Raw genomic sequence first — 44202 nt, 5'->3', positions numbered from 1 at the left:
CGATCGAGGCCACCTTAAGCGGGTTGAGGCTGCCGCGCTGCCAGTCAAGCGGATGCAGCGTGAAGCCTCTGGCCTCGATCTCGACGCCATGCGCTTTCACGCGGGTCGCGACGTGAATGTCGTAGCCGGCCCGCTGCGCGGCCAGCGCCATCGGCAACCGGTGCGAAACGAAATACCAGTCCTCGGTGACGAGATAGACCAGCACCGGCCGGCCCGTGCCATTGGCCCGGGTCAAAGCCGCCACCAGATCCAGCGGCTCCTCCACCGTCACCCAGCCCTCGGCCCGCCCGCCCTGATGCATGCGGATACGGTCCCGCATCTCGGCATCGAAGGCCTGGGCCGTGGCGATATAGATCCAGGGACCGGGAAGCGCCGTGATCAGTTGCTCCGCCATCCGGCTTTTGCCGGAACGGGCGCCGCCCAGCACCAGGGTCACCCCCGTCATGCCCGCATCTCCGCCGTCAGGCGGCGCCAGGGCAGGGCGAAGGGGGCCCCCTCATGCCCGCCGCGCAGCAGTTCGATGCCGTAGACACGGCCCAGCGCACCGCTGTCCAGCAACTCGCCCGGGCCCGTGTCCGCCGCCACCTTGCCCGCCTCGTCCAGCAGGCACAGGCGCGTGCAGTGGCGCAGCGCCAGGGTCAGGTCATGCAGCACCACCACCACCGCCATGCCATCGGCCGCCAGCCCCGCCAGCAGTTCCATCACCTGCAACTGGTGATAGGGGTCCAGCCCCGCCGCCGGCTCGTCGGCCAGCAGCACCGACGGGTCCCCGGCCAGCGCCCGGGCCAGCATCACGCGCGCCCGCTCGCCACCCGACAGGCTTGTCACACTCCGTTCCGCGAAGTGTGTGACGTCGCACTGTTGCATGGCGCGGGCAATGGCGGCCCGGTCCGCCGCCGCTTCACCGCCCCACGGGCTGGCATGCGGCAGACGGCCCAGCGTCACCACCCGCTCCACCGTCAGGGGCCAGTGGCAGGTCGCCCCCTGCTCCAGGAAACCGATGCGCCGCGCCCGCTCGGGCCGGGGCCATTTCTCCAGCGGTTTTCCATCCAGGGCTACCGCGCCGTCCGCCTTCAACAATCCGGCCATCACCGACAGCAGGGTCGATTTGCCGGCCCCGTTCGGCCCGATCAGGCCGACACATTCCCCCGCCCCGACCGACAGGTCCACCCCGTCCAGTACGGGCCGGCCGCCGCGCGAAAAACGGATATTGCGGGCTGACAGCAGGCTCATCGCATCCGCTCCCTGGTTTTCAGCAGCAGGTGAAAGAAGAAGGGCGCGCCGATCAGACCGGTGACGACACCCAGTTTTAATTCATCATTGGTGGGCAGCAACCGCACCAGGATGTCGGCCGCCAGCAACAGGCACGCCCCGGCCAGCGCCGAGGGCCAGAGCAGTTTCGACGGCTGGTTTCCGGTGGCCCGGCGCAGCAGATGCGGCACCACCAGCCCGACAAAGCCGATGCTGCCCGTCACGGCCACGGCCGCACCCACGGACAGCACGGTGCCGATGATGATGCGCCAGCGCAAGGCGTTCAGGTCTACGCCCATGCTGCCGGCGGTCCGTTCGCCCAGGCCCAGCGCATCCAGCGCCCGGCCCGAACCGCCCAGCACCAGGATACCGGCGATGATGAAGGGGGCGGATACCAGCAGATGGTCATTGGTGCGGTCGGTCAGGCTGCCCAGCAGCCAGAAGGCGATCTCTAGCGCCGCATGCGGATTGGGCGCCAGGTTCAACGCCAGCGAGGTCAGCGACCCCGCCAGGGTCTGCACCGCCAAACCGGCCAGGATCAGCATCAGCACCGATGCATCCCGTCCCGCCAGCCCCTGGATCAGCAGCATGGCCAGCCCTGCGCCCAGCATGCCCGCCACGGGCAGGGCCAGGGGCGCCGTCGCCGACAGCCCGAAATAGATGGCCAGCACCGCCCCCAGCGAGGCCGATGACGACGCCCCGATCAGCGACGGTTCGGCCAGCGGGTTGCGCAGATACCCCTGCAACGCCGCCCCCGCCATGCCCAATCCCGCCCCGACCAGCGCGCCCAGCAGGGCACGTGGCAGGCGGATTTCCAGGGCGATCAGGGCGGCGGGGCTGGCCTGCCCGCTGAACAGTCCCGACAACAGATCACCCGCCGGCACCGCCGCCGGGCCGATCAGGAAGCTGGCGACCAGCAGGATGGGGAACAGGGTCAGGAGGGCAATACGGACAGCCATGATCCCTCACCCTCCCGCTGGCAGACGCCGACGGGCCCCTCCCTCTCCCGTGGGAGAGGGGCGGACATCATCGCTTTTCACCGAAATATCTCCCAGGTTTCGCCCCTCTCCCGCCTGCGGGAGGGGCAGGGAACCACGCTTCACCCCCAACGCCTTTCCCGCAACCTCTGCCAGCCGCTCCACCCCTTCGATGGAGGCAGGCGACGCACAGAGCCACCAGGCGATGGGGAAGCCCGCCACCGCCATCTCTGTCCGCGCCGCCGTCAGGGCCGGGTGATCCATCACCCCCTGCCCCACCCCCGGCCGGTCGGGACGCACAGAGTCCAGCACCAGCAGGTCGGGCGGGTTCAGCAGCAGCGTTTCCACCGCCACCCGCCCATTGGGCCGGCCCGACAGTTTACCGCCGATATTCTCCAGCCCGGCCGCCTTCATCATGTCATTGACGATGCCGCGCGATCCCGGCACCTCGCCGCCCGGCCGGTACAGGGCCGCCGTGGGCCGCGCACCCTCCCCCGGTTGCGTCAGCATGGCCCGCAACCGGGCGGCCAGGGCACGGCCCTGCTCCCCCCGGCCCAGGGCGTCGGCAACCTGTTCGATCTGTGGCGGAATGTCGGCCAGGGTCTGCGGCGTTTTCAGCCGCAGCACCGGCACGCCCAGCCGTTCCAGCATGCCCACCGTCTGCGCCCGGGCATAACCGCCGGCAATGACCAGATCGGGTTTCAGCATCAAAACGCTTTCCGCCGTCCCGTCATGGATGGGCACACCGGCGGCACGATCGGCATAGGGCGATAAATGTTCATCCCCGGCCAGCCGGGTCAGGCCGGCCGTCTGCGCCTGCGCGTCCAGGGCCAACAGGAACTGGTCCGCGCACAGCGACAGGGAAACCACGCGTGTTGCCGGCGCCGCCCCCACGGGAAGCACCATCAAGGCCGCCACCAGAAGGGCGACGCCGGTCCGCATCAGAAGCTCACCGTCACGCCGCCAAAGGCCGACCGGCCCGGCGCACGATAGGTGCGGACTTCCTGGTAATCCTCATCGAACAGGTTCTCCACCCGTCCGAACAGGCTGACATTGTCCAGAACCGCCCAGCGCGCCGTGAAATCCACGGTGGTGTAGCTGTCCAGGATGGGGGACGTGGCCGACGCCGTGTCGCGCTGCTTGCCGACATAGCGCAGGGCCGCCCCGACATCGACGCCCTCGATGACGGTCCAGTCGATCGACGCGTTGATCGTGTCCTGCGGCCGGCGCGGCAGGTCACGGCCCGTGATCCTGTCCTTGGCCTCCAGGTAGGTGTAGTTGGCCTGGATCAGCAGATTCTCCACCGGCGTCGCTTCGAACGTCAGTTCCACGCCCTTGGTGCGGGCGCGGGCCACGTTGATATAGCCGTTGGAGAAGCCGATCATGTTTGTATAGGTGTTGCGGAAAAGGCTGGCCCCGAAGCCGACGCGGCCATCCAGCAGCTTCTGGTCGAAGCCGATATCCGCACCCTTGCCATCCTCGGCCGCCAGGTTCTTGTTGCCATAGAACGGGTCGTAGAGCTGGTACAGCGTCGGCGCCTTGTTGGCGGTGCCATAGCTGGCGCGCAGCACGGTGCCCGTGGCCGGCACCTGATAGGCGCCCGTGGCGCGCCAGGTGCCCTCGGTCCCGAACTGCTCATGATCGTCCACGCGGCCGCCCAGCGTCAGGGTCAGGTCGCTGGTCACGGCCGCCTGATACTGCACAAAGGCCGACTTGGTGGTGACACTGTCATCCAGGCCCGTGCTGGTGGCGGTGCCCACCGTATTGGTGGTCTTGCCGTCTTCCTCGTCGACCGACAGGCCGATGGTGGCGATGTCGGCCTCACGCAGGCGCAGATTGCCCTGGTAATCCAGCGCCTTGCGACGGCTGTCGAAGGTGGAGAACCGGTAATAGCCCGTGGGCTCGTCGAAATCGCGGTCGGTGGAGGCATAGCTGGCCGCCAGCACATTCTCAAACGCGCCATCCAGCAGGCTCAGCGTGCCGGCACCGCGCACCTGCCACGTCTCCTTTTCCTGCGAGGACGGGCCGTCACCACCGAACGGATCGAATTCGGTATCCAGCCAGGACCAGCCGGCATTCAGGTCGAAACGCAGGATGTCGGACGCCTTCACGCCCACCCGGCCGGTAACCGACCGCGCATCGGTGCCGTCCTTCTCATCGCCCACGAAGGTGCGGGAGAAGCCGTCAGTATGCAGGTTGCCGGCCGACAGGGCGTAATCCACCTGCTCCGTGCCGCCCGTCAGGCTGGCCAGTTGGCGGAACGTGCCATAGGCGCCGGCTTCCAGCGTACCGCGGATCCGGGTCTCGCCTTCACCACGACGGGTGATGACATTGATCACGCCGCCCATGGCGTCATTGCCATAGAGCGCGCTCTGCGGACCCTTCAGCACCTCGATCTTCTCGATGTCGCCGGTCAGCAGGCTGTTGAAATCGAATTCGTTGTTCGCACCCGACGCGTCGTTCACCTCGACCCCGTCGATCAGCACCTTGACCATGCCGCTTTCCGACCCGCGCAGGCGGAGGGTCGAGGTGCTGCCCAGCCCGCCATTACGGGAGATGGACACGCCCGGCACGCGCTTCAGCAGGTCCAGAACCTGCACCTGCTGCCGGCGCTCGATCTCGGCGCTGTCGATGACGCTGACGCTGCTGCCCACGCGTTCCTGGGCGGTGGGCACCTTGTTGGCGGACACGATGATCTCGGCCACCTGGGTCGGCTCGGCCAGGGCGGCTGACGCGGACAGGCTGGCGGCGGCACCCAGCAGGGCGGCACGGAAATAGGATACTCGGCTCACTTCATAACTCCGTTTCGTTCTTGTCGACGAATTCGGAGGGCATGCGCATGACTTCCACACCGCGCCCCAGGGATGGGGCACCTGTGTGGGCCTCATGTCGATAATCTGGTCCCATCAAAGCCCCAGGGGGGCCTGGCTTCGAACCGGTTCACCCGCGCACTCCTTCCGAAGCGCCAGCGCGAAACGGTGAACCGTCCCATCGGGGCACCCCGCCCAATGGCCGCGCGACGCATTGCCGATGGCAGGTCTCCTGGCTCACGGGTCATCGCACATGCCCGGCCTTCCCAGTTTCCCAGTGGCCATGTCGGGCAGTACTCGCCGCTTACAGTTGCGGGGGCAGCCATGGCATTGACACCTTGCGGCGCCGCACCATGTTCCCTTTTCACCCCTTGCGGGGAACCATCGATGACCCGGTCTTACCGCGCCTGCGAAAGGTGCGCAAGCATCCCTGTACCCCCACATGCCACCCACGCCCGCATGGCATGGACCGGAAGACCGGCAAGAAATCCGCTTCCAAATGGAAAAACAACCGGCAGCGTCAAAAAGATTGAACAAAGCAGGTCTATCCTGCCGGATGGGGAAATAACTCGGACGCGCTGATGCAGGCCGGTTTTCCCATGCTGGGGGAAAAAGGGCTCATGATCCGGTTGCTTCGTTCTTCCCTGAAAACCCGTCTGGCCGTTTCCGGTGTCGGGCTTTGTCTGGGCCTGGGCCTGGCCCTTACCATCGGTGCCGCCCTGCAGGCGCACCGCACCACGGGCGAGCAGGTCCACCAGGCCCTGACGGAAGCCGCGACAGGCTTTACCCTGATCGCATCCGACCTGGTGGAGAATGCCATCGACAATGCCCGCATCATCAATGCCCAGACCGAGGGGGGGCTGAAAACCCCGGGTTTCACGCGTCAACTGCTGTCCCGCCAGACCATGGCGGCCGTGGGCGCCAATCCTGACATCGTCGGGGTTACGGTGGCGTTTGAGCCGAACGGCTTTGACGGTGATGACAATGCGGGCAAGGACGTGGAGGGTGCCGACGCCAATGGCCGCTTCGTCCCCTATTTCTTCCGCAAGTCAGACGGCACCGTGGGGATCGAGCCGCTGGTCATGACATTGGAGGCGGGGATCAAGGAATGGTACCTGGACCCGCTGGCCGCCAACCGCACCATGCTGACCGCCCCTTATATCTATCCGGTGGAAGGCAAGGATGTGCTGATGGTAACGGTCAGCACACCCATCCGTCGCGATGGCAAGCCGGTCGGTATCACCACCACCGACATGGCCCTGACGGCGCTGCAGCGGCAATTCGCGGCCTTCCGTCCATTGGAAGCAGGCGATGTCCGCCTGCTGGCCCAGAATGGCCATTGGGTGGTCCATCCGGACGCCGACCATTTGAACAAGCCGATGGAAACAGGACCATTGGCCGATCTGGTGACCCAGGCCCAAGCGGGCGACAGGACCGTGCAGGCCACCATCACCCTGGAAGGGCAGGAACGGCTGGTGATCGCCACGCCCCTGCATTTCAAGGAGGTGAAGGAGCGCTGGCTCCTGGTCACAACCGTACCGACCAGCGTCATCGACGCCGCGCTGACCCGGTCCGTCACCACATTGTCGATCATCGCGGTGGTTCTGATTGCATTGGCCGCCAGCCTGTTCGTGCTGATGGGCAATAATCTGGCCAGGCCCATCCTGGCCCTGACAGAGTCTATGGTCCGCGTGCGCCGGGGTGACCTGACATCGTCCATTCCCGGCACCGACCGGGTTGACGAGATCGGGCACATGGCGGAAGCCGTAGGCGCCTTCCGTGACGGGCTGGCCGAGGCCGAGCGTATGCGCGCCGAGGCGGAGCGCAAGGATGCCGAGGCGGAAGCCAAACTCAAGGCCGACCGTCTGGCCCTCGCCGACCGGTTCGAGCGGGAAGTGGGGGCGTTGCTGCGCGGCGTGACGCTAAGCGCGGAGCAGATGGTGGAAATGGCGCAGTTGATGTCGGCCGACTGCGCCGACACCCAGCAGAGCACGGCCCTGGGCGCGTCGGCCGTGTCGGAAGCGGCCAGCAATGTACAGACCGTGGCCTCGGCCGCAGAGGAGCTGCGTGCCTCGATCACGGAGATCGGGTCCCAGGTACAGATGTCAGCCGCCGTTGCCAGCCGCGCCGCCGACGAAGCCGGCGGCGCCACCGGCACGGTGGACGCCCTGACCCAAAGCGCCGAGCGTATCGGCGCCGTCGTGCAGTTGATCAGCGACATTGCCAGCCAGACCAACCTGCTGGCGCTCAACGCCACGATCGAGGCCGCCCGCGCCGGGGAGGCTGGCAAGGGCTTTGCGGTGGTCGCCGCGGAAGTGAAGAACCTGGCCACCCAGACCGGCAAGGCAACGGAAGAGATCGCTGAACTGGTGGCTTCCATCCGTGATTCCTCTACGGAAGCAGCCAAGGCCATGGTCGGTATCGTCACCACCATCCGCACCATCAACGAGACGGCGACAGCCATCGCCGGGGCAGTCGAACAGCAGACCGCCGCCACGCAGGAGATCGCCCGCAACGTGACAGAGGCGGCGCACGGGACGGATGAAGCCTCACGCGCTATCCAAGGCATCGCCGACAAGGTGCTGGCCGTGACGGAGGCCGCGGTGATGGCCCTCGACAATGCCGGCAAGGTCCGTGACAGCGCCGGGGAGGCCGATCGGGAGGTGGGCGGTTTCCTGGCCCAGATCCGGGCGGGCTGAACCGGCTTTCACCCTCCCACCGCTTCGCGGCCGGAAGCCTTGTCTACCCTCACCCTCCCACCGCTTCGCGGCGGGAAGCCCTGTCCACCCTCACCCTCCCACCGCTTCGCGGCGGGAAGCCCTGTCCACCCTCACCCTCCCACCGCTTCGCGGCGGGCCCCTCCCTCTCCCGCAAGCGGGCGAGGGGCGAAACCATATGACACACCAAATCTTCGCCCCTCGCCCACGCAAGTGGGAGAGGGAGGGGCCCATCGCTGCCAAGCGATGGGAGGGTGAGGGCCGGCACACGCCGCACCGGCGCCGACCAGCGCACCGGCAGGACCCCGTTGCAACCCCACCCCGGGAGCGGGTAAGCCTACACTCCCCTTCCCGTTCCGGGCCGCCCCATGCGCTTCCTGCACGCCGCCGACATCCATCTGGACAGCCCGCTGCTGGGTCTGGCGGCCAAGGCCGGCGGGCGGGCAGACCATCTGGTGGGCGCCACGCGCCGCGCCCTGGTGCGGCTGGTCGATCTGGCGATTGAGGAACAGGTCGCATTCCTGATCATCGCCGGCGACCTGTATGATGGCGACTGGCGGGATTTCATGACGGGCCTGTTCTTCGCAGGCGAAATGGCGCGGCTGGAACGGGCCGGTATCCCCGTCTATCTGCTGCGCGGCAATCATGATGCCGAAAGCACGATGACGCGGCGCCTGACCCTGCCGCCCAACGTCCATGTCTTCGACCACAAGAAGCCGCAGACCTTCCGCCGCGACGATCTGGGGGTGGCGCTGCATGGGCGCAGCTTCCATACGCGCGACGTGACCGACAATCTGGCGGCATCTTATCCCGCGCCCGTTGCCGGCCTGCTGAATATCGGCGTGCTGCATACCGCGCTGGAGGGCAAGCCCCCGCACGCCCGCTACGCCCCCTGCTCACCCGCCGACCTGAAGGCCAAGGGCTATGATTACTGGGCCCTGGGCCACGTGCATGAACGGGCCGTGATCGACCGCGACCCCTGGATCATCTTCCCCGGCAACCTGCAGGGCCGCCACGCGAATGAGACGGGGCCTAAGGGCGCGACGATGGTGACGGTAGCGGAAGGCCGGATACAGGATGCCGTCCCTGTCGTGCTGGATGATGTGCGCTGGGCGCGGCTATCGCTGGACCTGACAGGGGCCAGTGATGAACGCGCGCCGGCCGACCGTGCCGTCGCCGCGCTGGCCGATGCGCGTGATCAGGCGGGCGAGCGCACCCTGGCCCTGCGCATCATCTTCACCGGCCGCACAGCCCTGCACCGCCGGCTGAAGGCCGACCCCGACTGGCTGTCGGCGGAGATGGAGGCGGCGGCGGCCCGCGCCGGCGGCGATATCTGGATCGAGAAGCTGGAGGTGCGCACACAGGACCGGGAAGAAGAGGCCGCCACGGGCGACGCGCTGGCCGACCTGACCGCCGTTCTGGCTGAGCTGAAGGCCGATCCCGTGGCCCTGGCCCCGCTGCTGGCCGATATCGACCAGATCAAGGCCCGTCTGCCCGCCGGGGCGCTTGCCGACCTGGACCTGGACGCACCCGACGCGCTGGCCGCCCTGCTGGCCGATGCCGAGGCGCTATTGCTGAACCGTCTGGCGGGGGAAGCCTGATGCGTATCGACCGTCTGGACCTGGAACGCTACGGCCATTTCGACGGGACCAGCCTGGACCTGTCCGATCCCGCCGCCCGCCTGCATATCGTGCATGGCCGCAACGAGGCGGGGAAATCCACGGCCCTGTCGGCCATCTGCGACCTGCTGTTCGGGGTGCCGCACAATTCCCCCATGGGCTTCCGCCATTCCAATACAGCGCTGCGCATCGGCGCGCTGCTGTCCCTGGCCGATGGTACCAGGCAGGAGGTGAAGCGGCGCAAGGGCAGCAAGGCCACCCTGCTGGACGCCGATGGCAGCACGCCGCTGCCCGACGGCCTGCTGCTGCCCCATCTCTGCGGCCTGGACCGCGCCGCTTTTCAGCGGCTGTTCGGCCTGGACCATGAACGTCTGCGCGCCGGCGGGCAGGCCATGCTGGAAGCGGGCGGCGATCTGGCCCGCACCCTGTTTCAGGCGGGCAGCGGTCTGTCGGGCCTGGACCGGATCGTGGCCCGCCTGACCGACGATGCCGACGCCATCGGCAGCCCCCACCGCAAGCAGGCCAGCAAGCCCCTGTGGCAGGCGGCCGACGCCCATGCCGACGCAACCTCGCGCATGCGCAACGAGGCGACGAAGGCCGAAGCCTGGGAAGCCGCCGAGACCGCCCTTGCGACCGCCCGCGAGCAGCTTTTGGCCATCCGTGCCGGACTGGCCGATGCGGAGCGGGAGCGAAGCCGCCTGGAACGGCTGCGCCGCGTGCGCCCGCTACTTGCCCGGCTGGAGGATCTGGCCCCTCTGCTGGCCGATGCCGGCGACGGCCCGGACCTGCCCGCCGATCTGGCCGACCGCTGGCGCCGGGCCGAAAGCGCCCTGCTGACCACCACGCGCCAGACGGAGCGGACGCGGGCGGAACTGGCGGCGGCGATGGAGGCACTGGCCGCCGCCGGCCCGCCACCACCCCTGCTGTCCCTGGCCGCCCCCATCGAGGCGCTGTATCAGCGGCAAGGCGAGATTGCGAAATCCCGGGCCGACCTGCCGCGCCGCCGGCAGGAACGCACCCTGGCCCAGCAGCGCCTGGAACTGGCGGCCCGCGATATCGGTATCGATGCCGATCCGGACCGGCTGGACACCATGCTGCCGCGCCGCCCCCTGATCGCCGGCATCCGGGACAAGGCCAAGGAACATGCGCGCCTGACCCAGACGCTGGCCGATGCCCGTCGCCGCCATGACGCCGCCACCCGTGACGCCAGGCAGGCGGAACGGCAGGTGCCGGCCCACGCCCCCGACGCCGCGCTGCTGGCCGAGGCCGAGGCCGCGCTGGCCGCCGCCGGCCGGCTGGGTGAGGTCGAACCGCGCCTGGACCGGGCGGAACGGGCGTTCAAGGACGGGGCCGACCGGCTGGCGCAGCTTGCCGCCCGCCTGGGCCGGCATCGGCAGGACCCGGAGCGGCTGGCGGCCCTGCCCCTGCCCACACAAGATGCCGTGGAGCGGCAGCGGCTGCGCGAACAATCCCTGGAAAACCGCCGGCAAAGGCTGGCCGATGACCGCCGCGCGGCTGAAGACCAGGGCCGTCACCTTCGCCAGTCGCTGCGTGAACTGGCGGAAGGCGGGGAGGTGCCGACACCCGCCGCCATCGCCCAGGCCCGCCGGTCGCGCGACACGCTCTGGTCGGACCTGCGCCCGCATCTGGACAAGGGCACCCCCGCCCCCGCCGATACCGTGCCCGCCTTCGAAGCGGCCTTGCGCAACGCCGATCAGTTGGCCGACCTGCGGGAGCGGGAGGCGGCGCGCGTCGCCAGCTATATCCGCGCGCAAAGCGATCTGACCGCCAACGCGGAAAGGCTGGAAGCGATCTCCGGCCAGGAAAATTCCCTGTCGGTGGAGCAGGAAGCCCTGGCCACCGAATGGGCCGACCTCTGGCAGGCCACCGGCATCGACCCCGGCGGTGCGGCGGAAATGGCGGCGTTCCTGACCCAGACCGGCGCGATCCTGTCGGCGCTGGCGCAGCAGTCACAACAGGCCGAGAGTGTGGCCGGCCTGCGGGACGAGGCGCGGCTGTGCGAGGGCCATCTGCGCCATGCCCTGTCGCTGTGCGGGGTGGAGGCGCCGGCCGGCGCGCGGCTGCCGGAACTGCGCGTGGCCGCCGATGCCGCCGTCGCCCGCGCACGTCAGGCCGCCATCGCCGCCGACAAGGCGGCACAGGCCCTGGCCCGTGCGCGCGCCGACCTGGAACTGGCGGCAGCGGAGATGGAAGAGGCGGAAAGGGCGCTGTCTGCCTGGGGCGCCGGCTGGACCGCCGATATGCAGGCGATCGGCCTGCCTGCCCACGCCCTGCCCGCAGAGGCAGAGGCGGCCCTCCGCGCCTGGGAGGATGTGGGCAACGAACTGCGTCAGATCCGCGAACTGGACCACCGCATCGCGGGGCTGGAAAAGGATATCGGCGCCTATCGCGCGGACGCCGATGCGCTGCTGGCGGCCGCATCCGACCTGATGCCCGGTCTTGATGTCGGGGCCGAGGATGCGGCCAACGCACTCTATGGCGCGCTGAGGGAGGCGCGCACCACCGCCGGGCGCCGCGATGCGCTGATCCAGGGTCGTGACCGCGCCGAAAAGGCCCTCGCCGATGCCGAACAGGCGGCGCAGGATGCCGCCGACGCAATGTCCGACCTGCGCCGCCTGCACCGGCTGGCCGATGGCGACGACGTGCCCGCCCTGGTCACCGCCGCCGCCCGCCGCCGGGACCTGCGCACACAGGAGGCGGCGCTGCTGGCCGAACTGCACCGGGCCGGCGACGGACAGGCGCCCGAACAGCTTCGCATGGCGGTCGCGGGCCTGGACCCCGACGCGATGGCAGCCGACCTATCGGCCCTGACCGCCAGGATCGAAACGGCACAGAATGATCTTGCCGACACCTCCGTGAAGCAGCGGGAGGCGGAACGCGCGCTGGAGGAGATGCGGCACCGGGCCGGCATCGGTGGGGCGGCCCAGGACGCGGCCGATGCCGCTGCCCGCGCCGCCACCCTGGCCAGCCGCTGGCTGCGCCTGCGCGCCGCGTCGCTGCTGCTGACCCAGGCCGTGGAACGCTACCGCACCCGCAATGAACATCCGCTGCTGCAACGCGCCGGCTCCATCCTGGCCGCCATGGCCGCCAGCGGCGGCAATCCCGTGATGCGGCTGAAGATTGATTACGGCGCCGGCGACAATCCCGTGCTGGTCGGCGTGCGCCAGGATGGCAGCGACGCGCATGTGGAGGGGATGAGCGAGGGGCTGCGCGACCAGCTTTTCCTGGCGCTCCGCATCGCCTCTGTCGAGGCCCATGTCGCCCAGTCCACGCCGCTGCCCTTCATCGCCGACGATCTGTTCATCACGTCGGACGAGGCCCGCACCCGCGCCGGCCTGCTGGCACTGGCCGAACTGGGTCAGGCGACGCAGGTGGTCCTGTTCACCCACCATGAATATGTGGTGCAGGCGGGGGTGGAGGCCTTGGGCGACGCGGTGCGGGTACATCGGTTATCGGCGGGGTAGGGTGCGGATGGCATCTGTGGACCCACGTCCAGTTTCCCCACGGTCATCCCGCAAACACGCGCATTCAATAAGATAAACTGGCTTACCGTTATTTTTTCCGTCACCCCGGCGAAAGCCGGGGCCCAGCATGAGGCGCGATCAGCGCCGATATGAATCATGTCGCGGCAGACGCCGCTCTGCCCTGGGCCCCGGCTTTCGCCGGGGTGACGGGAGAGAGTGGCCTGAACCGGTGCAGCAAACAGCTTATCCCGGCGCCCAACATCGCCCCTGCCCCCCGCGCTGTTATCCTGTACCATCCCCGGGTTCCACAACCAAATGCACCCGTCCCCGATGACAAACACACCAGCGAAGCCCAATCTGAAACCCGCCGAGCAAAACCCCTGGTATCTGCTGGCGACGCTGTATGGGGTGTCCGGTTGGTTTCGCGATGAGATTCAGGTGAAGAACCGGGTGGCATGGAACCGTTATTATGCGTCGCAATGGACGGATGAGCAGCGGGAGGCGTTGAAGGGCCGGGTTGATGCCGCGGAATTGGTACCCTTTGACGATAAGGAACTGACAGACATCCGGCGGCAATTTCGGGAAAGGGCAGGTAAAGGTCCGATTGAGATACCGGACGCAGACCCGAGGATTGACTTCAGAGAATGTCAGTTTGACCAAAGCATCTACTTTGGCGGGTATATTTTTGGGCACGCCGATTTCAGCGGCACAAAATTCACCAGTTACACCTCCTTCAGCGTTGCAATTTTCATTAACGGTGCCGATTTCAACAGCACTACTTTCACCGACAGTGCCAATTTTTCCAACTCCATATTCACCGAGTATGCCAATTTTGTCAGCGCCACATTCACTGGGAAGGCCGAGTTTGGCGCCGCCAGGTTCATCGGGAACGCCAATTTCATCAGCTCCACTTTCACTAGATACACCGGTTTCAGCCGCGCCACATTCCACCAAGCTGCACGCTTCACAGACAGCGAGTTGAAAGCACCAACCAATTTTGAGGCCAGCCAGTTCCTGGGGGAACCACCCCGGTTCCATGGGGCCAAGCTGCACGAGGATACAGTCTGGCGCGGGGCAAAATGGCCAACGGCACCTTCAAACCCGGACGTGGCAGCGCAGTTCACCAATGCCTATGAGCGGCTGAAGCTGGAGATGGACCGGCTGAAGAAGCATGAGGATGAACTCGTGTTCTTTGCTAAGGAACTGGAATGCCGTCGGGTGGCGGCGGGGCAGATCAGGGGATGGCCAATCGGGGCCTATGGCGTTCTGTGCCATTATGGACAGAGCTATCTGCGGCCGCTGGGCTGGCTGGTCGCCCTGATCCTGGCGGGGGCGGTACAGTTCTGGCCCGCGCTGAACTGGGATATCCCGCTGGCGCTGGGCGTCAGCACCGCCAACACACTGGGGCCGCTGGGCCTGCGTAAGGAGTTGATGGAGGCAGGCACCCTGCCGGCAGACCTCTCGCGCTGGCTGCGCTTTGTCAGCGGCGCACAGATGGTGATCGGCCTGCTCCTGCTGTTCCTGATCGGCCTGGGCCTGCGCAACCGGTTTCGCATGAAATAGGCGGCGGCCTCTGTCTCCGCCGCCCCCGGCCCTCACGCCGGCTTGATCCCCTGCCCATAGGTGAAGAAATTGCCCGGATCGACCTGTTTTTTCACCGCGCGCAGGCGGGCCAGATTCTGGCCGTAATAGGCGTTGGCATAATCGTCCAGGGTCGGGTCGGGGAAGTTCTGATAGGCGCCGACCGCCGCGCAGGCCTTGTTGGCCAGGGCGTAGAAATCCTTCTGCCAGGCCAGATTCTCATCGATCAGGCCCGACGGATCGGTGGGCAGCCACCAGTTCATCTCCACCGAGAACAGCCAGTCATTGCCGCGATGGACATAGGCCGTGGCGTCCGGCGCCTTGTCGTTGCAGGCGCCGCCTGTCTGGAAAAACTTGAAAGAGACGGGCATCGAGGTGCCGGGCTGGTCCCTGGCGGCCTTGAACATGGCGGCCACCGCGTCGCGGCTGATGGTGCCCGCCTGCATGTAGCTGGATTTCTCCTGATAAAAATAGGGGAAGGTCTCTTCCGACAGGAAATCCTGCCCCACCCAATAGGGGATATCCTCCTTCACCACCCGCTTGGACGCACTGTTCCACAGGGGGCCCAGGATATCCTGCAACCGCGCGCCCCTGGTCTTGTGCAATTGCGCCAGGATCGACACGGTCGTACCCATTCCCTGACAGCGCTGCTGGATGCTGGGCAGATTGACATTGACCTTGCTGCCGAAACTGTTCGGCGCCTTGGGCAGCCGGGTCAGCAACTCGTACAGCACCTCTTCCTGCTTATCGGTCCAGGTCAACTGACAGACCGACACGGTTTCCACGGGCTTGGTGGCCAGGATGAATTCGGTATTGATGCCGAAATTGCCGCCCGCCCCGCCCCGACAGGCCCAATAAAGGCTGCTGTCGGCCTTCTCATTGGCGTCGTGGCGCTGCCCGTCGGCGGTGACCAGCGTCGTGCCCGTCATCAGGTCGGACCCGATGCCGTACAGGCGCATATTGAAGCCGATGCCCCCGCCCAGCAGGAACCCGGCTGCGCCCACGGCATCGCACCGCCCATGGGTGATGGTGCGGCCCAGCCGTTCCAGTTCCTTATAGACCAGGGCGTTGCCGGTGCCGCCCTTGACCCGGACGATGCCTTCCTTCTTGTCCACCACCTCCACCCCGGCCATCAGCGACATGTCGATCAGCAGACCGTTGGTGGAGGAATAGCCCGCGTAATTATGCCCGCCGGACCGCACGGAGAAGGGGATTGCCTGCTGGCGAACCCAGGCGATGGCGGCCTGCACATCCTGCGTCGTCAGACACCGCGCCACCCCCATGGGCAGCGTGTCATAGCGTAGGTTGTTGGGGCGGCAGACATCGGTGAAGAACGGGTCCAGCGGCGTCAGCACCCCGCCACTGACCTTCGCCGCCAGATCGGTCCAGGCGGATTTCGGGGGGCAGGCCAGCGGAGGGCTTGCCGCCCGCGCAGCCCCCGCCGCCCAGGGCATGGAGGCGGCCAGCGGCGCCACCGCCGCGAACCGGCCCAGCCCGACCAGAAAATTGCGACGTGACGGTTCAACAGCGCGCAGCATCATGCCCTCCCCAACTTTTTATCGCTTAGGTTTATAAGGGCATATGTCCAATCGCGTCAACGTGGTGATATGACTATCACACGGCAGGGCATAATTTCGGTACCGAAATCACTATCCGTTACCGAAAACCCTCTATTTCGATACCGAAACGTTTTAGCTTGTCGTAGAGGGTTTTCTTTGGAACGGCCAATATGTCGGCCGCCGCCGCCACATCGCCCTTCTGCTCGGTCAGGGCGGCAGTGATCAATTGCCGCTCGAACGCCTCCACCTGTGCCGCCAGCCCCACCGCCTCCGCACCCGCACCCGCACCCGCATTCAGCAGGGCCGGCAGGCCCAGCGCCATCCGGTCGGCCACGTTGCGCAACTCCCGCACATTGCCGGGCCAGGTGTGGGACAACAGGGCCTGCCGCTCCGCCGCCGGCACCACAACCGGCGATGTGCCCAGCCGGTCGGCGGCGGCCAGCAGGAAATGGTCCAGCAGCATCGGAATATCCTCCCGCCGCTGCCGCAATGGCGGGATGGACAGGGGCACGACATTCAGGCGGAAATAAAGATCCTCACGGAACTTCCCCTGTTTCGACAGGGCCCCCAGATCCTCCTTCGTTGCCGCCACGAAACGGATATTCAGATGGATGGAGCGGTTGGAGCCCAGCCGTTCCACCCGCCGGTCCTGCAGAACACGCAGCAGCTTCACCTGCGCCGCCATGGGCATGCTCTCGATCTCGTCCAGGAACACCGTACCGCCATCGGCGAATTCCAGCTTGCCGATCCGGGTCTTGGCGGCACCCGTGAACGCCCCCGCCTCATGCCCGAACAGTTCGCTTTCGACCATGCTGTCGGGGATGGCGCCGCAATTGATGGCAACGAATGGTTTGGCTGCGCGTTTGGAGAATTGGTGCAGGGCATGGGCCACCATCTCCTTGCCGCTGCCCGTCTCACCCAGAATCAGGACATCGGCACCGGTATCCGCCACCTGCCGGATCAGTTTCTTCACCGCCATCATGCCGGGCGACCGGCCCAGCAAGGCAGCATCCAGACCATCCTGCTGCACCAGCGCCTGACGCAGCGCCCCCACCTCCGCCACCAACCGGCGCCTTTCCAGCGCGCGGTTGACGGTGGTCACCAGCCGGTCCGACGCAAACGGTTTCTCAATGAAATCATAGGCGCCGTCGCGCATGGCGCCCACCGCCATGGCGATGTCGCCATGACCCGTCATCAGGATGACCGGCAGGCCCGCATCCACCGCCAGCGCCGCCTTCAGCAGCGCCAACCCGTCCATGCCGGGCAGCCGCACATCGGTGACCAGCACATCCGCCCCGTCGCGCTTCAACGCGTCCAGCGCCGGTTCCGCGGCGGCAAAGCCACGCACGGGCAGGTCGGCCAGTTCCAGGGCCTGTTCCACGCCCAGACGGACGGAATCATCATCCTCGACCAGCAGGATGCGCGGTGCGCCCATGCTCACTCCCCTCCGCCCGCCGGCAGGTCGATGCTGAAGACAGCGCCGCCTTCCGGCCCATTCGCGGCGGTCAGACTACCATCATGGTCGCGGATGATGCTGGCCGAAATCACCAGCCCCAGGCCAAGGCCGACCCCCGGCGGCTTGGTGGTGAAAAACGGCTCGAACAGATGCGGCATGTGTTCGTCAGCGATGCCCGGCCCCGTATCGGCCACCCGCACCTGCACCCGCTCCCCCACCGTCGCGCCCGTCACCATCACCCGCCGCACCTCCCGCCCCGCCACCGCGTCCAGGGCATTGCCAATCAGGTTGACCAGCACCTGTTCCAGGCGCAGCGGGTCACAGCGCACCGACAGCCCGTCTTCCATCTCCACCGCCACCACGGCGCCCACCCGCCGTACCTTCTCGGCCAGCAGGGTCAGGGCATTGTCGATGGCGCGGGTGACGGCCACATCCTCGGGCCGGTTGTCCGACCGGCGGGCGAAGGTGCGCAACTGCCCCGTGATGCGCGCCATCCGCTCCGTCAGGCCGGCAATATGGCGCAGGTTTTCTTCCACACGGTCCAGCTTGCCCCGCGCCAGAAACGCGGCCGCATTGTCGGAGAAGGTGCGCAATGCTGCCAGCGGCTGGTTCAGTTCATGCGTGATCCCGGCCGAGAGCTGGCCCAGCGCCGCCAGCTTGGCCGCCTGCACCAGATCATCCTGCGCCCGGCGCAGATCATCATTGGCGGCCACCAGTTCCGCCGTGCGCGCCGCCACCTCCCGCTCCAGCGCCGCCGCCGACCGTTCCCAGGCCAGCCTTGTCCGCCGCCGTTGTCGCCAATAGAGCCAGCCCAGCAGGCACAGGGCCGCCACCCCCACACCGCCGACGTGGCCCACATCGCGGGCGATCTCCACCCCGTCCAGGCTGGACAGCAGGTAGAGCCGCCAGGGCGTGCCCTCCACCAGACTGTCACTGGCCAGATAGGCGCGCGCCGCGCCCGCCAGGGTCACGGTGCCGTCGGCCCCCGCCCGCCAGTCCAGCGCCCTCAGGCTCACCCCCTCATATTGCCGCGTATCGGCCAGCCGCACCTTTTCCGCATCCGACAAAGGCGACATCGTGCGGAAGGTCCAGTCGGGCACGGAGGACAGGATCACCACCCCGTTGCCATCCACCACCAGGATGCGGTCTGACAGGCCCGCCCAGCTTTTCTCCACCGGCGCCAGCGAGACCTTGACGACGGTGATGCCCAGCGTCAGGCCGCCTTCTTCCAGCGCGCGGGCAAAATAATGGCCGGGTTCCCGGCTGGTAGTGCCGATGCCGTAAAACCGCCCTGCCCCGCTGGCCAACGCCTCGCGGAAATAGGGGCGATAGGCAAAGTTACGGCCCACAAAACTGTCGGTCTGGCGCCAGTTGCTGGCCGCCAGCGTCGTGCCGCTCATATCCATCAGATACAGTGCCGCCGCCCCCGTGCGGGCCGCAATCTGCTCCATATAGATGTTGGCCGCTTCCACGGCGGCGGGATCGTCAGGGCTTTGCAGGGCGGTGCGCAGGGTGCGCGACAGGCCCAGGATGGCGGGCGTCGTCTCGTGCCGTGTCAGTTCGCTGCGCAAACCCGCCACATACAACGCCCGCCTCGGCCCCGCCTGATCCAGCAGCGCCTCCCGGCTGATCCCCGCCGCCAGTTCGCCCCCGACCCAGGCCAGCACAAACGCCAACAGGGCGAAGCCCAGCCCGATCAGGACCTGCTTCATCTTCTTGCCGGGCAGGGTAAGACGCGGTGGGTTCATGGTGATCCAGGATATGACGAGGCGACGGTGCCGGAAAGCCGCGAATTCAACACTGGCCGTGAAGCGGAACGGGTGAAATCATGCCGGTGATTCTGGTGATATCGGCAAGGAGTTCGCTGCATGCACAAATTCTCCCTCGGTCCCTTGACCGCCCTGGCCCTGCTTGCCCTGGCACCGACATCCTCGGCCCTGGCAGAGCCGGTGAAGCCGGTTTCCGACACAATCGACATGTCCGTGTCGGTTGAGGAATGGGTCAAAGCCGAAACCGCCCGCGTCATTCTGGTGGTGGATGTTGCCGGTCAGGGTGATGGTGGCGGGGTCCAGCGCGCCGACATCATCAAGGCAGCGGCCGCCGTGGCCGACAGGGTCGAATGGCGCGTCATTGCGATGGAGAAAGTGTCGGACAGCGCCGGGCTGGACCGCTGGCGCACGGCGTTGGAGGCACGCTTGCCGGAAGCGATGCTGGCCTCCCTGGCGGAACGGGCCAAGCGCGCCAGCCGGCCCGGTCTTCAGATCCGGGTGGGCGCCATCAAGTTTGAACCGACCCTGCCGGAGCTGGAAGCCGTGCGCAGCACGATGCGCAAGAAACTCTACACCCGGATCAAGGAAGAAATCGCCCTGTTACAACAGGTCTTTCCCGACCGCCAGTATCGTGTGGAGAACCTGCGCTTTGATGTGCGTGGCGGCCCGCAACAGGATGGCGACAGTGACATGCCGGTGGCCCGGCCACAGCGCTCCGGCATGGAAGAAATCATTGTCACCGCCAACCGCGTGGGCGGCAGTGGTGGCGGCGGTCAGGAGGATAAGCTGGTGATGGAAGCCATGGTGACGCTGGGGTCGTTCATCACCCCGCCCCCATGACAAGCTGTGCCGGCCATATCCCTCGATATGGCCGGCATCAACCCTTGACGGGCGCCTTACTCCGCCGGCGCCAGAACCGGTGCCGGACGCTCCACCGCCTCTTCGATCCCCGTCGGGTTGGCCAGTTCCGCGTGCAGCTTGGCCGTGTCCAGCGCGCCTTCCCACTTGGCGACCACCAGCGTGGCGACACCGTTGCCGATCAGGTTGGTCAGCGCGCGCGCCTCCGACATGAACCGGTCGACGCCCAGGATCAGGGCGATGGACGCCACCGGGATATGCCCGACGGTGGCCAGCGTCGCCGCCAGCACGATGAAGCCCGACCCGGTGACGCCGGCCGCGCCCTTGGACGTCAGCAGCAGCACCGCCAGGATGCCCAGTTCCTGCCAGATGGTCAGGTCGGTATTGGTGGCCTGGGCCAGGAAGATGGCGGCCATGGTCAGATAGATGCAGGTGCCGTCGAGGTTAAAGGAATAACCGGTCGGCACGACCAGACCCACGACGGACTTTTCCACGCCCAGCTTGTTCAGCTTGGTCATCAGGCGCGGCAAGGCACTTTCCGAGGACGAGGTCCCCAGCACAATCAGCAGTTCTTCGCGGATATAGCGGACGAAACGGGTGATCGAGAAACCGCAGACCCGCGCCACCACACCCAGCACGCCGAAGATGAACAACAGGCAGGTGACGTAGAAGGCGGCCATCAACTGGCCCAGCGAAATCAGCGTATCGACGCCATATTTACCGATGGTGAAGGCCATGGCCCCGAAGGCACCGATGGGGGCAAACTTCATCAGGATGCCGACGATCTTAAAGAAGATGCCCGACGCCTGGTCGATCAGGTGCAGCATGGGCCGGCCCTTGTCACCCAGGCTCTGCAGGCCGAAGGCGAACAGGATGGCGACGAACAGCACCTGCAGGATCTCACCCTCGGCAAAGGCGCCGATCACGGTGCCGGGGATGATATGCATCAGGAAGGCGACGGTCCCCTGCTCCTGCGCTTTGGCGGCATAGGATGCGATGGACTTGGTATCCAGCGTGGCCGGATCGACATTCATGCCGGCGCCGGGCTGCCAGACATTGACGATCACCATGCCCAGGATCAGGGCCACGGTGGTCAGAACCTCGAAATAGATCAGGGCCTTGAACCCGACGCGGCCCACCTTCTTCATGTCCTCCATGCCGGCGATGCCATGCACGACGGTCAGGAAGATGATCGGCGCGATCAGCATCTTGATCATCTTGATGAAAGCATCGCCCAGCGGCTTCATGCTTTCACCCACCGACGGATAGAAATGGCCCAGCGCGACACCGATGGCGATGGCCACCAGCACCTGCACATAAAGGCTCTGATAGAATTTCTTCGGCGCCGCCGGGCTGGCGGCGATGCTGGCACCTTGGGCCATGTCGCTTCTCCCAATTGATCCGTGTCCGCCGGGTTGGGAGGCTCGCTCAGCCCCGTCCCGCCTTCGCATCGCCTATAGGCATGCGCCGTGCCAGGGGCAGGGTTGACGGGGAATCAAGGACTTGGGACAGATGCACCACCCCGATCTGTCCGGAAATCCAGACAGTCGCCGGGGCTTTTGTGCGGTTTTCCGGAAAAGGGGATAGGGGGAAACGACTGGATGGCGGGGGACGGGAATGGAGGGGTCAACCGACCCCGCCACCCACCTCGTCCAGATAGTGCCGGGCCATTTCGGCGTAATGCGGGGCGATGGTCATCTGCATGCGGATATCCTCTTCGGTAAGCGCGCGCAGGAAACGGGCCGGGCTGCCGCCCCAGAGTTCCCCCGCCTTCACCCGCTTGCCGGGCGTGACCAGGGCGCCGGCCGCGACCATGGCCCCCGTCTCCACCACGACCCCATCCATGATGCAGGACTTCATGCCAATAAAGGCCCCATCCTCCACCACGCAGCCATGCAGCAGCGCCAGATGGCCCACCGTGACATTGTCACCGATGGTCGTGCTGAACCGGTGGCGGGTGCAGTGGACGACGCTGCCATCCTGGATATTGGTGTTCTTGCCGATGCGGATGGAATGCACGTCACCCCGCACCGTGACGGCGAACCACAGGCCGCTGCCGGCCCCGATCTCGACATCGCCGATGATGGTTGCATTGGACAGGAAGGCCGTCGGGTCGATGACGGGCACCTTGCCCTGATAAGGCAGGATGGTGGGGATGGGGCGCGTATGGATCATGGAAACACCGGAATGACGTCCAGGCCCAACGTCTCGTCGAACCCGCACATGATGTTGAAATTCTGCACCGCCTGGCCCGAGGCACCCTTCATCAGATTATCGATGACGGACACCAGGATGGCGCGGCCAGGGATGCGGTCGGCGAAGATATTGATCAGGGCCAGGTTGGACCCGGCGACATGCCGTGTCTGCGGCCCCACACCCGGGGCCAGCACCTTCACGAACGGCTCACCCGCATAGGCCTTTTCCAGGCTGGCACGCAGGGTGGCCACATCCACCCCGTCCTTCAGCCGGACATAGGTGGTGGCCATCATGCCCCGGTTCATGGGGATCAGGTGCGGGGTGAAGGCAATGCGGATATCGCCGCGACCGGCGGCCCAGCCCAGGCTCTGCTCGATCTCCGGCGCATGGCGGTGCGACGCGATACCATAGGCATGCATGCCTTCCGCCACCTCGCAATAAAGGCTGCCCTGCTTGGCATCGCGGCCCGCGCCCGACACGCCGGACTTGGCATCGATGATGATGTCATCGGCCAAAATCAGCCCATCGCGCAGCAGCGGCAGCAGCGGCAGCAAGGACGCGGTGGGGTAGCAGCCGGGATTGGCGACCAGCCGGGCCGTGGCCACCTGCTCACGCGCCACCTCCGCCAAGCCGTAGACGGCGGTTTCCTGCAGATCGGCGGCCTTGTGCGCGTGGCCATACCATTCGGCATAGGTGTCCACGTTGAACAGCCGGAAATCCGCCGACAGGTCACAGACGCGGACATGGGCGGGCAGGCCGGCGATCACCTCCTGCGTGGTCCCGTGCGGCAAACCGCAGAAGACAAAATCCACCTCGTCCCAATTGACATCGGCGATCTTGGTCAGGGCCGGCAGGTCATAGGGGGCCAGATGCGGGAACACATCGGCCACCGGCTTGCCGGCCGCCCGCTCCCCCGTCAGGGCCGTGATGCGCACGCGCGGATGGCGCAGCAGCAATCGCATCAGCTCGGCACCCGTATAGCCGGAAGCGCCCAGAATGGCGACGCGGACGGGGGAGGAAGCGGAAGCGGTGCTCATTTACTGCGGTCTCCTGATCATGCCGATGGGTGCCGCACTCTGGCACCCGTTCGTTACAAATACAGCTTCATGCCCTCATGCGAAGCATCAAAGCCAAGGCGCTGGTAGAACCTGTGCGCATCGGTCCGCTGCTTGTCAGTGGTCAGTTGCACCAGACCACAGCCCCGCGCGCGGGCCATATCCACGCAATTCTCCATCAGGATGGCGCCCAGCCCCTTGGAGCGCAGGGCCGATGCCACACGCACCGCCTCCACCGTACAGCGGCGCATGCCCTTGCGGCCCAGGCCGCGGGCATAGTTCAACTGCGCCATGGCGACCACACGGCCATCCAGATCCAGCACCAGGATTTCGGCATTGGGGTCCAGGATGATCTCGTCCCAGGCCTCGTAATAGGGTTCCAGGTCCGTCCCCTGCTCCCGCCCCTGGCCCAGCATGTCGTCGCTCAGCAGCGCCACCATTTCCGGCACGTCCCGGCGCTGGGCCACGCGCACCACGACATCATCCTTGATCGACATCGGTTCCCCCGGCTGTTTGCCGGCCCAGCATAGCAGGGACGGGGCGGAAACGGGGCCGATAGTTCGCCCCCGCGATCGTGCATGGGGTCATTGCGATGGATTCGCATTTTCACTCTGGCGCATGCGAGTGATTTGCAGTATCCCATATCCATCATCGCTGACCGGGGTCGCTGTCCGATCATGTATGTCTGCATCTGTAACGCCATCAACTGCAAGACCGTGCGCCACAGCGTGAACAATGGCGCGTCCAGTGTGGCCGGCGTGTTCAAGTCCTGCGGCAAGACCCCGCAATGCGGCCGCTGCTTCACCACCATCCGGGAGATGGTGGGCGATGCCCGTCCGGCCAATGGCTGCACTAGCCATTCACACGCCATCGCCGCCGAATAATATCATCGGTCAAAATTTTGGGCTGATGGTATCAGCGCCGACGGCGGGTTTTCAGCATACCCTCAACGTGGTCACGGAACAGGGCACCTTGCCGTCGCCATAGGTGCCGGTCGCTGTGGGCTGGTCTTGATGCTGTTTGCGGCCGGCTTCCTCCGCCGCTTTCATCTCGGCCAGTTTGCGCGCCCGTTCCTCCTGTATTCTCGTCAGGTCGGGATCGCTCTTGTCCAGGCGGGCACCCAGCAGGCGCAGGTTGCGTTCGGCCGCGAGATACAGCGGTTCCTCGCTTTCCGACCCGTCCAGGCGCGGTGCCGTATCCTCGTCGGCCGAGACATAGACGACACGGAACAGGCCATAGGCCTCATCATACCGCCCAATCTGCTGCTTGATCAGCGCCAGTTGATAGCGGACGCCCATGTCGTTGGGGTCCTGTTCCGCCAGCCGGCCATAAAATTCCAGGGCCATGACATAATCCTTGGCCTTCAGCGCCGCCCGGCCCCGATCCGTATCGTCATTCATGAAGGGGTTCACCGGCTGCGCCCAACGCGGCGTCAGACAGCCTGGCAGCAGGACCAGAAGCGACAGGGCCAGGCACAGGGTCGGCAGGCGGCGGATCATGCATATCCTCAAGATCGCGGGGGCAGCGGCGGCACTCAGCATATCCTATGCACGTCCGCATCGCGCGTCACCGTCCGCGCACGAAAGCATAGTTCCTATCGTCCCACCACTCGCCTATTCTGTGGTTAATCATACAGGGGTGGGCATGCAACCGGACAAATCCGCCGCAGAAATCGACCACGCGATCCTGGTGGAGGATCGCGGCATGCTGGCGCTGCTGCTGTTCTGGTGGCGCCTGAAACAGGCCAATGGCGGTGCCGTCCTGCCCACGCGGCGGCAGATGGACCCCTGCGCCCTGCCCCGCGCCATCCTGCCATTCATGTTCATCTATGAAGGCCACGAGGGCGGGCGGTTGCGCTGCCGGCTGTCCGGCACACGCCTGCGCGACCTGTTCGGACAGGACGGAACAGGGCTTTATCTCGACCAGATGATCGCCCCCGCCTCCGTCCCTGGTCGCAGCGCGCTTTTCCACCAAAGCCTGGCATGCGGGCTGCCGATGTTCTATCGCGGTTTCCTGGTGCCTGCCGGTCGCGGCTGGCGGGCCTTCAACCGGCTGCTGCTGCCCGTGTCGGTGGCACCGGGGGCGCCGGCAACACAGATCATGGGCATGGTCCGCGTCTTCGACCCGCCGCCGGGCACCTCACCCCTGACCAGCGCCGATGCCGACGGTCTGGTCAGCGCCCGGCTGCTGGATGATGGGGCCTGCGCCGCCCTGGCGAGGTGACCCCCGCCAGCTTCACGCCGCCGCCAATACCGTTTCCACCTGCTGCGTCGTCGCCTCGTCCAACCGGAACTGCACGCGCAGCACACCGTCTTCGATGGTGACGGCCCTTCCACGCAGGGGACCGCAGGGCAGGCCCAGCAATTCCACCTCGTCCCCCGGGCGTACCGACAGGCCGGTCAGGATGGCGGCACCCCCGGCCGACAGGTCGGTGATGCGGCCCGTCTGCCGGTCCGATTGCCGCCCGCCCTTACCGCGCACGGACAGTTCCACGGCCAGATCGACGTTGCGGCGTTCATAGGCACGGCGTTCGCCGGCCCGGTCCATGGCGGACAGGAAATCCTCCACCTCCTGGCGCAACTGTTCCGCCTGCTCCGACAACTCACCCGCCGCGGCGTGCAACTGCGCCGATGCCGACATGGTGAACTGGGCCCCCTCGCGCACGGACACGATGCTTTCCGACACTTCGCCTGTGCGCCGCGCCGCCTCATGCACATTACGGCTGATCTCGGCGGTCGCCGCGCCCTGCTGGTTGACGGCGCTGGCGATGGTGCTGGAATTCTGGCCGATACTGTCGATGATGTCGGCGATGCTGGCGATCATGCCGGCGGCATCGTCGGCGGCTTCCTGCACCGCGCGGGCCTGGGTGCTGATATCCTCGGTGGCGCGGGCCGTCTGTCCCGACAGGTTCTTCACCTCACTGGCGACCACGGCGAAGCCCTTGCCAGCCTCGCCGGCACGCGCCGCCTCAATGGTAGCGTTGAGCGCCAGAAGGTTGGTCTGGCTGGCGATCTCGCTGATCAGCCCCACCACCCCCTGGACATTGGCCACCACATCCGACAGTTCGCCGACGATGCGGCGGGCATTATGGGCCTTGTCCACCGCCTCGGCCGTGATCTGGGCCGTGATGCCCACCTGCCGGCCGATCTCGGAACTGGACGCGGACAGTTCCTCCGTCGCGGCGGCGACGGTCTGGGCATTGTCGCGGGCCACCTGGGCACTGTCAGCCACATTGTTGGACTGGCGGCCCGTCATCTCGGCCTGCTCCTGCAACCCGCCGGAGGTGGCTTCCAGTTCCGTTGCGGCGGCGGCCACGGTCTTCAGCTTGCCGGCCACGGCCATCTTGAAGTCGCGTGTCAGCACTTCCAGCGCGGCACGGCGGCGTTCCTTGGCCTCCTCCTCGCGCTGCTTTTCCTCCTCCAGCGCGCGGGCGCGCTGGGCATTGTCGCGGAAAACGGCGATGGCGCGGGCCATGGCCCCGATTTCGTTGGTGGCGCGGGCGTCGGGCACCTCCACATCCAGCTCGCCTTCCGCCAGATCGCCCATGATACCGGTCAGCGCCGACAGCGGCCGGGCCAGGGTGCGGGCCACGGCACTGGAAAAAGCGGCCGACAACCCGCCCAGCACGATACCGGCAACCACCTGGATCAGCAGCATTTCCCGATGCTTGCGGCCGACATCGTCCAGATAGACGCCCGACCCCACCACCCAGTTCCATTCCGGCACCAGCGTGACGAAGGAGATCTTGTCCACCGGCTGGTCGAAACCGGGCTTCGGCCATTTATAGGGCACGAAACCCGACTTTTCCGGGCCCGTAGCCACCCGGACCATGTCGCGGAACATCAGGGTCCCGACCGGGTCCTTGAAATCCGACATGTCCTGGCCGTCCAGTTCCGCCTTGATCGGATGCATGACCATGCGGTGGCGCGTATCGTTCACCCAGACATATTCCCCGGCGTAGCGCATGGCCTTGACCGCCGCCAGGGCGCGGGCCTGCGCCTCTTCGCGGCTCAGGGTTCCGGCCTTTTCCTGCGCGGCATAGGTCTGGATGACGCTGCTGGCACCCTCCACCGCCGACTTGGCGCTGGTGCTGTAGCGCTCCTGCAGCTGCGCATATTGCTGCTCGCTGGTCAGCGCCGCGAAGGCCAGCAGCCCCAGCAGGGAGATCAGCACGATCAGCCCCAGACGCTTGGAGATTGAGCTGTTATGGAACCAGGTGGAAATATTCGCCAACCGCATCATTTCGACACCAGCTTGTTGTTCTACTTTATTGAACCGTTGTTCATCTTTGATACTGCCGTTTGTATCCTGGATGCTGCGGCTCCGGGCAACCGACAATTTAGTGTAAAGGAAACGCTGCCGGTTAATGTCCGATTAACCGGCCGGCCAATCTCTTGATATGGCGACAATTTGTCCCCAGATTGCCGGGGAAACAGTCGGATCGGCGGGCGGCTGACGATCCGGTCGCGTCAATATGACGCAATACCAATGCTCAGATGGAGAAGGACGATGAGCGTGCCATTCACCCTGTTGGGCCTGGATCACATCGTGCTGCGGGTGCGCGACATCGGCCGGATGATGGGTTTCTATCAGACCGTCCTGGGGTGCACGCTGGAGAAGGTACAGGCCGAAATCGGGCTTTACCAGTTACGCGCCGGCCGCCATCTGATCGATCTGGTGCCGCTGGATGGCAAGCTGGGCCGCATGGGCGGGGCGGGACCGGGGGCGGAGGGGCGCAACCTGGAACATTTCTGCCTGGAGATCACCCCCTTCGACGATACCGCCATCCGCACCCATCTGGCGGCCCATGGCGTCAGCATCGGCAGCACGGGCACGCGCAACGGCGCGCAGGGCGAAGGCCCTTCGATCTACCTGACCGATCCGGAGGGTAACAATGTGGAATTGAAGGCGGCGCCGTAAGGTGCGCGGCGGCTCAGAAATGCCGCCAGCCGCCGGACCCCAGGTCCGCCTCGACCCCGTCCAGGCCCAGCAGGTCCAGGCCCGGCTCGCCATCCACCACCTTGCCGATGCGCGTGACCTTGATCCCGGCATTGATGCCGGCGGCCGCGATATCCTCGGCCTTGTCGGCGGGAGCGGTGAAGGCCACCTCGTAATCATCGCCGCCCGTCAGCACGGTGCGGCGCAGCGTCGGCGTGCCGACCAGCAGGCGCAGCGCCGCCCCCGACAGGGGCACAGCCTGCGTATCCACCTGCAGGCGCACCTTGCTGGCCAGCGCCAGATGCCGGACATCGGCGACCAGCCCGTCGGAAACATCCAGCGCCGCCGTGCCGAACACGCGCAACGAGGCGACAAGGTCCAGGCGCGGGGCCGGACGATGCAGACGCGACAGAAGATAGGCGCGATCGGCTTCCGCCACCGGCTGGGTCAAGGCCCCCTGCGCCAGCTTCAGGCCCAGGGCGGCATCGCCGATGGAACCGGTGACGAACAGGGCGTCACCCGGCTTGGCCCCCTTGCGGCGGATCATCCGGTTGCGCGGCACCAGACCCAGCGCCGTGATGGTCAGCGACAGAGGACCGGAGGTGGAAACCGAATCGCCACCCAGCAGGTTGACCTTGAATTCCCGCTGCGCCTCGCCCAGCCCCTTGGCAAAGGCTTCGACCCAATCATCGCCAATGCTTTTCGGCAGGCTGGTGACCAGGGAATAGGCCAGAGGCTCCGCACCCTTGGCCGCCAGGTCCGACATGTTGACGGCCAGGATCTTCCAGGCCAGATCGGCGGGATTGTCATGCGGCAGGAAATGCACACCCGCGACCATGGCGTCGGTGGTCACCACCAGTTGCTGGTCATAGGGCACATCCAGGACGGCGGCATCGTCGGTCAGGTCGAAGGCACCGGGCACGCCCACGGCCAGCGGCCGGAAAAAACGCTCGATCCGGCCGAATTCACCCAGACTGACGGGCACGCCCTGCTCTGTCACGACGCGCTGCCCTTGCCCGCCGGCTTGGCGCCCATCTCGGCCGTCCGCAGCGTGCGGGCCAGCTTGTCCAGCACGCCATTGACCATGCCCGGCTCACGGCCGGCAAAGAAGGCGTGAGTGACGTCGATATAGTCGTTGATGATGATATGAGCGGCCACGGCCTCGTTGGCCAGCAGTTCCCAGGCCCCGGCGCGCAGGATGGCGCGCAGCAGCAGTTCCATGCGCTCCAGCGACCATTGCCGGTCCAGCAACCCGCCCAGAAGCTGATCCACCTCGGCCAGACGGCCCTGTACCCCGCGCAGGATGTCGGCGAAAAGGGCCGGCTCCGGCGTCACGAACTCTTCGCCATCCTGTTCCTGCCCGATACGGTGGCGCGCGAATTCGTGGATCACGGTATCGCTGGAGGCACCGGCCAGATCAATCTGGTACAGCCCCTGGACAGCCGCCAGACGGGCAGCCGACCGCCGGGCCTTGGCGGACCCGGTGGGCTTGATCTTCGGCGCCGGCTCAGGGGCGGCGACCGGGGCGGTGACTTTTTTGCGCGGGGGCATATCGGGACCTGGAACTCAGCGGGAATAAAGACGGAATTGTTTCTTCAGCTCGATCATCTGAAGGCAGGCATTGGCGGCAAAACCGCCCTTGTTCTTCTGGTTCACGGCGGCGCGGGCCCAGGCCTGCTCGAAATTCTCGGTGGTGAGAATGCCGTTGCCAATGGCCAGCGTGTGGCGCAGGGCCAGATCGGACAGGCCGCGCGCGCTTTCCTGACAGACATAGTCGTAATGCGTCGTCTCGCCCCGGATCACACAGCCCAGCGCCACATAGCCGTCGAAACGGCGGCGTCCGGAATAGAAATCCATGGAACGGACAGAGAACTGGATGGCGGCCGGGATCTCATAGGCGCCGGGCACCTGGAAAATCTCATAGGTGGCACCCACCGCGTCCAGCGCGCCGACGGCGCCCTTCACCAGCTCGTCCGCGAGGTCGTCATAAAAACGGGCCTCGACGATCATGATATGGGGCGCGTCAGCCATGGGGGCCATCCAGTCCGTCATGTTGAAAGGATCAGAAGGGGGTGGGTATGGCCCGTTGACCGACAATGGTCAAGCCATAGCCTTCGAGGCCCACCACCGTCTTTTTGGTATTGCTCAGCAGCACCATCTTCTTCACGCCCAGGTCGTTCAGGATCTGGGCGCCGATGCCATAGTCGCGCAACTCGCCGGTCAGGTCGTCATTGCCATCATCGATGGCACGCAGCCGGTCGGCCAGCGAGAAGGGCTGTGCATCGCGCATCAGCACGATGACACCGCGTCCTTCGTCACCCACGGCCTTCATCGCCGCTTCCAGGCTGCCCACGGGGCCATGGCGGCTGTCGGCCAGCAGGTCCTTGACGATATTCAGCGAATGCATGCGCACCGGCACGGGCACATCATCATGGATGTCACCCTTGACCAGGGCGATATGCTCGGCCCCGCTGATGCGGTTACGATAGACGATCATCTCGAACCGGCCGCCGAAATGGCTGTCCAGCACGGTACGGTAGCTGCGTTCGACGATGGTTTCCGTGCGGCGGCGATAGGCGATCAGGTCGGCAATGGTGCCGATCTTCAACCCGTGCAGTTGCGCGAACTTCACCAGGTCCGGCATGCGGGCCATGGTGCCGTCATCATTCATGATCTCGCAGATCACGCCCGCCGCCGGCAGGCCGGCCAGGCGCGACAGATCCACCGACGCCTCGGTATGGCCGGCGCGGACCAGGGTGCCGCCATCGCGGGCCAGCAGCGGGAAGACATGGCCCGGCGTGACGATGTCGCGGCTGTCGACATTCTCGTCAATGGCGACCTGGATGGTGCGGGCGCGGTCGGCCGCACTGATGCCCGTGGTCACGCCCGTCCGCGCCTCGATCGACACGGTGAAGGCCGTCTGGTGACGGGTGCCGTTCTGCTGTGCCATCAGGGGCAGACGCAGGCGCTCATTCATCGGGCTGTCGATGGCCAGACAGATCAGGCCGCGCCCGAAACGCGCCATGAAATTGATGGCCTCCGGCGTGGCGGCGCTGGCAGGGATCACCAGATCGCCCTCATTCTCCCGGTCCTCATCATCGACCAGGATGAACATGCGGCCCTGGCGGGCCTCCTCGATCAGTTCCTCGGTGCTGGACAGCACGGGACGGTCTTCTTCGGTCAAACGGGTTTCGATGGCCGACATGTCTTAAGCGTCCTTCCCCACCAGCCGCGCGACATAGCGCGCCAGCATATCCACTTCCAGATTGATGCGTGCCCCCGGCCCGATCAGGCCGAAGGTCGTCTGTTCCGCCGTATGCGGGATGATGTTGACGCCGAAAATATCGTCATCGACTTCGTTCACGGTCAGCGACACGCCGTTCAGCGCGACGGAACCCTTGGCCGCGATGAAACGTTTAAGGGTCTGCGGCACTCGGAAGCGCCAGCGATGGCTGTCGCCGTCGGGCGTGACCGACACGACCTCGCCCACACCGTCGACATGGCCATAGACCAGATGCCCGCCCAGCTCGTCACCCAGTTTCAGGGACCGTTCAAGGTTGAGCGGGGTGCCGACAACCCAATCGCCGACGGTGGTCTTGGCGATGGTTTCGGCGGACACATCCACCTTATAGGCGTCGGCCAGCTTTTCCACGACGGTCAGGCAGACCCCGTTGGATGCTATGGACGCGCCCATGGTCACGCCGTTCAGGTCGAACCGCGTTTGGATGGTCAGTCTCAGGTCGCCACGGCGCTCGATCTCCACGACGCGGCCGACATCGGTGATGATTCCGGTAAACATGGGCCATAACCTAGGGCTTGGCGCGACAATGCGCGAGGGGGCTATGGATGCACGGCGCGCATGGCGGGATCGGGTTAATGGGATGCTGACGCGGGAAGGCCCCGGTCAATCCATCCATTTCACCGCCAGCTTCTGGAAAATATCCACCAATCCCGGCTCGCTGACCAGAGCCACGGCTTCGGCGGGCGTGAACCAGCGGCGCTCGCGCTGCGTGCGCTCCGGCCAGTCGGGCAGCTCCGTCGCCACCTCCAGCGCATGGACGGTCACGTCGCAGGTGACGGTCGATCCGTCATCCAGGCGCTTGTCATAGGTATAGTCGCCGACGGGCTTCCTCTTGATCTTGCCGCGCACGCCCGCTTCCTCGAACGCCTCGATGGCGGCCATCTCCTGCGGTTCGACATTTTTCTTGGCCCAGCCCTTGGGGATGATCCACCGCCGCGTCTCGCGTGAGGTGACCAGCAAGATCTGCGGTCCGGTTTCGGTCATGCGGAACGGCAGGGCCGCATGCTGGACAGTGTTTTTTCGATCACCCATTTATTGATTCTACACCCTGACCACACTGCCTGAATAGCTATCCGTTCTTGCACCCGATGGATAATCACTCAGTATCCCGGCTCAACATGACCGTTTTGTGACATTAACATTACGATGCGGCCCGGTTCAATGTTACATGGGCGTCCAGGCTGTGGCCCCGCGCCGGCAGCAACCCTGTGCGATAGCGTTGATCGGAATAGAAGATGCTGAGCCTGTTCCGGGCCATGATGCCCCGCGAAGAGCGGTTTTTCGACCATTTCACCGACCATGCCCGCCTGATCCTGGTCGCCGCCGAGGCGCTGCGTGATCTTGTCAGGAATGGCGACCAACTGGAGATGCGTTTCCAGCGCATCCACCAGGCGGAGAATGACGCCGACAAGATCACCAAGGAGATCCAGGCGGCCGTTCACCGTTCCTTCATCGTGCCCTTCGACCGGTCCGACATCCAGGACCTGGCCAAGCGCATGGACGACATCATCGACCTGATCCAGGACGTGGCCCGTCACATGACGGAAGCCGGCCCGATGGAATACACGGCCGAGATGCACGCCCTGTCCGAACTGATCGTGCGCGCGGCCGCCATCCTGCCGGATTGCCTGCCCAAGCTGCGCGACATTCCCCGGCATGTGACGGAAATGACCCGCATGACGCGGGAGATGTCGGAACTGGAGAGCGACAGCGACAAGATCCTGCGCGCCGGCAAGGCCCGCCTGCGTCAGGAAAGCGGCGGTCTGGACGCCCCCATCACCTATCGCCAGGCGCTGATCCGCGAAATCCTGGAACTGATGGAAGCCGTCCTGGATGCGGGCGAGGATGTCGCCGACATCATCGACAGCATCATTGTCGACAATGTCTGATCGCCCCGGCCGGAATTCCCCATGGAACTGATCTCCCTGCCGATCCTGATCGGCCTGATCGCACTGGCTTTGGCGTTCGACTTCCTGAACGGCCTGCATGACGCGGCGAATTCCATCGCCACCGTCGTGTCCACGCGCGTGCTGTCGCCGCGCAACGCCGTCATCATGGCGGCCTTCTTCAACTTCATCGCCTTTGTCTTTTTCGGCACGCATGTGGCCAACACGATCGGCAAGGGCATCGTCGATGCCAGCGTCATCGATGCCTCGGTCATCTTCGCGGCCCTGATGGGCGCCATCATCTGGAACATCGTGACTTGGCTGGGCGGCATCCCCTCCTCCTCCTCCCACGCGCTGGTCGGCGGGCTGGTCGGGGCCGGTGTGGCCAAGGCGGGTACGGGTGTGGTCGGGTCGGGCCTGATCAAGACGGCGGTCGCCATCGTGATTTCGCCCACGGTCGGCTTCATCCTGGCCATCATCCTGATGACCATCGTCTCCTGGACCTTCCGGCGCTTCTCCCCCTTCAAGGTGGACAAGGTATTCCGCAGCGTACAGATCGTCTCGGCCTCGCTCTACAGCCTGGGCCATGGCGGCAATGACGCGCAGAAGACCATGGGCATCATCGCCGTCCTGCTGTTCAGCCAGGGCTATATGCCCGAGGGCTTTCATGTTCCCTTCTGGGTCGTGATCTCGTGTCAGGCCTGCATGGGCCTGGGCACGTTGTTCGGCGGCTGGAAGATCGTGAAGACCATGGGGTCGCGCCTGACCGACCTGAAGCCGGTCCATGGCTCCTGCGCGGAAACGGCGGGCGCCATCACCCTGTTCACGGCGACCGCCATGGGTGTGCCCGTCTCCACCACCCACACGATCACCGGCGCCATCATCGGTGTCGGCTCTGCCCGCCGCGCGTCCTCCGTGCGCTGGGGTCTGGCCCAGGGCATCCTGGTGGCCTGGGTATTGACCATGCCGGCGGCCGCCGCCGTGGGCGCCGCCTTCTATTGGTTGACGCGTGTGCTGTAAGCCCGCCACCATGGCCGGTATCCACCACCGGGTGCCGGCCATGTCGCGTCTGTTTGCCTTTCTCGCCTGCCTGATGCTGTCCGCCCCCGTGCTGGCGGCCGATCCGCCGCCCGTCCTGACCTACAAGGACCTGCTGGCCCGCCCGGCCGTGACCGGCGGCATCCGCCTCACCTATGGCAGCGATCTGCAGCAGTTCGGTGATCTCTGGCTGCCCCGCGGTGCGGGGCCGCACCCGCTGCTGGTCCTGATCCATGGCGGCTGCTGGCTGGGCGATGTACCGGCCTTCGATCTGATGAACCCGATGGCCAAGGCGCTCAGCGATGCCGGCGTCGCCGTCTGGAACATCGAATATCGCCGGCTGGGGCAGCCGGGCGGCGGCTATCCTGGCACATTCCAGGATGTGGCCGCCGCCACCGACCATGTCCGCGCCCTGGCCGATGCGCACAAGCTGGACCTGTCCCGCGTGGCCGTGGCCGGTCATTCCGCCGGCGGTCATCTGGCCCTCTGGGCGGCGGGTCGCGCCCAGCTTCCCGCCGACAGCCCACTGAAAACCGCCAATCCCCTGAACCTGCGCGGCGTCGTCTCCCTGGCCGGCATCGTCGACCTGCGTGATTACCGCGAGCGCGGGCCCACGGCCTGCGGCGGCCCGGACACGGTGGACCGGCTGACCGATGCCGCCCGACGCGGGTCCGCCGCCTTCACCGACACTTCACCGGGGGAGGCGCCGGTGAAGGATCTGGCCCTGACCCTGATCTCCGGCACCCGCGACATCATCGTGCCGCCCACCTTCGCGCAGCATTACGCGGCGAAGGCAACGGGGCCAGAGGTGCGGGAGCTGGAGATCGACGGCGCCGGCCATTTCGAACTGATCGACCCGCAATCCGGTACCTGGCCCGTGATCCAGGCCGAAATCCGTGACCGGTTGCGGCGGTAAGCCATCAGAACCGCATGGTTGCCGCCACCCGCCAGGCACGGCCGGACAGCGGCTCATACTCCCCGTCACCCGCTACATGCAGGCCATAGGCGTCGAACAGGTTCTGGACCTGGGCGCGAAGCGCGATCTCCCGTTCCCAAACCATGATTTGGCGCCTTAAGCCCAGATCGACCAGCGTATAGGCCGGCGCATCGGCCAGATTGTCGCCGCGCGCCGTGGTCCGGGCGCGGTGGTCCACAATCACATCGACCGACAAGCCATCCAGGAAGTCAGGCGCATAATCGACGCTGCCCTGCCATTGCAGGCGCGTCTGCCCCACCGGCCGGCGGCCGATCATGCCCTCCCTAACCTCTGTGCCTGAGACGACGGGGTCCAGCAGCACGGCCCCCAGCACCAGCGACAAGCCGGGCACCGGCTCCCCCGACAGGGACGCCTCCACCCCCCGATGCCGCACGCTGCCCAGGAAACCATAGACCCCGTCCGCATCCACCCCGTCATAGGGACGGCGCACATCAAAGGCCGAACTGGTCAGGGTCAGCGGCCCCAGCCCCAGGCGCAGGCCCAGTTCACGCTGTGTCGTCCGCACGGCGGGCAGCACAGTGTTGCGGTTTACCGCCGTGATGGGCGCCGATCCGCTTTCCTCCAGTCCGCGTGAATAGCTGGCATAGGTAACCAACCCATTGTCGAACCGCCAGGCCGCCATGGCATTATACAGCCACGGGGCCGACGATCCCCGCGCCCCGCCGCCGGCCCCCGGCCGCGTGGTCTTGGTGTAATCGGCCTTCTGTATGCCCGCACCCAGGTCCAGCCGCCCGTCCCAGGACAGGTTATAGGCCAGACCCAGCGTATAATGCCGCACCCGGTCACGATCCTGCGGCTGGTCAAAGCTGATATCGCGCCGGACCGTCGCGGGTGGCCGATCCATGGGCCAGTCGCCATAGTTCAGCTCGACATCCCCACCCTTGCGGCTGTTCTTCGACAGGCCGCGCCCTGCGAGGCTCAGCGTATGACCCGCCCGGCCCGACAGCCATTGATAGGCCAGCGACGCCTCCCCCGACAGGGCAGCATAGCGGGTGGCGGGCAACAGCACATGCAGCATCTCCCCCTCCCGCGCCGGGGTCACCGACAACAGGGCAAAGGCGTCATAGGGCAGGCGCTGCACCGACCGGAACAGCCCCGCCCGCGCCACCAGTCCCTCGGCCAACCCAGCATCAAGGATCACCCCCTGATTCTCCACCTCATAGGCCCAGTCAGCCCAGCCCAGGCTATGGTCCACATCGCGGTCGATATGGGGTGGCAGGGTGGGACCATCGGGCAGGTAGCTGGGCACCACCTCCCCATCCTTCATCCGGTCCCAGTCGGCATAGGCTGTCAGGGTCACCGCCTCTGTCATCTGCCAACGCGGCACGAACCCGGCGGACCATGCCCGCTGGTCCCCGCCAAAGGCGCCATTCTGATCCGGATGCGCCGCCAAACCTGCGGCCAGGCTGAACCGGCCATCGCCACTGACATAACCGGTATCAAGTTGCAGATAGGGGGAGGTGAACGGGTCGATGCCCAGAACCAGTTCAGCCCCCGTTTCCGCCGGCTTGCGCAACGACAGGTCGGCGATGCCCGACGGGGCCGGGAACAGCAGGCCGACCGTGTTCAGCCCCACCCGGATGCTGGTCGCCTCCACTACCCGGTCGGACAGGGCGCCCTGCTGGGAGATATACAGCCCTTCCAGCCGGACATTGCCGGCGCTGTCGGGGCTGAACCCACGCACATTGCCGGCATCATACAGCCCGATGGATTCGGTCCCGACCCGCAGGCCGAAAGCATCGGTAGCGTTGCGCACGACATTGTCAGCGCCGGCATCCTGTGCCGCCGCCACGGGCGCACAGAGCAACAGGGCCGCGGCGGAAACAGCCAGCGACAGTCCGGGAACCTTCGGGGCAAACATGGGATTACTGCCTGTTCTTGGTTAACGTTTTTAATCGGCGGGGTGCGTATAGCACAGACCCAACATGTCCGCCATCGGATATGTTCTGTGATCGGTGTCAATTTGGCGGCCGCCGAATTCCTCCGACCTATGCGATTGCACAGTTTCGCAAAATCACATCCGGGGGTTAGCTGTTGGGAATTGTGTGTGCGATCGGGGAGAGGGTGGAGTGACGATGGACCGCCATGTGGTGAGCCGGCTGACCGCCGGATATGTCATCGCGCTGACCTTGATCGCGCTCCTGTCCGGCGGGGTCCATCTGTTGCTGGACAATGTCATCGCCGAACAGCGCGACGCCGCGACCATCATCAATGTCGCGGGCCGGCAGCGTATGCTGTCTCAGCGCATCGCCCTGCTGGGTACCGACCTGCGCCAGGGGGATGAAAGCGCGCGTCAGGCGCTGCTGGACGCCATCGCCCTGATGCGCCGCTCACAGGATGCGCTGGTGCATGGCAACGACCTTGGCATTTCCAATCCGTTATCGGCAGAGGCGCGGGCCCATTATTTCGATGGGGCCACACCGCTGGATGCTGCCGTGCACGCCTTCCTGGGGGAAGCGGAGCGGTTCGCCGAGAGCCGGGACGAGGAAGCGTATCAGCGGTTCCACACCGCCGCCCGCAGCACGCTGCTGCCCTCGCTGGACCATGCCGTCAGCATCTTCGAAGCGGAGGCCAATGGCCGTACGCGCTGGCTGCAGCAGGCGCAGAAGGTGGTGCTGGCCATCCTGCTGACCACGTTGCTGGCAGAGGCTTTTTTTATCTTCCGCCCCATGGTGACGCGTATCCGGGTCTATGCCGGTCGATTGTTCGATCTGGCCACGCGCGACGGGCTGACCGGCCTTCCCAACCGCCGCTTCCTTGTGGATACCGGAGAGGCGGCCATCATCCAGGCGCGGCGCGACGGCACCGAACTGTCCTGTCTGCTGATCGATCTGGATCATTTCAAGGCCATCAATGACAAGCATGGCCATGCCACCGGCGATGCCGTGCTGGTCCGCTTTTCCGAACTGGTACAGACGGCCCTGCGTCAGGGGGACCTGATCGGCCGCACGGGTGGAGAGGAATTCGCCATCGTTCTGCCCGGCGCCGGAGAGGCAGGCGCGCTGCTGGTGGCGGAAAAACTGCGCGCCCTGCTGGAGGCCGACCGCAGTGCCGGCGTGCCCACCTTCACCGCCAGCATCGGGGCCACCACCCTGGCACCCGACGATCGCGGCCTGACCGATCTGATGTCGCGGGCCGATGCCGCGCTTTATGTGGCCAAGGGACTGGGCCGCAATCGTGTTCGCTTCGAAGCGGCCCGCCCGCCCGAACCGCGCGGCGCGGTCAGCGTGGCGTGACCCGCCGCATCAACAGCCCATAGACCAGGGCCGCAATCCCCAGCCCCACGAACCAGGCATAATTGTAAAGCCCCACGAAGAAGCCCGGCACACCGGCAAAACCGCCGGGAAAGGCGGCATGCAGGAAGCCGGGAATGTTGGGCGCCACGGCCAGGGCAAAGGCGATCAGGGCCGCCGGGTTCCACCCGGCCCGGAACCCATATTCGCCATCCACCTGGAACAGCGCTGGCACGTTCAGGACCTGACGCCGGATCAGCCAGTAATCGGTCAGCATGATGCCCAGCAGCGGCCCCAGCAGCGCGCCATAGCCGATCAGCCAGGTGAAGATGTAGCCATCCGTCGTCTCGATCAGTTTCCAGGGCATCATGGCGATGCCGATTCCCGCCGTGATGTAGCCACCGGTGGTAAAGCTGACATGCCGGGGAAAAATGGCGGAGAAATCATAGGCGGGCCCCACCGTATTGGCGGCCAGATTAACGCACAGCGTGTCGATGGTGATGATGATCAGGCCGATGGCGACCGCGATGCCTTCCAGCCGCCCAGCCAGATCCACCGGGTCCCACACCGCCTCGCCATAGATGATGATGGTGGCGGAGGTGACGGCAACAGAGACAAAGGCCAGCAGCGCCATGGGCAGGGGCAGGCCCACAGACTGGCCCAGCATCTGATCCTTCTGGCTGCGGGCGAAGCGCGTGAAGTCGGGAATATTGATGGCCAGCGTGGACCAGAAACCGACCATGGCCGTCAGGCCCGGCCAGAATACAGACCAGAACTGCCCTTCCCTGGCGCCACCGGTCACGAATTGCGAGGGCGCCGACAGCATGTGCCCGAACCCGCCCGCTTTGTCCCAGGCCCACCAGAGCAGGGCCAGCATGATCAGGATCTTCAGGGGCGCCGTGATCGTCTCGATCCAGCGGATACTGTCCGGCCCGCGCCGGATGAACCAGAGATGCAGCGCCCAGAAAAACAGAAAACAGATCAGTTGCCCGGCATCGATGCCCAAGGCGGCGATCTTGTCCCCGGCCAGCGCGCCCCCCGTGATGATGTTGCCGATGGCATAGATGGCGCTGCCGCCCACCCAGCACTGGATGCCGAACCAGCCGCAGGCGATCAGCGCCCGCAGGGCCGCCGGCAGCTTGTTGCCCCGTGTGCCGAAGCTGGACCGGACGATCACGGCGAAGGGCAGGCCATATCTGGCCCCCGAATGCCCGATCAGCACCATGGGCACCAGCACGATCAGATTGCCGGCCAGTACGGTTCCCACGGCCTGCCATGCCGACATGCCTTGCTGGATCAGGCCCGATGCAAGCAGATAGGACGGGATGCACATGACCATGCCGATCCACAGCGAGGCGTAATGCACCCAGTTCCAGGTTCGCCGCCCGGGTGGGACCGGCGCCAGATCCTCGTTCCAGATGCCCGACCCGGTATCGACCGATCCCGTCATCCCCTTGCCCCCTGCGTCGCGCGGTTGTTGGTCCCTTCACCCCGGCACCGCGCCACCGGCCGGTCACGGAAGGAGCGACAATCTTGTTAAAGACGGGCACAGGATGACATAGAAGTAATTTGCCGTGTGCAGGAAGTTGGCCGATGACAACCAACGAGGACCATTGGCAGAAGGGTCCCAAGGGGTGATCGCGTACCATGGCGGAGTTGACAACGGACGAGCAGGCCCCCGCCTGGCGGGCCTGGGCGAAGGGTGGGGCGACGGGGCTGGTGGTTCTGGCCGTAGGCGCCCTGGCCTGGACGGCCTTGTCGCATCTGGCGGCCGAAATCTCCTATCGGGAGGTGGTGGATGCCCTGCGCGCCACGCCGCCCTGGGCCCTTGGCGCCGCCCTGGCCGCAACGGGACTCAGTTTCCTGGCCCTGACCTTCTATGACTGGACGGCGCTGACCTATGTGGGGCGCAAGGTGCCCTATCCTGTCATCGGCCTGACCTCCTTTTGCGCCTATGCCGTGGGCAATACGGTGGGGTTCGGGCCGCTGACGGCGGGCGCCATCCGCTACCGGTTCTACACCCCGCACGGGCTGGAGCCGGAGGAGGTGGCGCGCATCGTCGGCTTCGTCACCGCAACCTTCGGCCTGGGCGTGGCCGGCACTACGGCCTTGGGGCTTTTTATCGCGGGGGACGTGACCGGTCTCGGCCTGCCGGGCTGGATCGGCCATGCGGTGGGGGCAATCGGACTTGCGCTGCTGGCGGCACTGGTGGTGGCCTCGGGCCGGCATGAAAGCCTGCGGATCGCCCGCTGGACCGTGGACCTGCCCGCCCCGCGCCTGCTGCTGATCCAGTTCGCGGCCACGCTGGTGGATATCGCGGCGGCGGGCACGGTGCTGTGGGTGCTGCTGCCCTCCATCGATATCGGCCTGCCGGCCTTCATCGCCATCTATGCCGTGGCCATCGGCCTGGGCGTGCTCAGCCATGTGCCGGCCGGGCTGGGCGTGTTCGAAACCGTGGTGCTCGCCGCCGTCGGCGGTCGGGCGGATACCGAACAGGTGCTGGGCGCCCTGCTGCTCTATCGCATCATCTATCATGTGGTGCCGCTGCTGCTGGCCGGGCTGGCGGTGGCGCTGCTGGAAACGCGCCGGGCGGCCCTCTGGCTGTCGGGCAGCCGGGTGGTGATGGCCGGGCGGCGCCTGTCGCCACCGGTGCTGGGCGCGCTGACCCTGCTGCTGGCCAGCATGCTGGTCTTTTCCGGTGTCACCCCGGCCGACGATTCGCGCCTGGACCTCCTGTCCGGCTTCCTGCCCCTGCCCTTGGTGGAAGGCGCACATTTCCTGTCATCGGTGCTAGGGCTGATGCTGTTCGTGGTGGCACGCGGCGTCACCTACCGGCTGGACGGGGCCTGGTGGGCGGCCGTGTCGATCGTGCTGGCCGCCATGGTGCTGGCCCTGGCCAAGGCGTTGGCCCTGACGGAAATGGTGCTGCTGGCCCTGTTGCTGACCCTGCTGCTGCTGGCGCGCGGCGAATTCACGCGCAAGGCGTCACTGCTGCACTCCGCCCTCACCCGGCCTTGGCTGGTGGCGGTCGGGCTGCTGCTGATCACGGCCCTGTCGGTGCTGTTCTTCGTCTACAAGGGTGTGGATTACACCCATGACCTCTGGTGGCAGTTCGAATTTTCCGGCGAGGCGCCGCGCGGTCTGCGCGCGCTGCTGGGCGTCACGCTGCTGGCCGGCATGGTGGCCGCCTGGGCCCTGCTGCGCCCCGCCGTGCTGGCCGACCAGCCCCCGCCCGACGCCCAGGCCCTGGCCCGCGCCCGTGCCGTCATCGATGCACAGCCGCGCCCCGGCGCCCAACTGGCCCTGCTGGGCGACAAGAAGCTGCTCTTCTCCGACAATGGCGCCGCCTTCATCATGTATGCTAGGCAGGGCCGGTCTTGGATCGCGCTGTTCGATCCCGTGGGGCCGGAGGAGGAATGGGCGCCACTGATCTGGCGCTTCGTCGAAATGGCCCGTGCCTCGGGCGGACGCGCCGTCTTCTATCAGGTGACGCCGGAAAATCTGGCGCTTTACGCCGATGTCGGCCTTGTCGCCTTCAAGCTGGGCGAAGAGGCGCGGATCGATCTGGCGAATTTCGACCTGAAGGGGCCCAAGCGCGCCAACCTGCGCAACAGTTCCAACCGCTGCGAAAAGGCCGGCCTGGAATTCGCCCTGGTCGGGGTGGAGGATGTGCCGGCCATCATGACGGAACTGCGCGCCGTGTCCGATGACTGGATGGAAGCGCATAATGTGCGGGAGAAACGCTTCTCGCTGGGCGCTTTCCTCCCTGATTACGTGGCCCTGCGCCCGGTGGCCGTGCTGCGCCTGCGCGGCCGTATCGTGGCCTTCGCCAGTCTGATGATGACGGGCCAGCGGCAGGAAGCCAGCATCGACCTGATGCGCTTTTCCAGCGATGCGCCGCCGGCCGTCATGGAATATCTGCTGCTGCGCCTGATCCAGCATTTCAAGGCCGAGGGCTACGGCCATTTCAATCTGGGCATGGCGCCGCTGTCGGGCCTGTCGGCCAGCGCCGTGGGCCTGTGGCAGCAGGTGGGGCGCGCCGTCTATGAACGCGGCGACCGCTTCTATAATTTCAGCGGCCTGCGTTCCTTCAAATCGAAGTTCGGACCGGGATGGGAAGCGCGCTACATGGCGGTGCCCGGCGGGTTGAACCCGATGCTGGCCCTGGCCGACATCACGGTGCTGATCGCCGGCGGCTTGCGGGGAGTGGTGGGTAAATGAAAATGCGTTCCCTGTTCCTGTTCGCGCTTGTCGCGGGCCTTGCCGGATTGTCGGTTCCCGCCTGGTGGGCACACCGCTATGACATCGCGCCGCCTCGGGTGAAGCTGCCGCCCAACGACCTGCTGGGCCCCGTGCGGGTGATGGAGGGCAAGGGCGGCGGACAGGGACCGGTCGTCGTGCTGTTCACCGGACCCGAAGGCTGGGACGCCCGCGCCGACCATCTGGCCCGCCGTCTGGTGCATGGCGGCAGCAATGTCATCGGCCTGGACCTCAAGGCTGTGCGGGACGGCATCGCCAAGGCCGATGGCGATTGCGTCGATCCAAGCTGGGCCGTGCAGGACATTTCCCACGCCGCCCAGCGCAGCCTGGGCCTCAGCCATTACAACCTGCCCATCCTGGCCGGCATCGGCGCCGGGGCCGATATGGCCGTCGCCATCGCCGGGACAGGCACGCCCGCCATCCTGGGCGGTGTCGTGGCGGTGGACGAGGGCAAACAGCCCCCGCCGCGCCCGCTCTGCACCAATCCCCAATCCCAGGACGTGCCCGTCACCCGCCCCACGGGCGGCGGGCGGCCGGGCGAACGGCTGATCGCCGAACTGGCGCGGCGGGCACAGGCACAGGGGGACACCGAACTGTCCGACCTGCCGCTGACGGAACTGCCGGCCGACGCCAGGCATGGGGTGCTGGCCATCGTCTATTCCGGCGATGGCGGCTGGCGCGACCTGGACAAGGACATCGCCGAACGGCTGCAGAGCCAGGGTGTGCCCACCGTTGGTGTCGACATGTTGCGCTATTACTGGGCCTGGCGGTCGCCGGAGGACAGCGCCATCGACCTGTCCCGCCTGATCACCCATTACCGCCGGGAATGGGGCATCGATAAGGTGGTGCTGATCGGCTATTCCTTTGGCGCCGACGTCATGCCCGCGCTCTATAACCTGCTGCCCGCCGACCAGCGGCAAAGCGTGGTGCAGATCTCTCTGCTGGCCCTGTCGGCCCGCGCCAATTTTGAGGTGACGGTGGGCGAAATCCTCACCGCCAACAGCGAAAGCACGCAGCCCACCCGGCCCGATCTGGACCGCATCGACCCGAAGATCCTGCAATGTTTCGACGGCAAGGAGGATGAGGACGGCGTGTGCGAAACCCTGAAAGGCACCGGCATCGAACTGGTGGAAACCGAGGGCGGTCACCATTTCGACGGCGATTATGAGCACCTGGCCGACATCACCCTGGCCGGCATCGACCGGCGGGTGAAGGG

At 66.2% G+C, this 44202-nt stretch carries 36 protein-coding genes and 1 riboswitch; of the genes, 14 read left to right on the top strand and 22 right to left on the bottom strand.

Features of this window, described 5'->3' with window-relative positions; translation table 11 throughout:
• From KBA48_RS16605 to KBA48_RS16585, 5 genes are all read right to left on the bottom strand, one after another.
• The coding region (locus KBA48_RS16605) for a bifunctional adenosylcobinamide kinase/adenosylcobinamide-phosphate guanylyltransferase (RefSeq protein ID WP_292908336.1) at positions 1-445 on the bottom strand (445 nt) is incomplete at its 3' end.
• Positions 442-1233 carry an ABC transporter ATP-binding protein gene (locus KBA48_RS16600; RefSeq protein ID WP_292908334.1) on the bottom strand — a complete coding sequence of 264 codons (792 nt, stop codon included), beginning with the start codon at positions 1231-1233 and terminating at the stop codon, positions 442-444. The genes KBA48_RS16605 and KBA48_RS16600, both read right to left, overlap by 4 nt.
• Complete coding sequence (locus tag KBA48_RS16595) at positions 1230-2210, bottom strand: iron ABC transporter permease (RefSeq protein ID WP_292908332.1); 981 nt, start codon at positions 2208-2210, stop codon at positions 1230-1232. Before KBA48_RS16595 ends, KBA48_RS16600 begins: the two co-directional genes overlap by 4 nt.
• A 6-nt stretch (positions 2211-2216) precedes the next feature.
• The gene (locus KBA48_RS16590; protein WP_292908330.1) at positions 2217-3170 is read right to left on the bottom strand and encodes an ABC transporter substrate-binding protein; all 954 of its coding nucleotides are present in this window, start codon (positions 3168-3170) and stop codon (positions 2217-2219) included.
• Positions 3170-5020 (bottom strand): TonB-dependent siderophore receptor, encoded by a 1851-nt coding sequence (locus KBA48_RS16585; protein ID WP_292908328.1) that lies wholly within the window; start codon positions 5018-5020, stop codon positions 3170-3172. Before KBA48_RS16585 ends, KBA48_RS16590 begins: the two co-directional genes overlap by 1 nt.
• 222 nt (positions 5021-5242) lie before the next feature.
• Positions 5243-5439: riboswitch (cobalamin riboswitch) on the bottom strand.
• Between the two features lie 219 nt (positions 5440-5658).
• Between KBA48_RS16585 and KBA48_RS16580 the strand changes: the two genes are divergently transcribed.
• The 4 genes from KBA48_RS16580 to KBA48_RS16565 all read left to right on the top strand — a co-directional run bounded on the left by KBA48_RS16580 (position 5659) and on the right by KBA48_RS16565 (position 14422).
• The gene (locus KBA48_RS16580; RefSeq protein ID WP_292908326.1) at positions 5659-7737 is read left to right on the top strand and encodes a methyl-accepting chemotaxis protein; all 2079 of its coding nucleotides are present in this window, start codon (positions 5659-5661) and stop codon (positions 7735-7737) included.
• A gap of 386 nt (positions 7738-8123) precedes the next feature.
• A complete protein-coding gene (locus KBA48_RS16575) occupies positions 8124-9356 on the top strand; it encodes a DNA repair exonuclease (protein WP_292908324.1) in 1233 nt (410 codons plus the stop codon).
• Positions 9356-12859 carry a YhaN family protein gene (locus tag KBA48_RS16570; RefSeq protein ID WP_292908323.1) on the top strand — a complete coding sequence of 1168 codons (3504 nt, stop codon included), beginning with the start codon at positions 9356-9358 and terminating at the stop codon, positions 12857-12859. Before KBA48_RS16575 ends, KBA48_RS16570 begins: the two co-directional genes overlap by 1 nt.
• A gap of 315 nt (positions 12860-13174) precedes the next feature.
• A complete protein-coding gene (locus KBA48_RS16565; RefSeq protein WP_292908322.1) occupies positions 13175-14422 on the top strand; it encodes a pentapeptide repeat-containing protein in 1248 nt (415 codons plus the stop codon).
• A 32-nt stretch (positions 14423-14454) separates the two neighbouring features.
• Here the strand turns inward: KBA48_RS16565 and KBA48_RS16560 are convergent, their stop codons facing one another.
• The 3 genes from KBA48_RS16560 to KBA48_RS16550 all read right to left on the bottom strand — a co-directional run bounded on the left by KBA48_RS16560 (position 14455) and on the right by KBA48_RS16550 (position 19203).
• Positions 14455-15981, bottom strand: coding sequence for an FAD-binding oxidoreductase (locus KBA48_RS16560; RefSeq protein WP_292908321.1), 1527 nt, complete (start codon positions 15979-15981; stop codon positions 14455-14457).
• 115 nt (positions 15982-16096) lie between these two features.
• Positions 16097-17434: a sigma-54 dependent transcriptional regulator gene (locus tag KBA48_RS16555; protein WP_292908319.1), complete on the bottom strand. Its 1338-nt coding sequence runs from the start codon at positions 17432-17434 to the stop codon at positions 16097-16099.
• Between the two features lie 2 nt (positions 17435-17436).
• Complete coding sequence (locus tag KBA48_RS16550) at positions 17437-19203, bottom strand: ATP-binding protein (protein WP_292908317.1); 1767 nt, start codon at positions 19201-19203, stop codon at positions 17437-17439.
• Between the two features lie 120 nt (positions 19204-19323).
• On the opposite strand from KBA48_RS16550, the gene KBA48_RS16545 reads away from it, so the two are divergent.
• On the top strand, positions 19324-20064 hold the full coding sequence (locus tag KBA48_RS16545; protein ID WP_292908315.1) for a hypothetical protein: 741 nt from the start codon (positions 19324-19326) through the stop codon (positions 20062-20064).
• 56 nt (positions 20065-20120) lie between these two features.
• Here the strand turns inward: KBA48_RS16545 and KBA48_RS16540 are convergent, their stop codons facing one another.
• The 4 genes from KBA48_RS16540 to KBA48_RS16525 form a co-directional block, all read right to left on the bottom strand.
• Complete coding sequence (locus KBA48_RS16540) at positions 20121-21464, bottom strand: dicarboxylate/amino acid:cation symporter (protein WP_292908313.1); 1344 nt, start codon at positions 21462-21464, stop codon at positions 20121-20123.
• A gap of 244 nt (positions 21465-21708) precedes the next feature.
• The gene (locus tag KBA48_RS16535) at positions 21709-22257 is read right to left on the bottom strand and encodes a gamma carbonic anhydrase family protein (protein WP_292908312.1); all 549 of its coding nucleotides are present in this window, start codon (positions 22255-22257) and stop codon (positions 21709-21711) included.
• Positions 22254-23315 (bottom strand): N-acetyl-gamma-glutamyl-phosphate reductase, encoded by a 1062-nt coding sequence (gene argC, locus KBA48_RS16530; RefSeq protein WP_292908311.1) that lies wholly within the window; start codon positions 23313-23315, stop codon positions 22254-22256. The genes KBA48_RS16535 and argC overlap by 4 nt, the downstream gene beginning before the upstream one ends.
• 53 nt (positions 23316-23368) lie before the next feature.
• Complete coding sequence (locus tag KBA48_RS16525; RefSeq protein ID WP_292908310.1) at positions 23369-23830, bottom strand: GNAT family N-acetyltransferase; 462 nt, start codon at positions 23828-23830, stop codon at positions 23369-23371.
• A 180-nt stretch (positions 23831-24010) separates the two neighbouring features.
• Here KBA48_RS16525 and KBA48_RS16520 point away from each other — a divergent pair, with 180 nt between their 5' ends.
• Positions 24011-24217, top strand: coding sequence for a (2Fe-2S)-binding protein (locus KBA48_RS16520; protein WP_292908308.1), 207 nt, complete (start codon positions 24011-24013; stop codon positions 24215-24217).
• Between the two features lie 51 nt (positions 24218-24268).
• On the opposite strand, the gene KBA48_RS16515 is transcribed toward KBA48_RS16520, so the two are convergent.
• Positions 24269-24832, bottom strand: a complete 564-nt coding sequence (locus KBA48_RS16515; protein ID WP_292908306.1) for a tetratricopeptide repeat protein — start codon at positions 24830-24832, stop codon at positions 24269-24271.
• A 145-nt stretch (positions 24833-24977) separates the two neighbouring features.
• Here KBA48_RS16515 and KBA48_RS16510 point away from each other — a divergent pair, with 145 nt between their 5' ends.
• Complete coding sequence (locus KBA48_RS16510) at positions 24978-25556, top strand: PAS domain-containing protein (protein WP_292908304.1); 579 nt, start codon at positions 24978-24980, stop codon at positions 25554-25556.
• A 12-nt stretch (positions 25557-25568) separates the two neighbouring features.
• Here the strand turns inward: KBA48_RS16510 and KBA48_RS16505 are convergent, their stop codons facing one another.
• The gene (locus KBA48_RS16505; RefSeq protein ID WP_292908302.1) at positions 25569-27575 is read right to left on the bottom strand and encodes a cache domain-containing protein; all 2007 of its coding nucleotides are present in this window, start codon (positions 27573-27575) and stop codon (positions 25569-25571) included.
• 267 nt (positions 27576-27842) lie between these two features.
• Between KBA48_RS16505 and KBA48_RS16500 the strand changes: the two genes are divergently transcribed.
• Positions 27843-28253 carry a VOC family protein gene (locus KBA48_RS16500; protein WP_292908300.1) on the top strand — a complete coding sequence of 137 codons (411 nt, stop codon included), beginning with the start codon at positions 27843-27845 and terminating at the stop codon, positions 28251-28253.
• A gap of 13 nt (positions 28254-28266) precedes the next feature.
• On the opposite strand, the gene thiL is transcribed toward KBA48_RS16500, so the two are convergent.
• The 6 genes from thiL to KBA48_RS16470 all read right to left on the bottom strand — a co-directional run bounded on the left by thiL (position 28267) and on the right by KBA48_RS16470 (position 32604).
• Positions 28267-29271, bottom strand: a complete 1005-nt coding sequence (thiL, locus tag KBA48_RS16495) for a thiamine-phosphate kinase (RefSeq protein WP_292908298.1) — start codon at positions 29269-29271, stop codon at positions 28267-28269.
• Positions 29268-29822, bottom strand: coding sequence for a transcription antitermination factor NusB (nusB, locus tag KBA48_RS16490; protein ID WP_292908296.1), 555 nt, complete (start codon positions 29820-29822; stop codon positions 29268-29270). Before nusB ends, thiL begins: the two co-directional genes overlap by 4 nt.
• A 15-nt stretch (positions 29823-29837) precedes the next feature.
• Entirely contained in the window at positions 29838-30302 is a 465-nt protein-coding gene (locus tag KBA48_RS16485; protein WP_292908294.1) for a 6,7-dimethyl-8-ribityllumazine synthase, read from the bottom strand.
• 31 nt (positions 30303-30333) lie between these two features.
• Positions 30334-31476 (bottom strand): 3,4-dihydroxy-2-butanone-4-phosphate synthase, encoded by a 1143-nt coding sequence (gene ribB / locus KBA48_RS16480; protein ID WP_292908292.1) that lies wholly within the window; start codon positions 31474-31476, stop codon positions 30334-30336.
• 3 nt (positions 31477-31479) lie between these two features.
• Positions 31480-32070 (bottom strand): riboflavin synthase, encoded by a 591-nt coding sequence (locus tag KBA48_RS16475; RefSeq protein ID WP_292908290.1) that lies wholly within the window; start codon positions 32068-32070, stop codon positions 31480-31482.
• Positions 32071-32175: 105 nt separating this feature from the next.
• Complete coding sequence (locus KBA48_RS16470) at positions 32176-32604, bottom strand: NUDIX hydrolase (RefSeq protein WP_292908288.1); 429 nt, start codon at positions 32602-32604, stop codon at positions 32176-32178.
• 203 nt (positions 32605-32807) lie between these two features.
• Here KBA48_RS16470 and KBA48_RS16465 point away from each other — a divergent pair, with 203 nt between their 5' ends.
• The 3 genes from KBA48_RS16465 to KBA48_RS16455 are packed head-to-tail and all read left to right on the top strand — an operon-like array spanning position 32808 to position 35412.
• Entirely contained in the window at positions 32808-33461 is a 654-nt protein-coding gene (locus KBA48_RS16465; RefSeq protein ID WP_292908286.1) for a DUF47 domain-containing protein, read from the top strand.
• A 21-nt stretch (positions 33462-33482) separates the two neighbouring features.
• The gene (locus KBA48_RS16460; RefSeq protein ID WP_292908284.1) at positions 33483-34478 is read left to right on the top strand and encodes an inorganic phosphate transporter; all 996 of its coding nucleotides are present in this window, start codon (positions 33483-33485) and stop codon (positions 34476-34478) included.
• Between the two features lie 40 nt (positions 34479-34518).
• A complete protein-coding gene (locus KBA48_RS16455; protein ID WP_292908282.1) occupies positions 34519-35412 on the top strand; it encodes an alpha/beta hydrolase in 894 nt (297 codons plus the stop codon).
• A gap of 4 nt (positions 35413-35416) precedes the next feature.
• Here KBA48_RS16455 and KBA48_RS16450 read toward each other — a convergent pair whose 3' ends face one another.
• A complete protein-coding gene (locus KBA48_RS16450; protein WP_292908280.1) occupies positions 35417-37354 on the bottom strand; it encodes a TonB-dependent receptor in 1938 nt (645 codons plus the stop codon).
• 214 nt (positions 37355-37568) lie between these two features.
• Between KBA48_RS16450 and KBA48_RS16445 the strand changes: the two genes are divergently transcribed.
• Positions 37569-38729 carry a diguanylate cyclase gene (locus KBA48_RS16445; protein ID WP_292908338.1) on the top strand — a complete coding sequence of 387 codons (1161 nt, stop codon included), beginning with the start codon at positions 37569-37571 and terminating at the stop codon, positions 38727-38729.
• Here the strand turns inward: KBA48_RS16445 and KBA48_RS16440 are convergent.
• Positions 38716-40176 carry an NCS1 family nucleobase:cation symporter-1 gene (locus tag KBA48_RS16440; RefSeq protein ID WP_292908278.1) on the bottom strand — a complete coding sequence of 487 codons (1461 nt, stop codon included), beginning with the start codon at positions 40174-40176 and terminating at the stop codon, positions 38716-38718. The two genes, KBA48_RS16445 and KBA48_RS16440, sit on opposite strands and share 14 nt — an antisense overlap.
• A 197-nt stretch (positions 40177-40373) precedes the next feature.
• Here KBA48_RS16440 and mprF point away from each other — a divergent pair, with 197 nt between their 5' ends.
• Positions 40374-42947 (top strand): bifunctional lysylphosphatidylglycerol flippase/synthetase MprF, encoded by a 2574-nt coding sequence (gene mprF / locus KBA48_RS16435; protein ID WP_292908276.1) that lies wholly within the window; start codon positions 40374-40376, stop codon positions 42945-42947.
• On the top strand, positions 42944-44202 hold a 1259-nt coding region (locus KBA48_RS16430; protein WP_292908274.1), incomplete at its 3' end, for an AcvB/VirJ family lysyl-phosphatidylglycerol hydrolase. The genes mprF and KBA48_RS16430, both read left to right, overlap by 4 nt.

The organism is Niveispirillum sp. (assembly GCF_017996735.1).
GTDB lineage: Bacteria > Pseudomonadota > Alphaproteobacteria > Azospirillales > Azospirillaceae > Niveispirillum.
Note: the sequence above shows the minus strand (reverse complement) of the source record. Positions and strands in the feature narration are given on the sequence as shown.

Coding starts and splice junctions, on each gene's coding strand:
- KBA48_RS16600 (WP_292908334.1), bottom strand. CDS start 1,233: ATGAGCCTGCTGTCAGCCCGCAATATCCGTTTTTCGCGCGGCGGCCGG.
- KBA48_RS16595 (WP_292908332.1), bottom strand. CDS start 2,210: ATGGCTGTCCGTATTGCCCTCCTGACCCTGTTCCCCATCCTGCTGGTC.
- KBA48_RS16590 (WP_292908330.1), bottom strand. CDS start 3,170: ATGCGGACCGGCGTCGCCCTTCTGGTGGCGGCCTTGATGGTGCTTCCC.
- KBA48_RS16580 (WP_292908326.1), top strand. CDS start 5,659: ATGATCCGGTTGCTTCGTTCTTCCCTGAAAACCCGTCTGGCCGTTTCC.
- KBA48_RS16575 (WP_292908324.1), top strand. CDS start 8,124: ATGCGCTTCCTGCACGCCGCCGACATCCATCTGGACAGCCCGCTGCTG.
- KBA48_RS16570 (WP_292908323.1), top strand. CDS start 9,356: ATGCGTATCGACCGTCTGGACCTGGAACGCTACGGCCATTTCGACGGG.
- KBA48_RS16565 (WP_292908322.1), top strand. CDS start 13,175: ATGCACCCGTCCCCGATGACAAACACACCAGCGAAGCCCAATCTGAAA.
- KBA48_RS16560 (WP_292908321.1), bottom strand. CDS start 15,981: ATGATGCTGCGCGCTGTTGAACCGTCACGTCGCAATTTTCTGGTCGGG.
- KBA48_RS16555 (WP_292908319.1), bottom strand. CDS start 17,434: ATGGGCGCACCGCGCATCCTGCTGGTCGAGGATGATGATTCCGTCCGT.
- KBA48_RS16550 (WP_292908317.1), bottom strand. CDS start 19,203: ATGAACCCACCGCGTCTTACCCTGCCCGGCAAGAAGATGAAGCAGGTC.
- KBA48_RS16545 (WP_292908315.1), top strand. CDS start 19,324: ATGCACAAATTCTCCCTCGGTCCCTTGACCGCCCTGGCCCTGCTTGCC.
- KBA48_RS16540 (WP_292908313.1), bottom strand. CDS start 21,464: ATGGCCCAAGGTGCCAGCATCGCCGCCAGCCCGGCGGCGCCGAAGAAA.
- KBA48_RS16535 (WP_292908312.1), bottom strand. CDS start 22,257: ATGATCCATACGCGCCCCATCCCCACCATCCTGCCTTATCAGGGCAAG.
- argC (WP_292908311.1), bottom strand. CDS start 23,315: ATGAGCACCGCTTCCGCTTCCTCCCCCGTCCGCGTCGCCATTCTGGGC.
- KBA48_RS16525 (WP_292908310.1), bottom strand. CDS start 23,830: ATGTCGATCAAGGATGATGTCGTGGTGCGCGTGGCCCAGCGCCGGGAC.
- KBA48_RS16520 (WP_292908308.1), top strand. CDS start 24,011: ATGTATGTCTGCATCTGTAACGCCATCAACTGCAAGACCGTGCGCCAC.
- KBA48_RS16515 (WP_292908306.1), bottom strand. CDS start 24,832: ATGATCCGCCGCCTGCCGACCCTGTGCCTGGCCCTGTCGCTTCTGGTC.
- KBA48_RS16510 (WP_292908304.1), top strand. CDS start 24,978: ATGCAACCGGACAAATCCGCCGCAGAAATCGACCACGCGATCCTGGTG.
- KBA48_RS16505 (WP_292908302.1), bottom strand. CDS start 27,575: ATGATGCGGTTGGCGAATATTTCCACCTGGTTCCATAACAGCTCAATC.
- KBA48_RS16500 (WP_292908300.1), top strand. CDS start 27,843: ATGAGCGTGCCATTCACCCTGTTGGGCCTGGATCACATCGTGCTGCGG.
- nusB (WP_292908296.1), bottom strand. CDS start 29,822: ATGCCCCCGCGCAAAAAAGTCACCGCCCCGGTCGCCGCCCCTGAGCCG.
- KBA48_RS16485 (WP_292908294.1), bottom strand. CDS start 30,302: ATGGCTGACGCGCCCCATATCATGATCGTCGAGGCCCGTTTTTATGAC.
- ribB (WP_292908292.1), bottom strand. CDS start 31,476: ATGTCGGCCATCGAAACCCGTTTGACCGAAGAAGACCGTCCCGTGCTG.
- KBA48_RS16475 (WP_292908290.1), bottom strand. CDS start 32,070: ATGTTTACCGGAATCATCACCGATGTCGGCCGCGTCGTGGAGATCGAG.
- KBA48_RS16470 (WP_292908288.1), bottom strand. CDS start 32,604: ATGGGTGATCGAAAAAACACTGTCCAGCATGCGGCCCTGCCGTTCCGC.
- KBA48_RS16465 (WP_292908286.1), top strand. CDS start 32,808: ATGCTGAGCCTGTTCCGGGCCATGATGCCCCGCGAAGAGCGGTTTTTC.
- KBA48_RS16460 (WP_292908284.1), top strand. CDS start 33,483: ATGGAACTGATCTCCCTGCCGATCCTGATCGGCCTGATCGCACTGGCT.
- KBA48_RS16455 (WP_292908282.1), top strand. CDS start 34,519: ATGTCGCGTCTGTTTGCCTTTCTCGCCTGCCTGATGCTGTCCGCCCCC.
- KBA48_RS16450 (WP_292908280.1), bottom strand. CDS start 37,354: ATGTTTGCCCCGAAGGTTCCCGGACTGTCGCTGGCTGTTTCCGCCGCG.
- KBA48_RS16445 (WP_292908338.1), top strand. CDS start 37,569: ATGGACCGCCATGTGGTGAGCCGGCTGACCGCCGGATATGTCATCGCG.
- KBA48_RS16440 (WP_292908278.1), bottom strand. CDS start 40,176: ATGACGGGATCGGTCGATACCGGGTCGGGCATCTGGAACGAGGATCTG.
- mprF (WP_292908276.1), top strand. CDS start 40,374: ATGGCGGAGTTGACAACGGACGAGCAGGCCCCCGCCTGGCGGGCCTGG.